This window comes from Acetobacter musti (assembly GCF_011516835.1).
GTDB lineage: Bacteria > Pseudomonadota > Alphaproteobacteria > Acetobacterales > Acetobacteraceae > Acetobacter > Acetobacter musti.
This window is the reverse complement of the sequence record NZ_WOTB01000002.1, coordinates 57,672-115,342: the sequence shown is the minus strand read 5'-3', so window position 1 is coordinate 115,342 and position 57,671 is coordinate 57,672. Positions and strand designations below refer to the sequence as shown.

47 protein-coding genes, 2 tRNA genes, 2 pseudogenes and 1 riboswitch (2 of these 52 cut by a window edge) are annotated in these 57,671 nt (G+C 59.4%); of the genes and pseudogenes, 14 read left to right on the top strand and 37 right to left on the bottom strand.

Annotation, left to right across the window (positions count from 1 at the left end; all coding sequences use genetic code 11):
• The 5 genes from GOB93_RS01875 to rfaD form a co-directional block, all read right to left on the bottom strand.
• On the bottom strand, nucleotides 1–432 hold the 5' end (the start) of the coding sequence (locus GOB93_RS01875; RefSeq protein ID WP_173581826.1) for a hypothetical protein. Its footprint begins 531 nt before the window's first position; 432 of the gene's 963 nt are visible here — the first part of the coding sequence; the start codon lies at nucleotides 430–432; its stop codon lies off the left edge, out of view.
• On the bottom strand, nucleotides 429–1,238 hold the full coding sequence (pgeF, locus tag GOB93_RS01870) for a peptidoglycan editing factor PgeF (protein ID WP_408742326.1): 810 nt from the start codon (nucleotides 1,236–1,238) through the stop codon (nucleotides 429–431). The genes GOB93_RS01875 and pgeF overlap by 4 nt, the downstream gene beginning before the upstream one ends.
• Nucleotides 1,235–2,263 (bottom strand): class I SAM-dependent methyltransferase, encoded by a 1,029-nt coding sequence (locus GOB93_RS01865; RefSeq protein WP_242010487.1) that lies wholly within the window; start codon nucleotides 2,261–2,263, stop codon nucleotides 1,235–1,237. Before GOB93_RS01865 ends, pgeF begins: the two co-directional genes overlap by 4 nt.
• Before the next feature lie 65 nt (nucleotides 2,264–2,328).
• A complete protein-coding gene (gene lgt, locus GOB93_RS01860) occupies nucleotides 2,329–3,180 on the bottom strand; it encodes a prolipoprotein diacylglyceryl transferase (protein ID WP_173581824.1) in 852 nt (283 codons plus the stop codon).
• A gap of 144 nt (nucleotides 3,181–3,324) precedes the next feature.
• Nucleotides 3,325–4,305, bottom strand: a complete 981-nt coding sequence (gene rfaD / locus GOB93_RS01855; RefSeq protein WP_173581823.1) for an ADP-glyceromanno-heptose 6-epimerase — start codon at nucleotides 4,303–4,305, stop codon at nucleotides 3,325–3,327.
• Between the two features lie 234 nt (nucleotides 4,306–4,539).
• Between rfaD and GOB93_RS01850 the strand changes: the two genes are divergently transcribed.
• The 5 genes from GOB93_RS01850 (at nucleotide 4,540) to GOB93_RS01830 (ending at nucleotide 7,240) form a co-directional block, all read left to right on the top strand.
• Nucleotides 4,540–4,893 (top strand): accessory factor UbiK family protein, encoded by a 354-nt coding sequence (locus GOB93_RS01850; RefSeq protein WP_173581822.1) that lies wholly within the window; start codon nucleotides 4,540–4,542, stop codon nucleotides 4,891–4,893.
• A gap of 184 nt (nucleotides 4,894–5,077) precedes the next feature.
• Nucleotides 5,078–5,581: a type III secretion system chaperone family protein gene (locus GOB93_RS01845; RefSeq protein ID WP_173581821.1), complete on the top strand. Its 504-nt coding sequence runs from the start codon at nucleotides 5,078–5,080 to the stop codon at nucleotides 5,579–5,581.
• Nucleotides 5,581–6,411 (top strand): pyrroline-5-carboxylate reductase, encoded by an 831-nt coding sequence (gene proC, locus GOB93_RS01840; protein ID WP_173581820.1) that lies wholly within the window; start codon nucleotides 5,581–5,583, stop codon nucleotides 6,409–6,411. Before GOB93_RS01845 ends, proC begins: the two co-directional genes overlap by 1 nt.
• Before the next feature lie 47 nt (nucleotides 6,412–6,458).
• Nucleotides 6,459–7,103 (top strand): TetR/AcrR family transcriptional regulator, encoded by a 645-nt coding sequence (locus tag GOB93_RS01835; protein ID WP_242010476.1) that lies wholly within the window; start codon nucleotides 6,459–6,461, stop codon nucleotides 7,101–7,103.
• A 62-nt stretch (nucleotides 7,104–7,165) separates the two neighbouring features.
• Nucleotides 7,166–7,240, top strand: a tRNA-Gln gene (locus GOB93_RS01830).
• Nucleotides 7,241–7,294: 54 nt separating this feature from the next.
• Here GOB93_RS01830 and GOB93_RS01825 read toward each other — a convergent pair.
• Nucleotides 7,295–7,564, bottom strand: coding sequence for an HU family DNA-binding protein (locus GOB93_RS01825; RefSeq protein ID WP_173581819.1), 270 nt, complete (start codon nucleotides 7,562–7,564; stop codon nucleotides 7,295–7,297).
• A gap of 244 nt (nucleotides 7,565–7,808) precedes the next feature.
• On the opposite strand from GOB93_RS01825, the gene GOB93_RS01820 reads away from it, so the two are divergent.
• Entirely contained in the window at nucleotides 7,809–8,678 is an 870-nt protein-coding gene (locus GOB93_RS01820; RefSeq protein ID WP_173581818.1) for a rhamnan synthesis F family protein, read from the top strand.
• Nucleotides 8,679–8,777: 99 nt separating this feature from the next.
• Here GOB93_RS01820 and GOB93_RS01815 read toward each other — a convergent pair whose 3' ends face one another.
• From GOB93_RS01815 to GOB93_RS01805, 3 genes are all read right to left on the bottom strand, one after another.
• Nucleotides 8,778–9,944: an ATP-grasp domain-containing protein gene (locus GOB93_RS01815; protein ID WP_173581817.1), complete on the bottom strand. Its 1,167-nt coding sequence runs from the start codon at nucleotides 9,942–9,944 to the stop codon at nucleotides 8,778–8,780.
• Between the two features lie 99 nt (nucleotides 9,945–10,043).
• Nucleotides 10,044–12,827 carry a glycosyltransferase gene (locus GOB93_RS01810; protein WP_408742336.1) on the bottom strand — a complete coding sequence of 928 codons (2,784 nt, stop codon included), beginning with the start codon at nucleotides 12,825–12,827 and terminating at the stop codon, nucleotides 10,044–10,046.
• A 192-nt stretch (nucleotides 12,828–13,019) separates the two neighbouring features.
• Entirely contained in the window at nucleotides 13,020–14,408 is a 1,389-nt protein-coding gene (locus tag GOB93_RS01805) for a beta strand repeat-containing protein (protein ID WP_173581816.1), read from the bottom strand.
• 289 nt (nucleotides 14,409–14,697) lie between these two features.
• Here GOB93_RS01805 and GOB93_RS01800 point away from each other — a divergent pair, with 289 nt between their 5' ends.
• On the top strand, nucleotides 14,698–17,844 hold the full coding sequence (locus GOB93_RS01800) for a glycosyltransferase (RefSeq protein ID WP_173581815.1): 3,147 nt from the start codon (nucleotides 14,698–14,700) through the stop codon (nucleotides 17,842–17,844).
• A 110-nt stretch (nucleotides 17,845–17,954) separates the two neighbouring features.
• Here the strand turns inward: GOB93_RS01800 and GOB93_RS01795 are convergent, their stop codons facing one another.
• The 11 genes from GOB93_RS01795 to GOB93_RS01745 all read right to left on the bottom strand — a co-directional run bounded on the left by GOB93_RS01795 (nucleotide 17,955) and on the right by GOB93_RS01745 (nucleotide 30,934).
• A complete protein-coding gene (locus tag GOB93_RS01795; protein WP_173581814.1) occupies nucleotides 17,955–18,332 on the bottom strand; it encodes a helix-turn-helix transcriptional regulator in 378 nt (125 codons plus the stop codon).
• A 78-nt stretch (nucleotides 18,333–18,410) separates the two neighbouring features.
• Entirely contained in the window at nucleotides 18,411–21,287 is a 2,877-nt protein-coding gene (gcvP, locus tag GOB93_RS01790; protein ID WP_338422269.1) for an aminomethyl-transferring glycine dehydrogenase, read from the bottom strand.
• Nucleotides 21,288–21,368: 81 nt separating this feature from the next.
• A complete protein-coding gene (gene gcvH / locus GOB93_RS01785) occupies nucleotides 21,369–21,734 on the bottom strand; it encodes a glycine cleavage system protein GcvH (RefSeq protein WP_173581812.1) in 366 nt (121 codons plus the stop codon).
• 95 nt (nucleotides 21,735–21,829) lie between these two features.
• On the bottom strand, nucleotides 21,830–22,963 hold the full coding sequence (gene gcvT, locus GOB93_RS01780; protein WP_173581811.1) for a glycine cleavage system aminomethyltransferase GcvT: 1,134 nt from the start codon (nucleotides 22,961–22,963) through the stop codon (nucleotides 21,830–21,832).
• Between the two features lie 153 nt (nucleotides 22,964–23,116).
• Nucleotides 23,117–23,208: riboswitch (glycine riboswitch) on the bottom strand.
• 170 nt (nucleotides 23,209–23,378) lie between these two features.
• The gene (gene speE / locus GOB93_RS01775; protein ID WP_173581810.1) at nucleotides 23,379–24,248 is read right to left on the bottom strand and encodes a polyamine aminopropyltransferase; all 870 of its coding nucleotides are present in this window, start codon (nucleotides 24,246–24,248) and stop codon (nucleotides 23,379–23,381) included.
• Nucleotides 24,249–24,418: 170 nt separating this feature from the next.
• Nucleotides 24,419–24,883 (bottom strand): adenosylmethionine decarboxylase, encoded by a 465-nt coding sequence (gene speD, locus GOB93_RS01770; RefSeq protein WP_173581809.1) that lies wholly within the window; start codon nucleotides 24,881–24,883, stop codon nucleotides 24,419–24,421.
• Nucleotides 24,884–25,189: 306 nt separating this feature from the next.
• Entirely contained in the window at nucleotides 25,190–27,742 is a 2,553-nt protein-coding gene (locus tag GOB93_RS01765; protein ID WP_338422268.1) for a tetratricopeptide repeat protein, read from the bottom strand.
• Nucleotides 27,743–27,947: 205 nt separating this feature from the next.
• On the bottom strand, nucleotides 27,948–28,484 hold the full coding sequence (locus GOB93_RS01760; protein WP_242010475.1) for a MotE family protein: 537 nt from the start codon (nucleotides 28,482–28,484) through the stop codon (nucleotides 27,948–27,950).
• Between the two features lie 229 nt (nucleotides 28,485–28,713).
• Nucleotides 28,714–29,319, bottom strand: a complete 606-nt coding sequence (locus GOB93_RS01755) for a DUF6468 domain-containing protein (protein WP_173581808.1) — start codon at nucleotides 29,317–29,319, stop codon at nucleotides 28,714–28,716.
• A 14-nt stretch (nucleotides 29,320–29,333) separates the two neighbouring features.
• The gene (gene fliM / locus GOB93_RS01750) at nucleotides 29,334–30,464 is read right to left on the bottom strand and encodes a flagellar motor switch protein FliM (protein WP_173581807.1); all 1,131 of its coding nucleotides are present in this window, start codon (nucleotides 30,462–30,464) and stop codon (nucleotides 29,334–29,336) included.
• Entirely contained in the window at nucleotides 30,461–30,934 is a 474-nt protein-coding gene (locus tag GOB93_RS01745; RefSeq protein WP_173581806.1) for a flagellar basal body-associated FliL family protein, read from the bottom strand. Before GOB93_RS01745 ends, fliM begins: the two co-directional genes overlap by 4 nt.
• A gap of 699 nt (nucleotides 30,935–31,633) precedes the next feature.
• On the opposite strand from GOB93_RS01745, the gene GOB93_RS01740 reads away from it, so the two are divergent.
• Nucleotides 31,634–31,804, top strand: coding sequence for a hypothetical protein (locus tag GOB93_RS01740; RefSeq protein WP_173581805.1), 171 nt, complete (start codon nucleotides 31,634–31,636; stop codon nucleotides 31,802–31,804).
• Nucleotides 31,805–33,181: 1,377 nt separating this feature from the next.
• Here GOB93_RS01740 and GOB93_RS01735 read toward each other — a convergent pair.
• The 7 genes from GOB93_RS01735 to GOB93_RS01705 all read right to left on the bottom strand — a co-directional run bounded on the left by GOB93_RS01735 (nucleotide 33,182) and on the right by GOB93_RS01705 (nucleotide 40,402).
• A tRNA-Lys gene (locus GOB93_RS01735) sits at nucleotides 33,182–33,257 on the bottom strand.
• Nucleotides 33,258–33,320: 63 nt separating this feature from the next.
• Nucleotides 33,321–33,809: a peptidylprolyl isomerase gene (locus GOB93_RS01730; RefSeq protein ID WP_173581804.1), complete on the bottom strand. Its 489-nt coding sequence runs from the start codon at nucleotides 33,807–33,809 to the stop codon at nucleotides 33,321–33,323.
• 163 nt (nucleotides 33,810–33,972) lie between these two features.
• Nucleotides 33,973–34,482: a pantetheine-phosphate adenylyltransferase gene (gene coaD / locus GOB93_RS01725; RefSeq protein WP_173581803.1), complete on the bottom strand. Its 510-nt coding sequence runs from the start codon at nucleotides 34,480–34,482 to the stop codon at nucleotides 33,973–33,975.
• Nucleotides 34,475–37,267 (bottom strand): DNA gyrase subunit A, encoded by a 2,793-nt coding sequence (gene gyrA / locus GOB93_RS01720; RefSeq protein ID WP_173581802.1) that lies wholly within the window; start codon nucleotides 37,265–37,267, stop codon nucleotides 34,475–34,477. Before gyrA ends, coaD begins: the two co-directional genes overlap by 8 nt.
• 640 nt (nucleotides 37,268–37,907) lie before the next feature.
• A complete protein-coding gene (locus tag GOB93_RS01715; RefSeq protein ID WP_173581801.1) occupies nucleotides 37,908–39,134 on the bottom strand; it encodes an MFS transporter in 1,227 nt (408 codons plus the stop codon).
• 26 nt (nucleotides 39,135–39,160) lie between these two features.
• A complete protein-coding gene (locus GOB93_RS01710; RefSeq protein WP_173581800.1) occupies nucleotides 39,161–39,559 on the bottom strand; it encodes a GlcG/HbpS family heme-binding protein in 399 nt (132 codons plus the stop codon).
• A gap of 111 nt (nucleotides 39,560–39,670) precedes the next feature.
• Nucleotides 39,671–40,402, bottom strand: coding sequence for an IclR family transcriptional regulator (locus GOB93_RS01705; protein ID WP_338422278.1), 732 nt, complete (start codon nucleotides 40,400–40,402; stop codon nucleotides 39,671–39,673).
• A gap of 240 nt (nucleotides 40,403–40,642) precedes the next feature.
• On the opposite strand from GOB93_RS01705, the pseudogene GOB93_RS01700 reads away from it, so the two are divergent.
• A pseudogene (locus GOB93_RS01700) lies at nucleotides 40,643–40,780 on the top strand (SDR family oxidoreductase); the annotation flags it as partial.
• 318 nt (nucleotides 40,781–41,098) lie between these two features.
• Here GOB93_RS01700 and GOB93_RS01695 read toward each other — a convergent pair.
• Both GOB93_RS01695 and GOB93_RS01690 read right to left on the bottom strand, forming a co-directional pair.
• Entirely contained in the window at nucleotides 41,099–43,135 is a 2,037-nt protein-coding gene (locus tag GOB93_RS01695) for a transglycosylase SLT domain-containing protein (RefSeq protein WP_173581798.1), read from the bottom strand.
• A gap of 172 nt (nucleotides 43,136–43,307) precedes the next feature.
• Nucleotides 43,308–44,282, bottom strand: coding sequence for a uracil-DNA glycosylase (locus GOB93_RS01690; protein WP_173581797.1), 975 nt, complete (start codon nucleotides 44,280–44,282; stop codon nucleotides 43,308–43,310).
• 298 nt (nucleotides 44,283–44,580) lie between these two features.
• Here GOB93_RS01690 and GOB93_RS01685 point away from each other — a divergent pair, with 298 nt between their 5' ends.
• From GOB93_RS01685 to GOB93_RS01675, 3 genes and pseudogenes are all read left to right on the top strand, one after another.
• On the top strand, nucleotides 44,581–46,437 hold the full coding sequence (locus GOB93_RS01685) for a tetratricopeptide repeat protein (protein ID WP_173581796.1): 1,857 nt from the start codon (nucleotides 44,581–44,583) through the stop codon (nucleotides 46,435–46,437).
• A pseudogene (ligD, locus tag GOB93_RS01680) lies at nucleotides 46,337–47,419 on the top strand (non-homologous end-joining DNA ligase). Before GOB93_RS01685 ends, ligD begins: the two are co-directional and overlap by 101 nt.
• A 47-nt stretch (nucleotides 47,420–47,466) precedes the next feature.
• Nucleotides 47,467–49,173, top strand: coding sequence for a DUF885 domain-containing protein (locus tag GOB93_RS01675; protein WP_173581794.1), 1,707 nt, complete (start codon nucleotides 47,467–47,469; stop codon nucleotides 49,171–49,173).
• Nucleotides 49,174–49,365: 192 nt separating this feature from the next.
• Here the strand turns inward: GOB93_RS01675 and GOB93_RS01670 are convergent, their stop codons facing one another.
• Nucleotides 49,366–50,001 carry a LysE family translocator gene (locus tag GOB93_RS01670; RefSeq protein WP_173581793.1) on the bottom strand — a complete coding sequence of 212 codons (636 nt, stop codon included), beginning with the start codon at nucleotides 49,999–50,001 and terminating at the stop codon, nucleotides 49,366–49,368.
• A gap of 139 nt (nucleotides 50,002–50,140) precedes the next feature.
• On the opposite strand from GOB93_RS01670, the gene GOB93_RS01665 reads away from it, so the two are divergent.
• The gene (locus GOB93_RS01665) at nucleotides 50,141–51,013 is read left to right on the top strand and encodes a 4-(cytidine 5'-diphospho)-2-C-methyl-D-erythritol kinase (protein WP_173581792.1); all 873 of its coding nucleotides are present in this window, start codon (nucleotides 50,141–50,143) and stop codon (nucleotides 51,011–51,013) included.
• Between the two features lie 157 nt (nucleotides 51,014–51,170).
• On the top strand, nucleotides 51,171–51,581 hold the full coding sequence (locus tag GOB93_RS01660) for a hypothetical protein (protein ID WP_173581791.1): 411 nt from the start codon (nucleotides 51,171–51,173) through the stop codon (nucleotides 51,579–51,581).
• Nucleotides 51,582–51,684: 103 nt separating this feature from the next.
• Here the strand turns inward: GOB93_RS01660 and GOB93_RS01655 are convergent, their stop codons facing one another.
• From GOB93_RS01655 to GOB93_RS01625, 7 genes are all read right to left on the bottom strand, one after another.
• Nucleotides 51,685–52,920, bottom strand: coding sequence for a cation:proton antiporter (locus GOB93_RS01655; RefSeq protein ID WP_173581790.1), 1,236 nt, complete (start codon nucleotides 52,918–52,920; stop codon nucleotides 51,685–51,687).
• 117 nt (nucleotides 52,921–53,037) lie between these two features.
• On the bottom strand, nucleotides 53,038–54,069 hold the full coding sequence (locus GOB93_RS01650) for an SDR family oxidoreductase (RefSeq protein WP_242010473.1): 1,032 nt from the start codon (nucleotides 54,067–54,069) through the stop codon (nucleotides 53,038–53,040).
• Nucleotides 54,070–54,161: 92 nt separating this feature from the next.
• Nucleotides 54,162–55,031, bottom strand: coding sequence for a phosphatase PAP2 family protein (locus tag GOB93_RS01645; RefSeq protein WP_173581789.1), 870 nt, complete (start codon nucleotides 55,029–55,031; stop codon nucleotides 54,162–54,164).
• A gap of 126 nt (nucleotides 55,032–55,157) precedes the next feature.
• On the bottom strand, nucleotides 55,158–55,763 hold the full coding sequence (locus GOB93_RS01640) for an IMPACT family protein (protein WP_173581788.1): 606 nt from the start codon (nucleotides 55,761–55,763) through the stop codon (nucleotides 55,158–55,160).
• A gap of 9 nt (nucleotides 55,764–55,772) precedes the next feature.
• Nucleotides 55,773–56,339, bottom strand: coding sequence for a 16S rRNA (guanine(966)-N(2))-methyltransferase RsmD (gene rsmD / locus GOB93_RS01635; protein ID WP_173581999.1), 567 nt, complete (start codon nucleotides 56,337–56,339; stop codon nucleotides 55,773–55,775).
• A gap of 118 nt (nucleotides 56,340–56,457) precedes the next feature.
• On the bottom strand, nucleotides 56,458–57,231 hold the full coding sequence (locus GOB93_RS01630; protein WP_173581787.1) for a pseudouridine synthase: 774 nt from the start codon (nucleotides 57,229–57,231) through the stop codon (nucleotides 56,458–56,460).
• A gap of 210 nt (nucleotides 57,232–57,441) precedes the next feature.
• On the bottom strand, nucleotides 57,442–57,671 hold the 3' end of the coding sequence (locus GOB93_RS01625; protein WP_173581786.1) for a gamma-glutamyl-gamma-aminobutyrate hydrolase family protein. Its footprint extends 493 nt past the window's final position; the window shows 230 of its 723 coding nt (coding positions 494–723); the start codon falls outside the window, past its right edge; its stop codon occupies nucleotides 57,442–57,444.

The following is a 57,671-nucleotide window of genomic DNA, read 5'->3' as shown; positions in this document are numbered from 1 at the left end:
ACCGTTGGCGGCAGCGTCACGAATCCCGTCTGAATTCAGTGCATTCCATGTGTCCGCCGGAATTCCCGGTCCTTCCTGGGTTGCCCGTACCGTTCCCTGCGGCGTCATCACTGTATAGAGCGGGACAATCACCTCTCCCCGGCGTTCCGTATGCAGCTTCAGCCACCAGTCGCCAGGACGCACCGGCTGTCTGATCGCCGGGACGGACTGCTGCAGCATCGCCTCGACAATATCGTTCGCCCACAGCACCGAACCGTCTGGCCCGAGAGGTTTTTCATCCGGAACCGGAACATCCAGACGTGAAGGCGGGGGATTGCCGGCCAGTGTCTTCGCGGCCCTGCCCGGATCACGAAAGGGGTGCGGCACATCCAGGCAACCGGACAGAAACAGGAGGGAAGAAACAGAGAGAACTGAAGAAAGTGACCGCCTCATAAATGAAGTTCCGCCCCGCATCCTGCTGCTATCACCGAGATCTGGTGGCCGATCGGGCCGCCTCCTGCGAGCGTCCGTCGCCGGTGACTGAAAAATCGCTTCTCATCCGTCAGGGTATCCAGACTGACGGATGTGACCTGACCGGCCCCGGCACGACGCAGCCGGAACATGCAGTATCCTGACAGATCGAACTGATAATGCCCTTCCCGCACGCCGGGAGAAAACCATGCGTCCGCTTCCGCATCGGCGCGCAATGCCGCATCCCGCATGTCGGTGCCGACTTCATAACCTGTCTGCGCGATACACGGACCGACGACGGCAACGACATCGCCCGGAGGCACCTCAAGCGCCTCCATCGCCTCCAGAGTCGCCTCCAGCACACCCCCGACGGCGCCGCGCCAGCCTGCATGCGCCGCTCCGACGATCCGCCCGTCCCGCGAGGCGAATAACACCGGGGCGCAATCGGCCGTGATCACGCCGAGCGCCACGTCGTCCCGCATCGTCACCATCGCGTCAGCAGAAGCTCCCCTGCCAGCCTGCCAGGGCGCTGTCACCGTTACGACATCGGCTCCATGGACCTGCGTGACGCCCAGCAACCGGCCGGCGTCCAGCCCGAACGTCGCGGCCACACGTCGCCGGTTCTCCGCCAGCGCCGCCGGATCATCACCCGACCGCATCGAGCAGTTCAGGCTGGCATAGGGTCCTTCCGAAACTCCGCCGAGCCGCGTGAAAAATCCGTGCCTGACAAAAGAAAGGTCCGGACTTTGCACGACCATGTCCCGGCCGGGTCCCTCAGTCGTCATCATGGCTTCTCTCCATACGGCGTCCCGTCCGGAAATCCAGGCGGCGCCACAAGATCCGGTGCGAGGCGGGCCGGCGACAGCAGCGCCAGCGCCCTGAACAGCCGCCCCATCCGCTCCGGCCCGATCAGCCGGTCCAGAGCCGTTCGTATCGTGTTAGCCTGATCCGGCGCCGCTGCACAAAGCGCCCGCGCCCGTTCCACCGCACCGAGTGCTATGAGCAGCGCTCCCTGCTCCACCGGTCCGAAGCACCTGACGCCGGTGGCCATCGCCGCCCCTGCCGCCGCTTCAAAATCCACATGGGCCGTCAGATCCGCGGTCCCCGGTTCCACCAGCGGGGAGACAGGCTGACCATCCCGCAATGCCTGCAGTGTGTCGCCGGAAGCTGTCGTCGCTGTCCCGTAATCCACGAACAGCGCCGCACCGGGCGCGTCACACAGACGTCTGGATACATCCTGCACAAATCCGCAGGCCGCGGGACAGATTTCCGCTATTTCGCCAGGTTCCGGCACGCGGCCAGCCAGTTCCGGCGGAGAGACGACGGCATCCGACAGAACAAATGCTCCGTCCCGAACGAAATGCTCCCGCCAGCCTGCACCTGTTTCTGCGCCGACAAACTGCCGGATCGGCAGGGCGTCAAGAAATTCATTCGCGACCAGCACCATCGGTCCGCGCGGTATGCTCGCAAGCGTCTCATGCCAGGTCACCGGCACACCGAAGCGCTTCAGCGAGGCTTTCTGGACTTCTCTCAGACGTGGCGAATTTTCAATGAGATGTACGGAAAGGCGAGCGAAGAGATCAGGCGCGACCCGCGAGAGTACCCGCAGCATATCGACCATCAGCGTCCCACGGCCAGGACCGGCCTCAGCCAGCAGCAGATCGCCACCGGCATTCCCCTTCAGGAGCCCCCGTCCGGTCACGGCACACCAGGCGCCCAGTAATTCTCCGAAAATCTGCGAGATTTCGGGGGCTGTTATGAAATCCGCGAACGGATCACGGCGGGCGTAATAAGCCGCATTGGCCCGTGCCATGAAGACGTCAAGCCGCTCGGCCCCGTCGCCACCGGATTGCGTTTCCGGCAAGGGCATCTCCCCGGTCAGGAAGCATCTCCTGCCGGCGCCACCTCGTCATCCGGAGCACCGGCATATTCCGGCGCCCGGAACGCATGCACCATCAGTCCGATCCCGGCGAGGATCATCGGTATGCTCAGCACCTGCCCCATTGTCACACCGAAAGAGAAATAACCAAGGAATGCGTCCGGTTCACGAAAACACTCACAGAAAATACGCGCACAACCATACCCGGCGAGGAACAGTCCGGCCAGAAAACCTGGTCGTGCCCGCAGATTTTCTTTTCGTGCCGCGAACAGCAGCACCAGAAACAGCAGCACGCCTTCTGTCAGGGCTTCATAGATTTCGGAGGGGTGACGCGGCACGCCGTCAGAGCCCGGGAAAATCATTGCCCAGGGCACATCCGGCCCGGCCGGCCGGCCCCAGAGCTCGCCATTGATGAAATTCGCAATCCGGCCAAAGCACAGCCCGATCGGCACACAGACGGTCACCCGGTCGGAAAATGCCAGAAAGCTGAGTCCATAACGGCGCGCAAACAGCAGCAGCGCGATGATCACCCCGGCCGCGCCGCCGTGGAACGACATTCCGCCTTTCCAGACCTCGGGAATCGCCAGCGGATGAGTCAGAAAGAATGAAGGCTGGTAAAACAGCACGTAACCGAGACGGCCACCGAGCACGACGCCCAGTGTCACCCATGTCAGAAAATCATCGGCCTGCCGCACTGTCGCGGCGCGGGGCGCCCATGTCACGATCCGCTTGAGCAGCTGCACGCCGAGAATGATCCCGGCGATATAGGCCAGTGCATACCAGCGGATCGCCAGCGGACCGAGATGAATCAGCACCGGGTCGAACTGCGGAAACATGAGAACAGGCAACATGAGGGTGTAATCCTGAGACAGGGCCGTAATTCGGGGAAAACGCCATCATGGGCGTTATGGAAACATGTGGAAATCAGGGAGCGTTAGCAGAAGGAAAACCGTGCTCACTCTGGTCAGCTTTCCGGCTGAAATCCGGGCGGCATATCAGAGATAAGGGTCGCTTTTACTGAGATACTCCCGGACATAAAGTCCGATCCCTTCCTCAAGGCTGACGAACGGCTCGGTATATCCTGCGGCCCGCAGACGCGACATGTCCGCCCGTGTAAAGGACTGATACTGCCCGCGTAGACTTTCCGGCATGTCAATGAACTCGATCCGTTCCGGTACTCCGGCCGCCAGGCAGACCGCCTGCGCCAGATGCCGGTAACTCCGGGCCGCTCCGGTGCCGCAGTTGAACAGGCCGTCCACACCGGGGTTATCGAGGAACCAGAGCAGGACTTTGACCACGTCTCCGACCCAGATGAAGTCGCGCACCTGTTCACCGTCGGCGATCTCCGCCTGGTCGGAGCGGAAAAGCCGCGCGGCGCCTCCGGCATGGACCTCGTCATATTTGACCTTCACGACGGAGACCATGCCTCCCTTGTGATACTCGTTCGGGCCATAGACGTTGAAAAATTTCAGCCCGGCCCATTGCGGTGGCCTCATACCGCCGCGATCCAGCCGTGCCTGTACGTGCAGATCGAATACATGCTTCGACCAGCCGTACAGATTCAGCGGCTTCAGCGTGCCGAGCCGTTTCGGATCGTCGGAAAACAGCTCCGGCCGATCAGCGGCGCCATATGTCGCGGCGGACGAGGCGTAAATGAACCGCACGCCCTGCCGGGCGCACCAGTCCCAGAGTGTCTCCGACAGCGCGACATTTGTCGCCCAGACCAGATCGCCGTCATGTGCCGTCGTCGAGCTGATCGCCCCCATATGGAACACAGCCTCGACGTCCGAAGCACTCCCGAGCAGGGATTCCAGATCGTCCGGCGGCACAATCCGGACCAGGGGGTGATTGCGGAGATTCCGCCATTTACCGGTGTCGCCCAGCCAGTCGACCACAACCACGTCCAGTCCGCGATCGCACAGCGCGGCCACGAGACACGATCCGATGAATCCGGCGCCGCCGGTGACAATAATCATGAGACGAGCCTTATAATCAGGTCGTCACAGCTTACCAGACCGGACGCGTGCCGGAAAACCACTGTCACGAACAGGACACAGAAACGGGCTGTCGTGCGCATTTCGCATGCATCCGGCGTCGGGACAGCCAAAGAGGACCGGAGCGGGTTGGATTAATCCGCCCTCAATGCTTATAAACCAGAATGACTGAGAAGAGCCGCCGTCTTAGCGGCTCATGAGACCCAGGAGGACCGGATGACAGACCGACCGCGTCTCTTTGACGATCTCGCCGGCGTTGCCGGCGGTGCCATTTCCGCTCTGACCGGGATGAAAGAAGAGATCAACGCCATTGTGCGTTCCCGTGTGGACGAGGCCCTGGGCCAGCTTCAGGTCGTTCGTCGGGAAGAATTCGAAGTCGTCCGGGAACTCGCCGCCAATGCCCGCATGGCGGGCGAAGACGCGGAGCAGCGTATTGCCGCGCTGGAAAAGCGCGTTGCTGATCTCGAAAGCCGTCCGCAGCACAATACGACCGGTTCCAGTCCCAGCGAACCGTCTTTCGGCGAGCAATCCTACGGCTGGAGCGGCGACAACAGCGCAAATCCGAACTGAATGAACTGGCGAAGCGACCTGACAGGAGCGTGTTTCAAAAAAGAGGGCACCCTTCTTGCCGGTCGCGGCGAGTGTTCATAGGCTCAACCATGTGACGAGTCGGACTTTCCGGCCCGTCATCTGATTCGCAGACAAAACCAGCCGCCTGCAGCAGCGGACCGGTTTTATGGCTTGGGAGGCCAGCATGCCTGCTCTGACGATGACCACCTCCGGTTCCCACTCCAACCCGCTCGATCTGATGGAACAGATCGTCTGCAGCTATGAATGGGCGTTCGAACGTCGCAATTCCGCAGAAATGGCCGCTGAGGCCCCAGGCAAATGGTGTGATTACGGCCTGTTCTTCTCGTGGTCGGCTGAACTCTCCGCCATGCATTTCACCTGCGCCTTCGATCTCAAAGTTCCCGAACAGCAGCGCAAAACCCTCTTCGAACTTATTGCTCTCGCTAACGAACGTCTCTGGATCGGCCATTTCTCGATCGATCTGGAGTGTGGCATGCCCATGTTCCGGCACGCCATCCTGCTGCGCGGCGCGCCAGGTGCCTCCATGGAGAGCCTCGAAGACATGGTCGATATCGCCATCAGCGAGTGTGAGCGCTTCTATCCGGCCTTCCAGTTTGTTCTGTGGGGCGGCAAAAATCCTCAGGAGGCAATCGACGCCGCCATGCTCGACTGTGTCGGCGAGGCCTGATGGCGCCTCATCTGCCCCCTCTCCTTCTGGTCGGCTGCGGCCAGATGGGTGGCGCTCTCTTCAGCGCCTGGGAACAGAATGGTCTTGCACCGTCTGTTGTGATCGACCGGCACAGGGAGGCCGTGCCCGGGGCACACTCTCTCGTCCGGTCGATTGATGACATTCCGAAAAGATTTTCACCCGATGTCGTTATTCTGGCTGTCAAGCCCCAGAACGCGGCTGCGACGATCACGGAGCTTGCGACAAAGCGACCGGATCTGCTCGCCAATGGTCCGGTCATCATATCTGTCATGGCCGGCTGCACCACGCGTTCTCTCGCCGGCGCTTTCGCGGATACACCCGCCGGCTCATCCCCTGCCATCGTTCGTGCAATGCCGAACACGCCATCCGCTGTAGGTCGCGGTATGACAGGCCTGTTCGCCGGAACGAATGTCAGCGCGGAGCAGAAGGCACTGTGCGACACTCTTCTGGGAGCTGTCGGCGCAACGGTGTGGATGGATGAGGAAGACCAGATCAACATCCTCACAGCCATTTCCGGCAGCGGACCGGCCTATGTCTTTCTGCTTGCCGAACTTCTGGAACAGGCGGCCGTCGGGCAGGGTCTTTCGCGTGATGTCGCCCGTCTTCTGGCACGGAAGACTATCACCGGCGCGGGTGAGCTTCTTGACCGGATGCCGGAAGACGCCGCACAGCTGCGCCGGAACGTAACCAGCCCCGGAGGCACGACAGCCGAAGCCATCAGCATCCTGAACGCCCCGGATAACTGGCCTGCTTCCGTTCCGGAAGCCGTTGCCGCAGCTATCCGCCGCGCCCGGGAACTTGCTGCCTGACCGGCATCCGGTTCCGGCCCCCTTTCTCCAGAACGAGCCCGCTGCACATGGAAGACGACGACCAGTTCGACACAGCCCTGCTGGCTTCAGCGATGTCGCTGGCCGCAACCAAAGGATGGAGACAGCTCTCCATGCCGGAGATTGCGCGTAACGCGGGCCTCGATATCGGCGAGGTGCGCACGCGCTATCCATTCAAGACGTCGGTCCTGCTGCTGCTCGGGCGTCTTGCCGACCGGGCGGCTCTGGTTGATGACGGCAGCCTCTCTACCCCGCGCGAAGCCCTGTTTGATCTGCTGATGCGGCGTTTCGACGTTTTTCAGCAATATCGCGACGGCGTTCTCGCCGTGCTGCGCGGTCTGCCCTTCGATCCTGTGCTGGCCGTCGTCCTGGGTGCCGCGACAATGGACAGCATGAGCTGGATTGCTGCAGCTGCTGGCATCGAGACAAGCGGCATCCAGGGGGCTCTTCGTATTCAGGGAGTTACTGCGCTCTGGACACATGCTTTGCGCGCCTGGGAGAAAGACAGCAGCGAAGATCTGGGCACCACGATGGCCGCCCTGGAGCACGGCCTTGATCGCGCCGAACGTATGGGACTGTTCCCTGTGGCAGGCCAGCCGGAGCTGTCTGCAGCAGACGCCATGGCAGACACTCAGCCAGAGAGCGACGGAGCCGACGCAAGTTTTACAGAGTAAGTAAACGACGCATCTTTACGGGCCGTTCGGGTCGCATTACAACGTCGCAGCTGAATGCGTTTTGGGGTGTAGCCAAGCGGTAAGGCAGCGGATTTTGATTCCGCCATGCGGAGGTTCGATCCCTCCCACCCCAGCCAGCGCAGCGGGAACTGATGTTCCCGCCCCGCCAGTTCCGGCAGAAATGAACTGTTTCAGACAGCTTTCTTCAGATTCGGACTCGCCTTGAATCGGACCGTCTTGCCTGCTTTTACCTTCACCGGCTCGCCCGTCCGGGGATTCAGAGCCTTACGGGCCTTCGTCTTCTTAACAGTAAAAGTACCGAAAGACGGCAGGGTGAAACCGCCTTCCTTCTTCATCTCCCTGACAATCGCGTCCATCAGGTCAGCCGCAGCCTTATTCGCAGCGACCCCCGTGCAATTGATCGAATCCTGGATTACTGCGGCAATAAAAGCTTTACTCATGAACCACCCACTCTGTCTGAATACACATACCGGCCAGCCTCTCCGAAACCTTCATTCTGTCAAAGCAACCTGGCCAATCGCGCGGCTTTTAACGTGACATACTAAATGAAACCAGAAAAAAGTTACGCAGGAAACTCGCTTCTGATGAATATCTGCGGAAAAGAGTCAAAATGAGGTAAAACAGACACGCTTCTGTCCCGCAACGTCCTCCGAAACCCACTTCAGCGAGCCCCGTGACACATTCATGCCTGAACAGGTCTGCCTCTTTGCCGCCCACACGCCCGACGGCCGCCTGCCGCCCTGGACCATTTATTATTTATCCGAACTGACCTCGTGCGGCTTCCTGGTGCATGTCGCCCTGTCCGGAGCGGAACAGATCAGCAACGAGACCGGACAAGTCTGTCGGGACAATGGTATTATTCCGTGGGAACGACCCAATATCGGGCATGATTTCGGTGCGTGGCAATACCTTCTCCACAACGGATGTGCGGACAATGCTTCCCGTATCCTCCTTGCCAATGACAGCGTTTTTGGTCCGCTGTCAGATCCTGGTCCTGTTTTCCGGAAGATGCAGTCCTCAGGCGTCGATGTCTGGGGCATGGTGGAGACCCGTGCGATCACACCGCATCTGCAATCCTGGTTCGTCTGCTTTGAGCACGGCAGCTTTCTCGCCCCGGCAGTACAGAGAACCTTTCGGCAAAACTTTGCTGATATGAGCCGTGAAGAACTCATCTGGCATGGAGAACTCGGTCTCAGCGTCGCGTGTCGTGCCGCAGAACTCACCATGGGGGCGTGCTGGAGTGACAGCCATGTCCGGACCGGCACATTTTTCGCGACCAATCCGATGCACTCGCACTGGCGTCAGTTCGCCACAAGCGGAACTGTTCCTTTTATTAAAACCGAACTTCTTCGCGACAACCCGTTCCGCCTGACCACAGCCGCCAGATGGAAGAAAATCATCTCTCCATCCAGTGCGTTCAGACCGGAATGGATCGAGGATTACCTCAGATCCACTCCGCCGAGAATGAGAATGACTCCATCCAGTATAAAAGGCCGTCTGCTCTATAATCTCGTCGACCGGTTTATGGGAATAAACGTCAGGACTTCGTCCTGACGCCGGACCGAGCTCATTACGTCGGACACACGACCATATTGCCGACAGACGGGACAGGAAAGATTCTGTTTCCGTAAGATAAAAAACAGAATCAGCGCTTCAGGCTCCGTGACAATTTCCTGCCGACGCACGCCGGTCAATCATTGCCTCAAAAGCCTTTCTGATCCTTGTGATACAGGCGGATTTGTAAGGATAAATATCAGCCGGATCCCGATCATGCACGATCATTCCGGTTTCTATCTCGAATACAACGAGGGTTCCGTCATTCAGAACGCCAAAGTCGAGTCCGAAATAATCGAGGCCGACAGCCTCCCCTATTCCGGATAGCGCCGCGCTTACGGACCTGGGAAAATACCCGGTCATATCCAGCATAAACCGTGCTTCCTCGGCACGCCGGTCGGGATGGTCTTCCATTTTCGCGTTGTAATACCAGACGGCCCAGTCGGTATGAATCGCCAGATGAACCGGATATGCAACACCGTCGACAAAAACAATTCTGTATTTTCTGTACAGCCCGTCGAGGCTGGCATAATCCACAAACCGGGTTACGTAATACGCTGTGTCCGCGCCTGCTATTCTTACATAGGCATCGAGTGCCGCACGATCTGCTACACACTTCAGCTGATTTCCGGCGTGGGACGAAACTGGCCGGATCAGTACAGGAAAAGGCGGAATTACTTCGAACGGCTTGCGTGCGACAATACACTCGGGCACCAGAACGTGCGGTATTCCGGACAGCAGCATCGGGACAAGTGAACGCGCGACGCGACCGATACGGCCGCCACCATTGAGCACAGGCGCACCGCTCGCTGCGGCGATCGTCTCCGCCTGCGCGATGACCTTTGCCTGGCGCTCATCTTCGGCGATCGCGATCAGCACTGCGTCAGGGCGCAGGTTCTTCACGATCCGGATCAGCATCTCCTGTTCCGCCGGGTCTCCGGATACCCAGACAGTGTCAATTTCCGTGGTATCATCAAGGAGAATCGCAACAGGCACATTTGCCTGAAACGATCCCGGTGCGTTCAGGACGACCAGCCGCCGCGCGCTGACCGGCGCTCTTTTCAGTGGACGCTGCACAGGGTCCAGTTTCATGGCCGCACCAAGATGCTGCAGCGCTGTAGCTTCGTCGCCGCAGACCTGGCATACTTCCCACAACTGATAGTGCTGCACGGCCTGGTCTGCCAGATCGGTTGTTTCCCGCAGACGACGCTCAAGGATCCGACGGGCAAGAAGCGGATTCTCGGAAATCTCAGTAAAATCGAGCATATCCGATTTTACCCGCTGAAGTTCTAATCGCGCGTAAACAGTAAATATCCGGCCAGACGATCAGAACCAATATACGCTATATCAACACGAAATCCGATGTCAGCTGTGAGATCCGGAATAACGGTCCGGGACGTCACGGGAAACCGACTTCAGGAACTGCAGCAGTTCCTCCGACTGCCGTTCAAAGGTCGGCAGACCGGCTTTCAGCGGATTGCTGTAGTCATCGAACCGCTCTTTCTGCGTCAGCACGCCCTCGACTGCCGATCTCAATGTTTCCGCTTTCCCGTCCAGAGGAATCAGCGTTCCGTTGATTCCGTCGACAATATCTTCAGCCTGTCCTCCTGGCGATGTCGCGATCACCCAGATATCCCGCGCCAGCGCCTCCCGCACAGTCAGCCCGTAACTCTCCATCCATTGTGATGGGAACAGGAGCACATCGATCTGTGCATAAAACCTGTCCATGCTCTCCTGATTATACGCGGGAAGAACCCTGATCTTTCCTTTTACCTTCCAGTCATCGGCATGGATCGACGCGAAACCGAGATTTAGCTTGTTGTCGATCAGCACAAGCTCCCAGTCCTCCATACGGATCGCCTCGAATGCCTTGCGAACCAGCGGATAGCCTTTGACCGCTTCCGCACCACCGACATATCCAAAACGCAGCGGCGCTCCGGACTGGCGATGTGGTCGTGCCGTCTGCGGCCAGGTAAATCCGTTACGGTTGACTCTGATCCTGTCGGCTTCCACACCATTTTCCATGTACAGCGCCCGATGCGACTGACTCGGGGCCAGCATCAGTGCAGACGATTTCAGTGCGGCGGCCATCATCTCAGCCCTCAGAGCGAGATGACGTGCTCCGTCCACACATCGTGCGCACACTCTGAGATCAATGTGACGCTGGAAACAGTAGCGGCCATCTTCCCGCACCATGAACTGCCGCTCACAGAGCCACCACGCATCATGAAGCGTGATCACATAAGGGATACCACGCTCCAGACAGGCCTGAGTCATCCCAAGTCCCAGACCCTGCACCGAATGGAGGTGAACCACATCCGGGCGAAACGCATCGAGCCAGGCCGCAAACTGCGCGGTGCATCGTGGGTTATCGAGACCTGCGACCCGGTCAATATCGATCGGCAGCGGCGTCGCGACCACCGGTACTCCATCGACTTCATATCGCAGGGAGGCGGCATATCGCCCGTCCAGATACGGGCCTGATGTGAAGACCGCCACATCCACGCCCTGGCCGGAAAGCCGGCGCACCATTTCTTCGGCGACGAGCGTCGCTCCGCCGAAAGATCGTGGCGCGAAATAAATATTCGCGCTCATCACCCGCAGCGGCCGCCCCTTCGGAAACGTCGTCACCGGCTCCGGAAAGCAGACTGCCACCTGATCCCGCGCCACCGCTTCCGGACGATAGCGCCGCAGCACATCCTCGCGGGCCTGCTGTCCGAGACGTATCCGCAGAGTTGCGTCGCGACACAGGATAAGCACGGCATCCCGCCATGCGTCAGCGCCCTCCGCCAGCAATCCGTTATGTCCATCTTTCAGGATCTGCGTGAACGCATCGCGTGGCGAACATACCGCCGGCACGTCAAGGATCGCTGCCTCAAGAAATTTGATATTACTTTTGGCATCGTTGAACAGCGTGGCCTCAAGTGGCGCAATCGTCAGGTCGGCCTGAGCGAGAAGCGCCATATAGGCCGGATAGTCGCGCCCCGGCAATTGCTGCACACGGCCCCCGAAACGCCTGAACGTTTCCGGCAGAGTCAGTTCACCGATAATCTGCAGACGCAGCCTGGGTTCGGCGTCCATTGCCGCAGCCACACCGTCCGCGCAGCAACGGAAGTCCGCGTCATGCGTGCGAGTCCCCGATCCGTAGACAAGAAGAAATGATTCCGGATTATCGTCGGCGGACCGCCTGACGCGCAACGTATCGGCCAGCGCGATGGTCTGGCCGTCGAGGGCATTCTCAATAACATACACATCTCCGACGCCGGCACGCCTCATTGCGTCGCCCAGCGCCCGGGTCGACGCAATGCCGCGACCACAGCTTTTCAGGGCGTCGAGAAAGAGGCCGACACCGAACAGAAGCTCACGCTGCTCCTCACCGGAAAGACTGGCGAGATTTCCATTCTGCCGATACTCGGCGGCGTCGAAGATAAGGTCATCGACCTCCCAGAACGGAGAAAGTCCCAGACGTCGGGCTTCGCGAAAAAGACCTTTAACAGATGGAAAAGCAGGCACTCTGTAGAAAATTACTTCAGTACAGGTCTGTAATGCTGTCAGAGACGCTTCAACGTCCCGCCAGTCCGTTACCTCGACCTGCCAGTTCAGCAGTTCGAGTTCTTCTTTCCGTTGCCAGACCCGATATTTCGCACACTGGGGTAATGTCAGTTCGGCAATAATCAGCACACGCGGCGCAAGATCCCGCAGCCGTTCTGTCGGCACCTGTGCAGTATAAGGCTGGCCCGAATTTTCTGAGGCCGTGTGATTCGTCGAAACAGCGGCAACCGTCGCTTTTCGTATTATGCGCCGTCTTTTGTAACGCGCCCGGAGTCGGGACGCCGTACGTCGATATAAGGATCCGACTCCGTCTGTCTCCGCGATCTGGACTGCACGCCGACAGAGACTCTTCACCGACAGGCCAGACGGCGTCATGCCACGACACAGGAGCCATCCGATTCTGAGAATACGCCCCAGACGTCCTGTCCGGGAACCGTTCCAGGCAGTCAGAAGATTGCGATTATGCGCCGCCTCTCCGGCATAGGCATCAGCACGCATGCTGTGGATGACCGCACTGGAGCGATAAACTGCCAGCAGAGCTTCCGCATCCTGAAGACGAGTCTCCAGTTCATCACGTGAAATCTTGTCGGTCACAATCCGGCCTCTGGTCCCCTGTTATGTGCGAGAGCAGCACATAGCACCGTGTTCCCATCGTCTGCTGATGGGCACACAATGTCACCGACAGTATTCTTAATGCACACACCACGTCATACAGATCGCATTTCGGCGGAAGGCAAAAAAAAAACCGGGCGATATCGCCCGGTTTTCTTTCTCAGAAAAGTTCCGATCTTACCAGAGGTGGAAGTCGGAAGAATTCAGGCTGCTGACATTATCGAAGGTAATTGTGCTGTTATCAGCCAGCTTGACCGTCGTATTGCCATCAGTTGTCGTCTGGGTGGACAGCGCATTCGTCAGATCGGACTGAGAGTAACCCAGCAGAGCAACGAAGTTACCGGCAGCAGAACTGAAGTCGGTGATGGTGTAGTTCGCACCGGCAATTCCGTCACGCAGAGCGAAGACGTTCGCTGCGCCCGAACCACCCGTCATGGTCGCATCGCCCACACCGGCAACCAGCGTATCAGCAGCTGTGCCACCGATGAACACCTGCGAACCGGTCGTGCCAGCATTGTTGCCGAATGCATGCAGCGGGCTGCCGGAGCTTGCGCCGTTTAGCGTTTCGCTGCCCGATCCGGCAACAAACAGGGTGTCACCGCTCCCGGCGATCACGGCGTTCAGACCACCGGCACCGAAGATCGTGCTCTGAGCCGCTGTAATGGTCGAGTTGCCTGTGCCGCCAATGAAGGTCAGCGATCCGTCAACACTGACAGTTGCATTGTCAGAGCTGGAAACGACTGCGTCACCACTGGCCGAGATGGTATCCGACGTTCCGCCGATCACCGACGAGACACCACCGTTAAGCGAGATGCTGTCGCTGTCACCACCGATAACCGTCGAGCTGCCGCCAACGGTGATCTGGTCGTTACCAGCCACGTCATTGACATAGGACTGCTCACCCAGCGTCACGAACGAGCTGCCGCCATACAGGGTCACATGCTGACCGAAGCTGCAGTCACCGCCGAAGATCGTATCGTTGCCGTACGACTTCACATAGTTGGTGCCGTTGGAGATCTCGATCAGGTTGTCACCGGTTCCGGCGTTGATCGTGTTCTGCCCGGTTCCCGCAACGATCGTATCGTCACCATCACCGGTCGTGACCGTCCAGTTGCCTGCGCCAGAAAGCTGATCACCTGTATAGGCATTGTCGCCTGTGGCCGCGACGAACGCGCCCGCGCCCACGCCTGCCTGGAACTGAACGCCGCCGGTCGTGCCGCCTTCAACACTCACGAAGGACGAGGTCACGCCGCTCGCATTGATAATCACATGAGAACTCGGCACGACACCTGCGGTAGCAGGACCGCCAAAGACGATCGCACCGACATTCCCCGACACGCTGTATGAGCCGCCGGCGGTGATCACACCATAGCCCGATGTATTGGAACCAAAGCTTGTTTTGCCGGTGGAGAGATCTTCCCCATCGATCGTGCCCGCTGCGATTCCTGATGTAAGACTAGTACTGAACTGCTGCAGCAGCGACCCCAGATTGCCGGTCGCTGCACCGTCGACTGTTACATTAACAGTCGCTCCTGCAGACGCTCCCTGAACGGTAATTAATGCCATTCCTCAGTTCCTTCTTTGCGCCCACATGCAAATAAGACGAAACAATCCACGCAGGCAGCACTCAGTTCATGATCGTTGTAGATAAAGGAAAGCAGTCAGGCAACCAAAAACCGGTGTCGTGAAACAAAAAAAAAACGTTACAGCCTCATGACTTTGGGGCCGCGTTCTTAATTCATATCCGCATCCCGCGCTTTCGCTCCGCCCTTTCCAACCATACCTCCATCTGGGCATAAAGATTCATCTCATCACGTTAAAATCGATTTAACGAACAAGCGGTCCGGATGCCCTGATGCCTGCAGAAAGTGCTGAAAATTGCGTCTTTTCTCTTCTGGCCGACGCCAGACTCACCGTGCCGTTCAGTCCGCCTCCAGGTATTGATACCGATCTGTGTCAGTATAACCATCTGCCACTACTCGGCATACTTCTCACGGCACTCCGGCCGGGAGACGCGGTATTCATCGACTCTTCTCCTTCCGTTATTACCTATGCTGAACAGATTATTGCTTCATCCGATCTCGGCACCCGAATCCAGAAAATCAGACCGGGTGAGCAACTCCGGCTATCTCCGAGCAGTGGTGCCATTGGATTCATTCACTGCGATCTCGCCAGTGCCGGTCCGGAGGCCAGAACCGAAATTCTGAATAACCATGGACTGCAGCTGACGTCTGACGCCGTGCTCGTCATTCACGGAACGGAAACGGAGATGGGAGGCGCCCTGTGGCAAACTCTCAGCGCCGGAACTCCGCACTGTCTGTTTCCTCAGGGTGCGGGCCTTGGTCTGATCATCCCCGGCAAAATCCCACTTTCCCTGACGCCTCTTCTGGGAGCGGACGGACAGAAGCTCTGCCCTGAAGCGCAGGCCCGGCTGCGCTCCCGGCTTGCTCTTCTCGGCAGTCACTGGAGCAATCTCGCCCGTCTCCTCAGCGATGACATCCGTCATGAAGAACAGAAGGCCGCGGATCGGGAGACCCGGCTCACTCTCTCTGAAACAAGATTCGCTCTTGCCGCACAGCAGGAACGCGCCACTGCCTGCCTCTCCCAACAAAAACAGGATGCTGAACAGCTGCAACAGGAAATTTCAGACGAACTCGATACGGCACGACAACGACTCGCTGACGCCCAGAGCTGTCTCCTGGACATGAGGAGCTATATTGCGGCTACGCAGACCTATATTGCCGATATGACAGACTGGGCGGATCGGCTGACAGAGCAGGTCAGCCATAAAAATGCTGAAACTTCTCAGCTCCGGGATCATCTCGCCAGCCAGGCAGAAGCTCTTGATGCTCTCCGCACTCTGCCTGAAGACAGGAAAGGTCTTTTCAAACGCCTGTCCAGCGCTCTGCGGCATCCGCATTTTGTGCCGTCTGTCCCGCCAACACCCGATGTTCCCTCTCTGCTGGCAATCATGCCACGTCCCCTTCCCCCTCAGCTTCCGCCGGCCGGCCCGGATACGATCCCGGAACAGCCTCTTCTGCCCGTTCCCCTTCCATGGAGCCCGCTCCGCAGAAACGTACTGTTCATCAGCGGGGAACCCGGAACTCCGGGCGCGATTTACCGGTGCGTTCGCAATGCCGCCGCCTGTTCCGCCGCCGGTCATCACACCCGCATCGTCGAATGTGCCCACGTCACACCGGATGACCTGACATGGGCCGACATTGTCATTCTCTGGCGCGTTGCTTTTAGCGGTCACGTCTCCATTCTGATACGCCTCGCGAAGGAAGGCGGAGCCGTCCTTCTGTTCGACCTGGACGATCTGATGTTCATTCCGTCCCTCGCGGTAACCCGGATCATTGACGGCATCCGGACAACCGGGACGACAGAGGAAAGCGTCGCCACCCTTTACGCCGCTATGCGCGAAACGATGGATCGTTGCGATGGCTGCATCGCGACGACGGAGTTTCTCGCGAGGCAGATGCGCCGGTTCCGCTCGCTGACCTTTACTCTTCCGAACATCTTTGATGCCACGACGCTTCGCCGCAGTCGTCTCGCAGTCCGTATCAGACATGCCGAAGAGCCTGACCGTCTCATCAGGATCGGCTATGCCGCCGGCACCCGGACCCATCAGCAGGATTTCGCGGTTGTGGCGGATGTTCTCGCAAAACTGCTTGCCGCACGACCGGAACTGCGTCTGTGCCTGTTCCGGACGGCAGACAGCCAGCACCCGCTCCTTCTTACTGATGAATTCCCATGCCTCGTTCCTGTCATGACGCAGATCGAATGGATAGACACAGTTCCGCCTGAGGATCTGTACGAGGCACTGGTCCGGTTCGATATCTCCATCGCCCCATTGCAGCCGGACAACGCTTATTGCGAAGCCAAAAGCGAGATAAAATTTCTCGAGGCTGCCCTCGTCGGCGTTCCGTCGGTAGTTTCCCCTACGGAGCCCTATCGCAATTGTATTGTCGATGGTGTTACCGGCTTTCTCGCCGCCACGCAGGAAGACTGGGAGCGTCATCTCACGGCACTGATCGACAGCCCGCCCCTGCGCGCCCGCATGGCTCGCGATGCTCTCAATACCGTTCTCTGGAATTTCAGCCCTGAACGCCAGGCGATGATGATGGAGACCACCCTTGCCTCGCTCGGCAGCGAGAGCGCCACGGCGCGGGCAACGGAAACATGGCTGGGACGCGGGACTTACCAGAGCCGGGGCCTGCCTGAAATTCCTGACAACAAAGTTCTGTTCGAACACGATACCTGCAGACAGTCGGAGGTGACGGTCATCATCACCTCCCATAATTACGAAACCCTCATCGTCGAGGCGCTTGAATCCGTCCGGAGCCAGACTATTGCGAATCTCGACCTGATCGTCGTGGACGATGCGTCAACAGATCAGTCCGTGACCACTATCCTTGACTGGGCCAGCCGGCACGCCGGACGGTTCAACCGGCTTCTCGTCCTTGCTTCCTGCGAGAATGCCGGTCTTGGGGGCGCCCGTAATATTGCCATCTCAGCGAGTGAAACCCCATGGTTCCTTTCTCTCGATGCGGATAACCGCCTGCTTCCCGACGCCTGCGAGGCTCTCTTTAGTACAGCGGACCCTCTGACCGCCTATGTTTACCCCTGTCTGCGTGAGTTTGGCGGAAGCAGCGCGCGCGATATCGTCGGCACCCTGCCGGCCCGGCCGCTGCAGCTCGTCAGCGGCAATTATATTGACGCCATGGCTCTGGTCGCCAGATGGGCATGGTCAGCCGCGGGCGGTTATTATGTCGGCCGCGACATCATGGGCTGGGAAGATTACGACCTGTGGTGCACCCTTGCCGAAATGGGCCTGCGATCCGCGCATCTGCCGGAAATCGTCGCGGAATACAGAGTGCATGAGCAGTCCATGACCAACAGCGTCACCGAACGCAGTGAACACAGAGCCCGCGTGGTCGCCTTCGTTACAGAAAGGCATCCATGGCTTGATCTGCACGGGGAGGCTCAGCAGCGCTTGTGATTCCTTCCCCGGCTGAGGTATCTGCAGCGTGCTGCGAGAAAACAGCAGGGGTCATTTTCCGGGAAAATATCGGTTTCTGATCGGCACGGATGACGCCTCTGCCGCCTGCCCTATGCCTTCTTGCGCCGTCCCAGAAGCCGAACGACTGACCGCTGCACCGCAAGCCGCTCACCCACATCCAGGCTACGATACAGTTTCAGAAGATCGACCTCGTCGATCGTCAGTTCCACTGTCGCGTCCTGAGACGCCATTCCGTTGAGAAACACCTCGACGGGAACACCGAACAGTTCCGAGAGCCGGGGCAGATATTCCCGCACCCGCCCGTCCCGGTCCGTTTCCCAGTGCGCGATCGCGCTGCGCGAGAGACCTACCGCCTGCGCCAGTTCCGCCTGCGTCATCCCGGAATACTGGCGCAGCGCCCGGATACGCTGCCCCAGTGTTTCATGACTTCCGAGCCGGCTTTCGAGCGCTGATGGCGCTTTCGTCATGGTTTACATATCCTGCAAAATCCGTCAGCGACAGACACGGGAGTGCCAAAACGCTGTTCGTCCCGCAAGCCTGTAACGCTATTCGTAAGATGTCGTTTCCGGACAGGAGCAAACAAGATTCCGGTCCCCGTATGCGTTATCGATACGCCCGACCGGCGGCCAGTATTTCACATCAGGCGCGACACCCGGCGGGAAGCAGCCTTCAGCGCGTGAGTAGGTCCGTTCCCATACCGCTGCCGCCAGATCCCGCGCGGTATGCGGCGCATGCCGCAGCGCGGAGGCTTCCGCTGTTACCTTTCCATCCTCGATCTGCTGAATTTCTGTCCGGATCGCCAGCATCGCATCGCAGAACCGGTCCAGTTCCCGCTTTCCTTCGGATTCGGTCGGCTCGATCATGAACGTCCCCGCGACCGGGAAGCTGACTGTTGGTGCATGGAAGCCGAAATCCACCAGACGTTTGGCGATATCATCCACCGTCACGCCGGTCGCATCCTTTATCGGTCGCAGATCGACGATGCACTCATGCGCCACCCGTCCTTTTCCGCCGCGATAGAGGATCGGATAGGCTCCCTCCAGACGGGATACAATGTAATTGGAGTTGAGGATCGCCATGGTGGTCGCCCGCACCAGGCCCTCATCCCCCATCAGACGGATATAGGCCCAGGAAATCGGCAGAATTGATGCCGAACCGAAGGCGGCGGCAGATACGGCGGCCACGCCGCCCTGTTCAGGACGACCGGGCAGGAACGGCGCCAGATGCGACCGGACCCCGATCGGTCCCATGCCAGGTCCGCCGCCGCCATGCGGAATGCAGAAGGTTTTATGCAGATTGAAATGGCTGACATCGGCGCCATATTTGCCGGGCCGCGCAATGCCTACCTGCGCGTTCATATTCGCGCCGTCCAGATAGACCTGGCCGCCCGCTTCATGAACCAGCGCGCAGATCTCGCGCACCGACTCCTCAAACACGCCATGTGTTGAGGGATAGGTGATCATGATCGCCGCCAGCGTGTTCGCATGCGCTGCGATCTTCACTTTCAGATCGTCCATGTCCACGTTGCCGCTCGCGTCACAGCGCACGACGACGACTTTCATTCCTGCCATCTGCGCCGAGGCCGGATTGGTTCCGTGTGCCGAAGCGGGGATCAGGCAGACATCCCGCTGTTCCTGTCCGTGCGCCCGATGATAGCCGCGAATGGCCAGGAGCCCGGCATATTCGCCCTGCGCTCCCGAATTCGGCTGCAGCGACACGGCGTCATAGCCGCTGATCGCGCACAGCCAGGATTCCAGATCCCGGAACAGTTCGGCATAGCCTTCCGTCTGATCCGCCGGAGCAAACGGATGCAGATCACAGAATCCCGGCCAGGTGATCGGCACCATCTCGACCGTCGCGTTCAGTTTCATCGTGCAGGAGCCGAGCGGGATCATCGAGCGGTCCAGCGCCAGATCCTTATCCGCCAGTCGCCGCAGGTAGCGCAGCATGTCCGTCTCCGAACGGTGCGTGCTGAACACGTCCTGTTTCAGGAACGCACCCTCACGGCGCAGCCCGGCCGGCACGGCATCCGCCAGACCGGCACGGCCCTTCACCAGCGCCGCCAGCTCTTCGGATGAACAGGCCGGATCGAAACACCGCCACACAGCTTCGACCACGGCCGGCGTGGTTGTCTCATCGAGGCTGATCCCGATCAGCCCGTCGCCGGCATGACGGAAATTCATTCCCGCCGCGATAGCCCGCGCATGAACATGCGCGGCTACGTCAGCGGAAACTTTTACTGTCACCGTATCGAACACGCAGTCCGAGGCCACCGTCACACCCAGTTTCCGCAGTCCGGCCGCCAGTGCCGCTGTCAGCCCGGCCACGCGTGCGGCAATCGCCGTCAGCCCTTCCGGACCGTGATACACGGCATACATGCTGGCGATCACAGCCAGCAGAACCTGCGCCGTGCAGATATTCGATGTCGCTTTCTCGCGCCGGATATGCTGTTCGCGTGTCTGCAGCGCCAGCCGGTACGCCAGCTGGCCATCGCTGTCGACGGACACACCAACCAGACGCCCCGGCATGCTGCGCTTCCAGGCATCCCGGACGGCCATATAAGCGGCGTGCGGGCCGCCAAAACCCATCGGCACGCCGAAACGCTGCATGGAACCGATGGCGATATCCGCACCCAGCGCTCCCGGTGATGTCAGCACCACCAGCGCCAGCGGATCGGCTGCCATGACCGCGATGGCGCCGGCCGCATGCAGGGCTTCAATCGTGGATCGCGGATCGCGGATTTCTCCGGAACTGCCCGGATAAGAGAACAGTGCGCCGAACACGGACGCGGCATCGAGATCCTTCGACGGATCACCGGTGACAATCTCAATTCCGACCGGCTCGGCCCGTGTCCGCAGGACCGCGAGTGTCTGAGGATGTGTGTCCGCATCGACAAAAAACACGTCCGACCGGCTCTTCGATACCCGCTTCGCCAGCGCCATCGCCTCAGCCGCCGCGGTCGCTTCATCCAGCAGGGATGCGTTGGCGATATCCAGCCCGGTCAGTTCCGTCACCAGAGTCTGAAAATTCAGCAGCGCTTCGAGGCGTCCCTGGCTGATCTCCGGCTGGTAGGGCGTATAGGCGGTGTACCACGCGGGGTTTTCCAGAATGTTCCGCTGGATCACGCCCGGCAGAATCGTGCCGTAATATCCCTGCCCGATCAGCGACGTCATGACGCGGTTCCGGTCCGCCATGGCCTTCAGCCGGTTCAGCACCTCAACTTCGGACCAGCCCGGACCGATCCCGACGGGCGTTTTCGAACGGATCGAAGGCGGCACCGTCTGATCCAGCAGTTCCGCCTCGCTCTCCAGGCCAAGGGCGTCCAGCATCGCCACGATTTCCGCCTCACGCGGGCCGATATGGCGGGAAGCAAAAGCCTGGGCAGGAGTCTGCAGGCCGGACCAGTGTGTCTGCGCAGTCACGATCTTTCCCCGTAGAGACAAAGAAGTTTCAGAGCCGAAGAGGCGGGCATTACCAGGCGGGTATGCGGAGATGCCTGCGGATCAGGAGATCAGCGCGTGATACGCCGCGTCATCCATCAGATCGGAAAGCTGTGCCGTATTCGTCAGCTTCAGCTTCAGCATCCAGCCTTCGCCTTCCGGATCGTTGCTGATCAGTTCAGGATTACCTGCGAGATTCGGGTTGCCTTCCGTCACCACGCCATCCACCGGGGCGTAAACATCGGAGGCGGCTTTTACTGACTCAACAACAGCGATCGAGTCTCCTGCCTTCACTTCTGAAGCCGATGTGTTCAGTTCGAAGAACACGATCTCACCCAGCTCTTCCGCTGCATGCTTCGTGATCCCGACGACCGCCACATCGCCGTCGACGCGCAGCCACTCATGCTCTTTTGTGAAATAAAGCGTCATCGTTTTCTTCCCGTTCCGGACCTGCCCGGCAGGTCATTCACCCTGAAAAACAGTACAGCCCTGCATCGTGACCGGATGAGGTCCGTTTCCTTCGCTCAGCGTTTAAAACGCGCCGGCACAAACGGCATCGCCGCCACTGTCACCGGCACACGCTTTCCGCGCAGTTCTGCAAAAATCTTCGTGCCTTCCGGCGCATACGCCGTTTCGACATAGCCCATCGCTACCGGTGCTTTCGCCTGCGGACCAAACGCGCCTGACGTGACAACCCCGATCTGCGCCCCGCCTTCCGCCTGCGCGAAGAGTGGCGCTCCGTGGCGAACGGGTGCCCGGCCTTCCGGGAGAAGACCGACACGGCGACGGGAAGCCCCGTTCTCAAACTGCGCCAGCACAACGGCACTTCCGGGGAATCCGCCTTCCCGTGCACCGCCTTTGCGCCGCGCTTTCTGCACGGCCCATTCCAGCGCGCCCTCAACCGGCGTGGTCGTATCGTCAAGGTCTGAGCCATACAGGCACATTCCGCCCTCAAGACGCAGGCTGTCCCGCGCTCCGAGGCCGACCGGCATCACTTCCGGCTGGTCCACAAGCGCCCGTGCCACGCGCTCTGCCTCCGCCGACGGGATGCTGATTTCAAATCCGTCCTCACCGGTATAGCCGGAGCGGGATACAAAGACCGGCACACCATCGAACGTGCCCTGCCGTGCATCCATGAATTTCATAGAGGCCACATCCGGCATGAACCGCGCGAGGACCGTCTCTGCTTCTGGTCCCTGCAACGCCAGCAACGCCCGGTTCGTCAGCGGTTCCACGATACAGTCCGGCTGCAGCCCGGCTTCCATCAGCGCAATATCCTGCGCTTTGCAGGCTGCATTCACGACGACCAGAAACCAGTCCCCCATATTGGCGATCATCAGATCGTCCAGAATACCGCCCCGGTCGTTCGTAAAGAACGCGTAGCGCTGCCGGCCCGGTTTCAGACCGGCCACGTCCACGGGCACCAGCCGCTCCAGCGCCAGAGCCGCCCGGTGCATATCTCCGTCCACTGACCGCACCCGGACCTGTCCCATATGCGACACATCGAACAGACCAGCGTGCTCGCGGGTGTGCAGATGCTCGGCCATGATGCCGGCGGGATACTGCAACGGCATCGCGTAGCCCGCGAACGGCACTATCCGGGCACCGAGTTCTTCATGGAGAGAAAAAAGTGGGGTATGGAGAAGATCGTCGCTCATGACAGCGCTCCGGCAGGAAAAATCAGCGAACAGACAGACATCGGCACACTCCCCGACCTGGCCGTCGCCAGAATCAGTTTCGTGCCCCTTCTGTCCGTTTGCCTGAGATCGCTATCCCGTCGGCGGACGCCTGATGCGCCACTCTCCAGAAACCAGTGTCACAGGGTCCGTTAGCCTGAGAGATTCCGGGGCGGTTGCTCCTTCGGCGCCGGCTTTCTCAGCCGGACTCTCCCTCTGCGACGCTCTGATCTTGCATTCCGTCATTCCGCTGTCAAACGAATCTTTCGCGGATTCCGGCTCTGTCCCGGCGGGAGCGACAGGCTCAGGGACCCTGTGTTCCGCCTGGCAGACAGGGACCGAGAGGGACGTCTGTTTGCCCAGGGTCAGAACCGGAGGCTGATGACGGACAGTTCCGTCACTTTTTCGTCGGAAGATGCTTCGCGATATAGGGCGGCAGGCAGAACGACCCGACATGGATCTCCGGCGTCCAGTATTGCGTCGCCCCGAGGATACCCGTCTGCTCTGCCCGCGCGCGAACCGCTGCGACAACCTGCACCGTCGGATCGCCGCCTTTGCAGGCAATGCCGAGTGTCATGAAGCCGCCGACATAAGTCGGCACCGCCGCGACATAGGCGGACACATGCGGGAAGAATTTCGCCCGCCGCAGACTCGTCTCGCGCAGCTCATCGGCCTGCATGAACGGCACGCCGCACTGATTCACAATCAGGCCATCCGGTCCGAGGATGCGCGCGCAATGCTGATAGAAGGAGTCCGTGAACAGCACCTCACCAACACCGATCGGGTCCGTGCTGTCGACAATGATCACATCGAACGAACCGTCAGGCGCGTTTGCAACATATTCGATTCCGTCACCAACAATGACATCAGCCCGCGGATCGTTCCAGGCGTCGCCGGCAATACCGGGGAGATGCTTTTTTGACAGTTCGATGACGTCGCCATCGATTTCCACCATCACGGCGCGCTCAACGCTCTTATGTTCCAGCACACGGCGCAGGACGCCGCCGTCACCTGCGCCGATGATAAGAACGTTTTTCGGCGCGGCATGCGTAAACAGCGGAACGTGCGTCAGCATCTCCTGATAGACGAACTCATCCGCTTCCGTGATCTGTACCACGCCATCCAGCATAAGCACGCGGCCATGTGAATCGCTTTCAAAAACAATGATGTCCTGAAAGGGGCTTTTTACATGCGCAAGCTCTTTGCGAACGCGGAACCGCTGTCCCCAGCTGTCATACAGCCCTTCGTTCAGCCAGGTATCAGACATGATGTATCTCTCCGGAAAACAATGACGCAGCATCATCCCGACAGGAAGTGACAGAGCGCATCATGACGGGAAGTGCTTTTCCGGTCATGTGAAGATATCAGGAAAACAGTACGGCCGGGTGAAGTAATCACCCGGCCGGATACAGTTCGCGCGCTTTCAGAATATTCTGCTCAGAGCGACACTTTTCCGCGACGCTGCTCATCGACCAGGATACGTCCAGCCTGGAACAGGCGCTGCATCACCGGAATCGACAGATTCGGGTCGCAGGCACCGCACATAAAGATGTCCACAGCTGCGAAGGACCGCTCTGGCCATGTGTGAATCGAGATATGGCTCTCAGCGAGAACCACAACGCCCGACACACCACCATTCGGGGTAAAATGATGGAAATGGCTGTGAAGAATCGTAGCGCCGGCAGCAATTGCCGCTTCGCAGAGCGTCGCATCGATTTTCTCAGGATCATCCAGATTGGATGCCTCCCACAGATCGATGAGCAGATGCGTGCCAGCGAATTTTTCGCCGTCCCGTTCGACAAAGTAATCTTTCCGTTCGTCCTCACAGTAAGACGCAACGGGAGAAATCTGGTTATTGCTCGGGAGTTCCGAGACCATCCCCAGTTGAGCAAGTGCGTTCATGACGTACCCCCAAACCAGCAGACGGCCTGTTGGGCGAAAACGCCCCCTTGGGCCAGGAGAGCGCTTGATAGGGCCTCATACCCGGCTGTGCAAGAGTTTTCTTACCCCGGTCGCGTACTGCGCCCGATTTCATCTGCTCTGCCTCAATATCTTCATAAAATCCGGCTCTTTTCATGCCTTTCTGACTTCTGGCAGATGAGCGGATTATCGGATCGGGGCCATAATGCAGCTCTGAAAACGGTAATTTACACTCTGGTTACTGCATCCGGCGACACAAGGATGGCTGCCATCCGGAGTACTGCACACTCACCCTCCGTTGAGACGTTTCCTGATGTCCTCCTCAGGAGACGTGACGAGAAGCTCAAAAATTCTCTGCCGTTCCGGCGACAGATGACGTCGCCCGATCCAGTCACGCAGCCGGTCCAGCGTTTCCCAGTCACTGGCCCGCGCCGCGTCGGTGGCCAGACGGACCGTCAGATCCTGCTGCGTGTCGTTCAGACTGCCTTGCTCAGGAATATCCTTTGTCGCCATCCGCCCGACCACGAGCACTGCATCGGGCCATTTTTTCTGCTCTTCAAGAATACGACCACGCAGATCGAGCGACGGATCCGTTTCATCCTGCGCAAGCATCTGCAACGCCTGATCTCTGTTTCCCTCCCGGACCATCAGGCTCGCAGCGATTACCCGGCGACGTGACGCCACATCTCCTCCAACCCCGGTATCCGCCGTTTCGTCGAGCGCTCTGCGTGCCTGACCCAGCCGCTGCGCCTCTATATCGACCTGAGCAAGTTCACCACCCCAAGTCGCTCTGCGGGCATTATCGTCCGCCAGCGGCAGGGCACGCTCGAATGCCAGAGCGGCGCGACCAGGCAGTCCGAGTCCCCGCAGTTTCTCACCAAGGCCGCCAAGAATGCGTCCCTTTACAGGGCTGTCCGGAATCTGATCGATATGGCTCTCGATCAGCGCGACCGCGTCGATAACATCCGCCGGATGAGAGCCTGAGCTATCCGGCGTCTCCGCCAGATGCAGAAGAATATCCTGGACCTGTGGCATCATTGCCTCACGCCCTTCCGGGAAGACCCGCATTTCCTCATCCGCCGCCGAAAGTGCCTTTTCCCATTCTCCCGCCTTCATCCAGGAAGAGACGAGCGCACGCCGGACATTCTCTTCTCTTCCGGCCAGACGGGAGGCAGGAAGCAGACGTTCGTACGCCTGCGCCGCTTCGACCGGAGAAATCTGCCCGGCCGCCTGTCGCAATACAACCGACTGCTCGCCGCCAGCTTCGGCTATGACCGGATCTTTCTGTTTCGCCATCGCCTGAAAGGCTGTAAGAGCCTTCGCCTGATCACCGGCCCTGAGTTGCATGAATGCCCGCACTGCCGCAAAAGCCGGCGCATCCGGCACAGGCGACAGGACAGACAGATCCTGATCTGACCCGTATTGCGCAATGAAAGTAGCCGCTTCCGGTTGCAGCCTGTTCCGCAGTGTTGCGGGATAATCTGTCAGCCGGGAGTAACCCTGCGCCAGAAGAGCCGCTGCGCCTGCGGGGTCCTTGCCGGCCCGCTCCATATAAAGGCCGCGCCAGAGCGCCCCGTCCGCTCCGGTATCGGCGCTTTCAAGCGCTGACGCCCCCGCTGTGTTGCCTGCAAGAAGTTCAGATGCAGCTTGCAGAAATGCGACATTCGGAAGCATTGCGAGTTCGGGATTATCCTGAATCGCCGTTGCAAGAATGGCCCTCGCATTATGCGCGTCACCCAGCGCAAAGGCGGATCGTGCCGCGGCGAGACGTGCATCTGTCCGGCTGTCAGGCGGCAACATGGCAGCCTGCGTCCAGTGCCGGCGATAATCCTCGCGCAGGGTTTCCGGAGGAAGTGATCTCAGGCCCAGCCAGGACCAGTCAACTCTGTCATCCGTGGCCTGCCCGGAGGCGGCGCTGGCAAGCGGAACTGCTCCTTCGCCGACTACGTCGAGAAATGGTCCGCCATCCCCGTCGCGGAGTTCGATCTGATCGGATTCCACCGCGAAAACCAGTCCCTGCACAGACGGCCAGAGTTCATAGCCTACATGCCGTCGCGGCAGGCGCGGACCTGGAAATCCAACTGACGACGTTGCAACGAGGAGGCGCGCGCCCGAGGACGGATCCGTAAACGGCACAATCCGACCCGGCCGGGACATCGGATAAAGAATGCCGCCATCTTTCTCCTGCGATGTGATGCGGGCCCGGACTTTCCCGACATCGTCCGGCGACAATGCCAGTATCCACCCTCCAGGCTGCTTGCTGAGCGTCAGTTCATGCCGGTTTTCGAAATGAAAGGTAACGGCAGTCATGTCGCCCATGGTCCGCACCGCTACAGACGCAAATGGTCCCGTATCCCGAAGCGCACTCGCATCCATGTGCGTTACATGATCGGATAAAATGATCATGTCATTTCGTGACCAGAACGCAGCAATTCCGGCATCGTCACCTGTTGGAAGAAAGATTTTGCTGACCTGAGCCGTCACCGGCGTACTGACATGCCCTTCATTCGCGGTCGCCTGCGTTGCGGAAGGAGGTGGCGTCTCTGTATTTCCACCGGACGACGCTCCTTTCGACTGAGGCGTGGAAGAAGACGCATTCCGTAATGGCGGTTTGCCCGGCTGCCCTTCCGCGTCGCCGTCAGCCTGCACGCCGATGCGCTCCTGCTGCCAGCCGGATGGCAGCGCGCCAGAGCCCTGCGTGACATTCTGTTCATCTGCCGTAATGCCAGAGTCCGTCGCAGATCCGGGGTGAACTTTCGCCGCTGCTGTTTTCCTTTTCGCAGTCCGGAAATGCTGACGGGAATGGTGCGGAGTGGCGGGAGCGGAAACGACTGCAGGCACATTTTCAGCTGCAGGCGGAATACCAGTACCGACATCAGTAACCTGACCAAAAGCACTGGCGAAAAAAAAGGGTAAACCGCCAAGACCTGTCGCGACACACACTGTCAAAGGAAGTCTCGTCCGCACACCCAGTCCTTAATTCTGCCTCCCGCACAGATGCAGTGCGGCGGTTCTGAAAATAATATCTTACGAAAAGTGAATAAATTTAACCGTTTGTGCCTGCCCGCACCACCCCTCCTTTCCGGGGAACTCCAGCCAGAAGCTGCGTCGCCATCATTGCACGCTCAGGCGTCATGCCCGCCAGAATCGCTGATGCCTTGCGCGGATTCATTTTCGTCATGACCGGCACCACAACCTGGAAATCCAGTACATTGAAAATAGAAGCTGCATCCCGGGGCGCCATGGACTCGTATATTTTTACCAGACGATCGATATCCGCGTCGCTGAGCTGCTTCTGCTGCCTTGAGGCCGCCATGATATTCGACTGTTCCTGCGAATATTTCTGCAACCGTCCATCCAGAACGGCTTGTGATGCCTCAATCGTCCGCTTCATGTCTTCCAGTCTGCGGGACTCCTGATCGAGTTCATGCGTCCGTCCTGCCAGATCCGCCAGAATCGCCTGTCGTGCCGCGTCGGCCCTGTGATCGACATCCAGTTCAGGTTTACTGACCTGCCCCACACATGTCGTCCCGTCAGCACATGGATTCGCCCCCTTATCTGCAGTCGCCTTCTTGTCAGGCATTTTAGCATTACTCTGACCAGACTGAGCAGGCTGTGAAGTGCTATCGTGTCCGGCACTTCCGCCCTTACCGGTCGCGGGGCCTGTTTCTGGTGCCTGCACTGCAGCCCCTTCCGGCGTATTCGCAAGCAGGAGAGAACTCGTCAGCAGATACGCCTTAAGACAGAACACACCGCCCATTAGACATGCGGACAGCTGAAAAATGCGTGGAAACGAAATTTTCCGCATCATATCATCCCATCCGTAATGCCCGGATCAGGTCCTGTTCCGCCGCCGTGCGTTGCCGGGAGCGCTGTTCATAAGGCCGAAGAGAAGGAATGGATTCCTGCGTACCGGGCGACTGGACGCCGGTGAACTTTGGGCTGGCCGGTTTTTCTGAACTGACTGGCAGCATCGCAGCATCTGCGTTACCGCTCCAGGAAGGAGTTATGCCCTCGAATGGCGGCACGGTCTCGTGATCAGCCGGCATCTGAACACTCTCTGCAGACCCCGTTCTTGCTTTCGGCATCTGCCGGTTGCTCTGACGAACCAGCCCATCCAGCCGTCCTGCAATCGAATCCGCCCGTTCGGACAGCGCCTCAAGTTCGCTGTGCAGCATGCGGGACTGATCGATCATCCGTCCGAGCGCGCGACCGCTGACATCTCCCGCCGTCTGCAGTTTCTCCACTCCGTCTTCAGCCCGGCGCCCGCTCTCATCCAGTTTCGCCACCAGATCAGCCAGTTCGCGTCGGTCACGACGCAGGACAGCCAGCGCACGACCAAGATAAATACTATAAAAAATTCCTGCGATAAGGAGAATACAGAGAATAAATTCCATACAATATTCAAACGTCGTCATGAAATATCTCCACCCTACGAGTACAATCCCTCAGGCGTCCCAATAAGCTGACGCACAGCCATCAGGTCTTCCTCGATCCGGATGGCCATATTTTCTTTCTTTCGCCCGACCTTGCCGGTAAACATTTCAATCTGTCCGCAGCGCAGGCTGACAGGCTGCTCAAGCTGGTGTTCGAGAACGATGACCGAGCCTGGCTTCAGATCCACAATCTCGGAAAGCTTCATTGTCTGTTCTCCGAGAACAGCTTCCAGCTGCACGTCGGTGTCGCGCAGCTTCTCAGCAAGATGCGTCTCCCAGATCGAATCCCTGCCAAATTTCTCGCCCATGAACTGCTGCAGGAGCAGATCCCTCACGGGTTCAAGCGTCGCGTACGGGAGCAGAACATCAATGTTGCCGCCCCGATCATCCATTTCGACACGCATCCGGGCCAGAAATACCGCATTCGAGGCGCGGCAGATCGCAGCAAACCGGGAGCTGATCTCCAGGCGCTCAAATCTGAAATTCACTGCGCAGATGGGATCAAAACCGATACTCAGATCGGCCAGAACCAGACGCACCATCTTTTCAATCAGGGACCGTTCAATTGTGGTGTGCAGCCGGCCTTCGACATTCAGAGGGCGCGGATTACGCGCGCCACCGAGAAGGACATCGACCATTGAGTAGGTCAGAGCCGAGTCAACGACCATCAGCCCGTAATTTTCCCATTCTTCGGCTTTAAAGACCGCAAAAATACAGGACGCCGGTGCTGAATTGAGATAATCACCAAACCGCATCGAACTGATGCCGTCTATCGACACGTCAACATTATCGTTCGTAAAATTACGAAGAGTTGTCGAGACAATTCGCATCAGGCGGTCAAACACCACCTCCAGCATGGGCAGGCGCTCATACGTTACCAGCCCCGAGCCGATAATCCTTTCAAGCCCGCTCGTACTCTCCTCAAGATCGCCGGACATAAACGCGTTGCCGAGAATACTGTCGATCTCAGCCTGATCGAGGACATGCTCGTCCTCTGTCGTATCCATATCGCCCGCAACTGGGCCTGGACTGCGCCCGTCAAAATCCGCATTCTCCAGATCACGAAGGGACGCCGTTGGTCCTGGCCGCGGAATAGCGCCATTCAGACTGCCCTGAGCCTCACTCATTGGATCAGGAACTCCGTGAACAGGAGATCCCTCACCTCAATCGGGGCGAGCTGAACTGCAATCCGGTCCAGCATTGCCTCCCGCAACCTGTAAATACCGTTACCACTCAGATCGGTCTGCGTACTTTCATGAAGATAGGTCTGAAAAATATTCTGGATTTCAGGAATCTGTGCCTGAACCTGAGACGGCTGGGCACCGGCGACCTGAAGCCTGGCGGTAATTTTTACAAACACGGGGCGACCGGAAGAGCTGTCAAGATTTGAAATAACAGTCGGGATGTCAACGAGGAACGGCTCCTGCTGCACCTGTTCCGTCTTCGGCTTCACAACCTTTGGTTTATGCTGCTTATAGAACCAGCCGCCGCCGCCAAGCGCCAGCACGCCAATGACAGCGCCCACGAGAGGCACGAGCTTTTTTTTCTTCCCGGCAGACGGCGCAGGCGCGCCGTCCGATTCAGCTTCTTCCGCCATCCACACTCCGAACTGCGCAGCATCATTCACCGGACCACAAACCGGGAATCGGTATTCAGGCTCCAGAACCGGCACGTTTCCGCGTAAATTTGCGGAAAAATCACCTCTGCAGCATCTTCAGGATGTTAAAATAGGCAGGTTAATAATCAGATAAATCGGAGAGCAAAATCCTGACAGGAAACGGTTGTGTCAGGATACGCCCGGTATCATCGGAAGAAATGCAGACGTTGTGGCTTACGACGAAAAAGCAGGAAGGCTGGAGAGTAACGACTGTGTGTGAGTGCCTGCCATAGCCAGACCGGCTCGTCACTCAGCCCCATTCCACGTAGTGGAACATCAGCAAACAGAGGAACAGCAGGTATTGCAGGTAAGTGGCAATGTGACTGATACGATTGCCATTCCCATCCGGACATCTGTTTCTGCAAAGACAGATGAAGATAACGTCGCGGATAACTCATTATATAATAATTAAGATTCTGACTTTTCAAAGAAGATCGTCGGGGGAATATACGTTAAAATAAGATGCATTACTGGTTAAATCTGAACTGAAGATCACGGCTCTATATGGGCTGCACAGAAACAATGGCCTTCGACAAAATAATCACCCCGGAGACCGCAACGGAAGTGACGATTCCATCGAATTATCTGAAGTAACATTTGCGCAACCTGTTCAGGTATGTTCCGGAGCATCAATGTGCCATGCCATCAGCATCTTATCTGGCAACATCACCACCAGCTTCGATGTTCCGGCCATTGATCGCGTTCAGTACGCCGGATGGCGAAAACAAAAACTATTCGACGCGACAACTCCGATCTGAACGTCGCCTGGATAGCAAGCCGCGTGGCTACACGACTGATATTCGTTCCTGATTAATAACCACCGCAGTAATCTCGCCTGATCTGTCTGTAGAAAACCATAGAAACGGCAGTCATGCAATTTATCAGACAGAACCGCACAACCATTATTCGTGCGGATTTCCTGATTAACTTTAACTTATGATAAGAATATCGATGAAATCAGCTCGTTACACTGAAACATCAGGATGCACAGGGTAAGTTTACATCATTCAGAATCCGGACAAATCAATTATCATTTCGCCGGTAGCCGGCTTCCGGGACTGATATCTATATTCTCCGGATTTCTACAAAAAAGAATGACTCATCGTTTGAACAGGGCGGATCAGCCGGAGCAGATGCCTGCCGTCTGGCAGAGATTGCATATGACTGCTGCCCGTTCCGCTTTCCCTGGCGGGCAAAGTCGCCAGGAAGCTTATACGCGTGAACCCTACCAGCAGATCATGAACATGTTTTCGGATGCTCGCCAGCCTGCGAGCCAGGCGCTTTTTTCATCTCCAATGAGAAACGAAGCAGAGGATTGTTTATGTCCCTCGTTACATGCGGTCCACCCCGCGTCCCACAGGCGACCAAGCCTGTAATCTTCCGGCCTGTCCATGCTTCCGGATGTTCTGAATATTTTCTGAAGCAGAATAATGATTTTATTCATGTGCATTTACTCTGAAACCGAAATACAGAGAAGATAATTTTCTTTCTGTAATGGTGAAGTGTCTTCCGTAAAAACTATAACTTCTTATTTATTGATAATAAGTTAACATTGCCGATCTAATTCATGAAAATTAATCCGTTAATACTCACGGCCACTGTCTGATAAGCGGATGTTCCATGGACAGCATCGTCACATGTCTGTCGTCGGCCATCCGGCGCTATATTCCGCCACGTTCACGGCCCCTTCCGTTCGTGATGACAGGCTGCGCGCAGATGATGCGCTCTTGCCTGGCGACGGGATAAAATAACCGGGGAGGGATGTGCCTGCGTATTACGATCCAGGCTACGGCTTCTGCGAGGTGTCAGGAGAGAAAGCGCCGAAGAACGTCGTATAAGACGTCCATTGAAGCTTATGAGCCTTACGGAAACCCTTAAGTCAGACATAAGCAGCCAGAAACACATGCTGGACATCTGCGGCATGTGAGTCAGACCCTGCGATTGTTACAGCGGAGACCGAAGAAACAGTCGCCCAACGTCCCGTCCTGGGTCAGCTACGCAATACATCAGATTGCAGCCTTCATCGGATATGAGACACCAAAGGAAACTGACGATTCCATTCGGTCACAAACCACTCATATTTTCACGATAACAGAACGACCACAGTGATCGGAAGAAAATGAAATTCCAGTCTGGCTTTAATAAGCTCACCGTAACGGTGAGTATCTGCCGTATCATGGATTTTTTTGGTGAGCCGGGAGGGACTCGAACCCTCGACCATTCGATTAAAAGTCGAATGCTCTACCAGCTGAGCTACCGGCTCACTGCGAGCCATCGGGTAAAGGTGACGGCCGATCCTGTCAACCGTCACCATTGCAAAAATTAATCAGGCTTCAGCGGAAGCCGGGCGCATTTTCACGATCCGGTCCGGGTCCTGCACCATTCCGCCGCTGCCGGAGCCGCGCTTGATTTTGTCAACGAGATCCATGCCTTCGATGACTTCACCGGCAATGGTGTACTGACCATCAAGGTGTGGCGACGGTTCGAACATGATGAAGAACTGGCTGTTCGCGCTGTCCGGATTCATCGTCCGCGCCATGCCAATTGTGCCACGCTCGAACTTCGCAGCACGCGTGAATTCCGCCTTCAGATCCGGAAGCTTGCTGCCGCCCGTGCCTGTTCCCGTAGGATCGCCGCCCTGCGCCATGAAGCCGGAGATCACCCGGTGGAACGGCGTATTGTCGTAGAACCCTTCTGCAGCCAGCGTCCGCAGACGCTCAGCCGCCAGAGGCGCCAGGTCCGGACGCAGGCGAATCACCACGCGTCCCGACGCCAGATCCATATTCAGCAGATCGTTTTTGTCAGTATCAGCCATGTCGTTATCCAATCACTTCATGCAATCCGGTACCCGGACTCGCATCAGGAGAACGGCACCGGCCATTCCACCCGTCACCGGCGCGGAGACCGCGCAGGACAGAACGGGCAGGCCCGGAAAGGAGGCTTACGTCACCACAGACCGAATTACAAAGTCAGAAAGATCAGCGGGCAAACCGCGCCACGACGCGCCGGCATGCTCCGTCCGGTGCGAACTCACTGATATTCCCGCCATAGGCCGCAATCTCACGCACCATATGCGAGGAGATAAACTGCGTCCGTTCGGTCGCCATCAGAAAGACGGTCTCAATCTCAGGGGCGAGCTTGCGGTTCGCACCCTGCATCTGCGCTTCATAGTCGAAATCCACCAGAAGCCGCAGTCCGCGGAAAATCAGGGTCGCTTTCTGCCGGCGCACCGCTTCCACCAGCAGTTCATCAAATGCGACCACCTCGATCTCGGCGCCCGTACGGGCGACAAGGCCCGGAACTTCATCCCGAAGCGCCGCCACCCGTTCATCGACGGAAAGAAGCGGGTTTTTCCCCGCATTCTTCGCCACCCCGATCACCAGCCGGTCCACCAGCCGCGCCGCCCGTTCGATAATGTCCATATGACCAAAGGTCACCGGATCGAACGTCCCCGGGTAAAACCCGACACGGCGTGCTGCTTCAGGCATCGTCACTCCCACCGTCTTCTCCGGTATTCTCCGCCGGGGCAGAATCGTCCTCATCGGCCGAATCATCCTCCAGCACCGGGAAGACACTGGTCACCGACTCTTTCCCGTCCAGACGCAGCAGCGTCACGCCGCTCGCCTGGCGGGACATGACTCGCACCTGATCGACAGGAACGCGAATCAAACGTCCGGCATCCGTCACCAGCATCACATCCGTTCCCGCCAGCACAGGCAGCGTCGCCACGACCGCCGAACCCTTTTTGCTGGCCGAGAAATTCATGTTCGTAATACCCTGACCGCCACGGCCCGACACACGGTAATCATAGGCGGAAGACCGGCGTCCGTAGCCTGCATCACTTACCGTCAGCAGAATCTCTTCTGCCGCTTCGAGTTCCTCAAACCGCTCCTGAGTCAGATCCGAGCCTTCCGGCAGAACGATCTCTTCCGCTTCGGAGCTTTCTTCCGTGCCTTCCTCAGCCGCGTTCCCGGCCCGGCGTTTCGCGTTTGCCGCGCGGAGATACAGCGCCCGTTCCTCAACTGTCGCATCGACGTGATTCAGGACGCACAGGCTGATGACCTCATCGCCCTCCGCAAGGCGAATACCGCGCACGCCGGACGAATCACGGCCGGCAAACACACGCAGAATTTCGTCCGTAATCTGGAAGCGGATGCAGCGCGCACCCCGCGTCGCGAGGAATACGTCCTGCCCCTCGCGGCAGGTCGCCACGCCGATCAGACTGTCCTTTTCGTCCAGCTTCATCGCGATCAGGCCGGACGACCGGATATTGCGGAAGTCGCTCAGACGATTCCGGCGGACGCCGCCGCTGGCCGTCGCAAAGACGAGGTGCAGTGCTTCCCATAGATCCTCATCCTGCGGCAGCGGCAGAACCGCCGTGATCGAATCACTGCCCAGATCCGGCAGCAGATTGACCAGAGCGCGCCCCTTCGCCGTCGGACTTGCCTCCGGCAGACGCCAGACCTTCTCGCGGTAAGCCTTGCCGCCGGACGAGAAGAACAGCACCCACTGATGCGTATGCGCGTTGAACGACCGGACGACGATATCGTCTCCGCGCCGTCCTGCCGCCGTACGTCCGCGGCCGCCGCGATTCTGCGCCCGGAAGACCTCCAGCGGGGTCCGCTTGATGAAGCCGTCACGTGTGATGGTCACCACCATCAGCCCCGGTTCGATCAGGCTCTCATCGTCCTGATCCCCGGCGTAATCGGCGATTTCCGTCATGCGCGGCGTCGCGATCTCGGCCCGCGCCGCCAGCAGTTCCTCGCACATCACTTCCAGACGTCTCGGGCGACTGCGGATGATTTCCAGCAGTTCATTGATCTTCGCCGCGACCTCGGACAACTCGCTCTGGATCTTCTCCCGCTCCAGACCGGTCAGACGCTGCAGACGCAGCTCCAGAATGCCACGCGCCTGCGCTTCTGTCAGACGCACCTTGCCATCCACGACGACATTGCCCTCGTCATGGATCAGCGCCAGCAGCGGTTCGACCTCAGCGGCATCCCACTGCGCCGCCATCAGCGATTCACGCGCCGTCGCCGCATCCGGCGCGGCACGGATCAGTGCGATCACCGCGTCGATATTGGCGACCGCGATCACCAGACCGACCAGGATGTGTCCGCGATCCCGCGCCTTCGACAGATCGAAGCGCGCCCGCCGCATGATCACTTCCTCGCGGAAAGCGACAAACGCCGAGAGAACCTCCATCAGGCCCATCAGCTTCGGCTGGCCGCCATTCAGCGCCAGCATGTTCACGCCGAAGGAGGTCTGAAGCTGCGTGAAGCGGTAGAGCTGGTTCAGCACCACCTCCGGAGTCGCCTCACGTTTCAGCTCGATCACGACCCGCATACCGGAACGATCGGACTCGTCGCGGATGTCCGAGATGCCCTCGATATGCCGGTCGCTGTTCTTGTCCCGAACCAGTTCGGCGATCTTCTCCTGAAGCGTCGCCTTGTTTACCTGATACGGAATTTCGGTGATGATGATCGCCTTGCGATCCTTGCGGATCTCCTCGATCTCGGCCCGCGCCCGGATGATCACCGAACCGCGTCCGGTGGCGAACGCGTTGCGTATCCCTGTCCGGCCCAGAATGATGCCGCCTGTCGGGAAATCCGGTCCCGGCATGATCGTCATCAGCTCTTCAAGGGTGATGTCCGGGTTGCGGATCATCGCCAGCGCGGCGTCGATCACCTCACCCGGATTGTGCGTCGGGATATTGGTCGCCATGCCGACGGCGATGCCTGTCGCGCCATTGACCAGCAGGTTCGGGAATGCCGCCGGGAGAACCTGCGGCTCTTCCTCGCTCTCGTCGTAGTTTGGCTGAAAATCGACCGTATCGCGATCAATGTCATCCAGCAGAAAAGAGGATGCCTTCGCCAGACGGGCCTCGGTGTAACGCATCGCCGCCGGGCTGTCCCCGTCGACCGATCCGAAGTTTCCCTGTCCGTCGATTAGCTTAACCCGCATCGACCAGCTCTGGGCCATGCGGACCATGGCGTCATAAATCGAGGAATCACCGTGCGGGTGATATTTACCCATCACATCACCGACCGCGCGGGCCGATTTGCGATAGGGTTTGTCCGACGTAAACCCGCTCTCACGCATTGCATACAGAATACGGCGATGCACCGGTTTCAGCCCGTCGCGCACATCCGGCAGCGCGCGGGCGACGATGACGGACATCGCATAGGCAAGGTAGGAGGACCGCATTTCCTCCTCGATCGCTACCGGAACGAGGTCAGAAGGCGGGGCGGGCAGATCGGGATTCTCGGTCAAGGCTTTTCCGTCATGTCATGGCCGCGCAGCCCGGAGCGGGACCGCGGGGCACAGCCAGTGCTAAGGCCTGAACTTCTAGCACACGCGCCGCCCTCCGGTAAGCCGGGAGGCCGGAAAGGCCGCCCCTGCCCTCTGAGCAGCATCATTCTGACCATAAACCTCGTCGTAAATTTTCGACGACCGGTCGGCTCAGGATCGGAGAGCCGCTGAAACGAAGCGAGGGCGAGGGTGCGCCAGACTCATGCCGACCGACTTACCAACGCTTGCTACGATGCTGAATCGCAAGCCGGACTGAAACTCGTTGTCGTTGAAATCAAAGGTCTCGCCTTCGATTCCTCACTCGCATGCGAATAGCGTGTGATTGCCCTTATGAGACGTCAACTGAGAGCGACAGATCGGTCGTCAGCGCCGCTCCGCTATCGGGAATCCTCCGGTCTGAAGCGGTCTTCCTGAGCAACGGGTGTTCGCTGAAACATATTTTGCAAGAAAACCGGTCGGCGTGCCGCTCTTCATCCCCATTTCGTTTAAGCGAGTCGGGATCAGCAGGGCTCCCTGCCCTTATCTGGTTCGGAACAAACCCTGACAGGTCACGAGTGGCCTGTCAGGGTTTGTGAAGCAGGCAGACACTGTTGCTTACCGGTCAGACAATCGGCTCCCGGACTTCCGTGAATCCGCTTCTCTTCAGGAGCACCAGGGCCACAAGATAGACCACAAGCCCCGCGCCGGAGAGAAGTGCGCCACCCATTCCCAGCGATCCATATCCGTACTGGTGTGCCAGCAGAACGCTTCCCAATGAAGCCCCAAGAGCATTGGCGATATTGAATGCCGAATGATTGAGTGATGCTGCCAGTGTCTGCGCATCGCCCGCGAAATCCATCAGCCGTGTCTGCAGCGCAGGTCCAAGTCCGTTCACAAAGGCCGGAATCAGGAAAACATCCAGTGTCAGACCGGCATAACTGTGCATAACCATCGGAAAAGCCACCATCGCCACAGCGCTTCCGGCGAGAGCAAGGATTGCCGCAACATCGAGATTGCGGTCCACCAGCCATGCGCCCCCATTCGCACCGGCAAGCATACCCAGCCCCCAGATCATCATGCATATCATGACCTGCCACTCTGAAACCTGCGTCACGTTCACAAGGACGCTGGTGAGATAAGTATAAATCGCGAACATACCACCAAAGCCGATTGCCGCGGTCAGCAGCGTCAGCAGAATCTGCGCGTTCCCGAGCGCCGTCACCTCCCTGAGCGGCGAGATGGAGCGATTTGGCTGATCAGCCGGTATATAGCGCCATACCCCAAGAAAGGTCACGAAACCGAAGACGGCAATAATCAGGTAAGCAATACGCCAGCCGAAATGATCAGCGGCAAATGTTGAAAAGGGCGCGCCGATCAGAGTGGAAATTGCAATTCCGGAAAGGACTCGTCCCACAGCCCAGCCACGCCGGGACCGTTCCACCATCGACGCAGCGACAAGGGCCGAAATTCCGAAAAGCGCCCCGTGCGGCAGCCCGGTAATGAAACGCGCCACCTCAACCAGTCCCGGCGTCGGCATGACAATGCTCAGGATATTTCCAAAGCAAAACAGCAACAGAAGAGTCAGCAGAAGCTCGCGGCGCGACAGTCGTGCCCCCAGAATGGTAATGAGCGGGGCTCCGATCACGACCCCGAGCGCATAGGCCGTAATGGCATAGCCCGCATCCGCCGCTGAAAGCCCGAGCGAAGAAGCAAATTCAGGCAGCATTCCCATAATGGCAAATTCGCCTGTTCCGACAACGAATGTACCGAATGTCAGGACCAGAAGAGCGGCCGTTCTTCCCTGATGGAGGGGAACGCCGCCCTCAGGCAGCACAGTTTCTGTCGTCATAAAGAAAACATCCGCAAAAGATGAAGTCAGACCGCAAGAGCGCGCGCGGCGGCCCGGCCAATGGCAATGTCACCGTCCACACTGGCGCCGGAGACTCCGACGGCGCCAAGGACCGTTCCGTCATCCGATTTCAGAACAATGCCGCCACCAAAACTCGTCAGGCCGCCATTGGTGTTCTCAAGCGTGTAAGCCTCGCCTCCGGGGCACCCCACCGCTCCGAAATCAGCACTATCCATCTGGAAGAGTACCGACGTCCTCGCTTTCCGCGCACTGACGTCGATCGCGCCGAGCAGGGCGCCATCCATCCGGATTGAGGCCACAGGCCAGGCGGCGGCATCCACAATAGATATGCATACATTCACGCCCAGCCTCTCCGCTTCAGCCCGGGCGGCTACCAGCATGGAAGTGGCAGTCGATAACTTCATGATACCTGCGTCCATTCGAGGAAAAGTGGCAAATTAATCATCCGACCGGATCAGGGAATAAGCCGCTGACCAGAATCTCCATTTGTTCAGCATTGCTGAACCGCCATTCACTCACATTAACGGAACTGTCACACGCTCCACATGACGCATCATCATCCAGCTCAGGCGGATAAGCCGGTGCTGCGGCAAATCCGCAGCCGGACCGCCCACGCAGACACTCGCACGTACCTCTCCGTTTTCCCGCCACGGAACCGCCACGGCACTGAACCCCGGGCGATACGCTTCAATATCCAGCGCATAGCCCCGCAGACGTACTGCCTCGATACGCGCCAGAATACCGGTATCCAGCGCATTGGCCCGTGTACTCAGCACGCGCTTACCCAGCCCTGGCACGAAAGCCAGAAACACCAGCCCCACGGCTGAGCCTTCCAGTTTTTCACGGGGATGGACCCGCGGCATCTGACCATCCGGAGCAGCGGGGTCAAGAATATCGAGATATGTCGCCTCATCACCGCCGGGAACCGCCAGCCAGACTATGCAGCCACTGTCACGGGCAATCGCCTCCAGCGCGGGGCGCATCCGTTCCCGCAGTGCATTATCGTCTCCTGCAATGCGCGCGAGATTGAGAATGCGGCCGCCAAGATAATACCGCACATCTCCCGGACGACGCTGCACATAGCCAAGCTGATCCAGTGTCTGCAGAATATTATGAACCGTCGTTTTTCCGAGCCCGGAAATGCCTGCAATCTGCTGCAGCCGTGCCCGTCCGCCTTCCTGCGCGATGATCTCCAGAATGGCGGCCGATCGCTCAATCGACTGAATCAGTCTTGGCGGTTTCCCCACGCGGTTCCCCTTCTCTTCATCGGGCTGGCTTTCCGGACAGACACTATCCGGAAATTCAGCATTGCTGAACATATGGTCATAACCGTCGTGGCGGCGCACTTCGCTAAAAACCCTGTACGGCTAAGGCTTTTATCACTTGCCGCACCAGGGACAGATCATTCCGGGCATTTAGTCATGATGATCGCCCGTCTGTTCTGAAGCCAGACAACCGATGACGGAAAAGGCCGCCGTTTTACGGACCGCACCGCATTTCGCCGTCAGGGCGAACCTGATGAGGTCGCTTACGTCATCGTCTTTCTCGCCAGCAGCGCCGCAAGTTACGTGACGGGGGCCACCACCATTACCGTTGACGGCGGAACAGACACCTCAAGCGGATAACCACCGATGTCATAAATATCCGAAGAGAAGGTCTCGCTCAGCAAGAGCTCCCTCGTGCTCTGAAATGAGACAGGGTTCCGGACGCCGTCTGAGACTGGCTTCAGGTTTATGCCGCTGACCTCAGCCGTCCGGACAGGAGTGAACGCGATCCCTGTGGGAAACGTGCGGAAGGCGAACTGCCCCCTGACCGCGCGGGTACATCAGGAGGCGTCAAATCCATGGTTATGGACAAAGCTTCAGAAGACGCAGCCCAAGAGACATTCAGTATTACGCTAGGGCGAACATCCTCTGTCGGTCGCAAACCGATTCTGATCCTGGTCAGTGAATCGCCTGCGAAGGCCATCGCGCGGCTGCCAGCTGCAGTTCCGCCCGGAAGCCTGGCCAGCGCCCCTGAGTCAGCGCCTCCAGAGACGGCGTCGGCAGGTTCAGCCGGTCCGCATATGTCCACAGATAGGAAAAGGCCTGAGCCACATATGCCCGGGTCTGCGGATTAGGCAGCCGCTCCATATAAAGCAGCGGATCGGAGGACGCGCCGCTGCCCGCCTCCCAGCGTGAAATCGCTCCTGGTCCGGCATTATAGCTCGCCAGCAGACGGATCAGATCACCACCCTCAGGCGTCGTCCGGACAGGATCATCCTGTGCTGTCGAACCGGAGGTCAGATGGGCCAGATACCGGACATAACGCTGCCCGATTTCAAGGTTCAGTCCCGGATCATGCAGGACCTGAGGGGACCCTGTGAAGCGATCTGCCTGCCCTGTCACAAACCCGGCGGTCACCGGCTGAATCTGCATCAGTCCGTGGGCTCCCGCGCCCGAAACCGCCTGCGGATCGAAATTCGATTCCAGCCGTGTCAGCGCGTAAACCAGCGCCGGGTCGACCGTGAAACCATGACGCGGATGCAGCGCCGGCAATGGAAGCTGCTCGCCATGTCGCCCCGATGCCTGATCCATCGTCTGGATCGAATCCGCCATCTCAAGCGCCAGATCATTCAGACCTGCGGCTGCGGCAACAAGCTGCATCGAGCGGGCAAGAGGCGCGTCATGCATGACTCTGGGCCAGTACCGGCGCAACGCCATCTCTGCCCGCCCCTGCTCACCCACCTGCAGCAGGGCAAACACCCGGTTGCCGACAGGCGTCGCGGCGACCGCCTCAATGTCGATCTCCGTCAGAACCGGCATCGAAGGCGCCGTGTCCGCCACCATCTCAAGATCAGCATTCTGAACGCCACTGTCCTGTGCTGCGTGACGCGGCACCCGGTCCAGCATCCGCTGCGCCAAGAGACCGTAAAAACTCGCCCGGGACACCAGAGCCCGCTGCAGCCAGGGCCGGAACGCACTCAGCTCGCCCAGCTCCTGATGACCGCGTGCTGCCCAGAAGGCTGCTGCTGAAATCAGTTCAGGTGTTACAACAGGCGCGCGTGACGCCGTCTCAAACAGTTCGACCGCTTCGGTCCGCCGGGCCAGATCCCAGGCCGCCAGGCCACCGATATAAGCCGGAAAGCCGACACGGCGCTCACCGCGAGCAAAGGCGTCCCGGGCGATATTCAGTGCGTCTTCCGCGTTTCCGAGGCTCAGCAGCGTCTGCGCCACCTCGCCGCCGAGCTGCGCTGCATAAGGCGCTGTCATCCCCGGCGTGATGGCGATCAGATGCATGGCGCTCTGCGCGCCGCGCACACCTGTCGCAGCCCGCTCCTGAACCGTTCGGTCCAGAAGCGCATTACGGGTGAACGGATGCCCGGTCAGCTCATTGACAGCAGCTACGGCTCCGGTTCCGCCCAGCATCGCCGTGGAGGGCGCCGCCGGCAGGGTGCCCCGGTCAGACATGGCGGACAGCCTAGAGAAAATCGCCGGAGCATCCGCCATATCCGAACAAGTATTAAGCCAGCGCCGCAGTTCGCCTGCCGTCGGGCGATAAGCGGGGCTGATAAACCGTTCAGCCATGATATCAGCCAGCAGGGTCGTGTCAGTCAGCCGTGTCGTGCTGCTCAGCGCTTCGCCGAACGCTCCCTGCCGCTGAAGACGAAAAATCGACCGGACCAGAGTCGCCATTTCCGGCGACAGCGGCCGCGGGAGGGCTACAACGCCATCATCGCCCGGCATCCCGCCAGGAGCCTGCATTGGCAGCCGCGGTATGGCCATGGCAAATTCCTCGCCTGGCCGCCCATGACCGGCAGACGCGCCATTCAGTGACCGCTCACTCGAACCACTCCCGGTCCGCTGATTACCGTCATCCGACGGACTGAAGCCCTGAGCAGCAGGTCGCGCGCTCGCGACGGAAGCACCCGTCAGAAGCGCCGCCCCGGCAAGCAAAACTCTGGTGGCTATGGAATGGGATATTTGTCCAATGGCTCGCATGGTGGCGGGGGTCTAGGAGTTCCCGCGTGAAAAAGCAAGCGTTCTTAAAATTACCGCAATTCAGTCCGCAGGAAAGATCAGTGCCGGCTCCGGTCAAAGCATTGAAATTCCGCAATTACCACACATCAATAGAAAATGATGTCAAAGCATTCCGGTAACTTAACTTGCAGTATTATTCCATGATTACGTTACCGGCACTCCTCGTCCCATCCAGTGTTACTGCCAGCAACAAAAGATCACCCCATATCTCCCGGCGTGCCGCGGCACTCGCCCGCAACTGGAGCGGGTGTCTGATCGCCAGTGCGGCACGCTGTGGACCCCATTCCGGGTCCCATGTGGTTGTCCGCCATGCGCCGCGCAGACGTGCCGGATTCATCGACATTCCGGCCGTTGCATCCGATGACGCAGCTCCGAGAACCATCCGCGTCGCCAGACCGCCGCACAGCAGCAGACGTTCCGGCCGGTACACTGCGATACTCCTGAGAAGCAGGGGCAGACAGGCCGCAACCTCTGCGGGTGACGGTGCACGCCCACCCGGGGGACGCCACGGAACAGCCGATGCAAGCACCAGTTGCTCCCGTTTCAGTCCGATACTCGCCAGCATTCTGTCCAGCAGCGATCCTGCAAGCCCGGAGAACGGCAGGCCGCTCCGGTCCTCGTCCTCATCCGGCGCATCACCGATCACCATGAGCCGTGCTCCGACCGGACCACAGGGCAGCACGGAATGGGTCGCCGTGCCGCGCAGCACGCATCCGTCAAAACCGTCAATGACCCGTGCGAGTGCTTCAGTGGAGTCCACGCCGGCAAGATCAGCCGCAGCCAGCGGACCGGACGGAACCGGAGACGGACGCTGAGAGGTCGGACGTGACGAACCCGGATAACCAGTAGCGGAAGGGAGCTTCGGATCCGCCATCCGGACATCGTCCGTCGTGGCCTGCCACACACCCCGCATCGCGGCCTCTTCCGCGTCGTGGCCCTGTATGACCGGCTGGCCCGTCTCCTGACGAGCTGACATCCGATGCGCAAGCTCCGCCGCCGATTCCGCGAACCGGTCATGCGGCACGTCGTCAAGATCGACGTCGATTCCCCATTCAAGCTGGAGTCGCAGAATCTCCCGTCCTGTTCCGATATCCATTACGTCATCCATCACATCTGCGGACCAGAACCGGCTTCAGACCGGGTTCACCATCACCCCCGGGCACCAGCATCAGCCGGTCACCGGCGCGAACCGATCCGCCTGCCGTCTCCCATACACCATATCGTCATCACCCGCTGATACGGTGCCCGTGTGTCCGATACGTGGCGACCGCGATCGTTTGGCTCATCACGCCGCGCGGGTTACACGTTCACACATTGTTGGATTCACGGCAGCATCCCGCCGACCACAGCGGGGAGTCGCCATCCGTCACCCGGCTCAAGCACTTTCTCAGGGGTAATCAGGATATATGTCATCCCGTCCGGTCCTGCCCGTCCTGCTGCTGACCTCTCTTTTGTGCGGCCCCCTTATCCCTTCCGGACAGGCCTCAGCCGGTGCCGTTTTCCGTCTTGCAGCAGTCACTGGCAAAACGACGGCGGGCGGCGGTACCTCCGTCACGCCGGCAAGCGCCGCTACGACCGCACCAAAGCTTCCGGTAAGCCCGGACCCGGTCGACGCTCCGGATTTTCTCGTCGGTCTTATTGCCGCCCGCTCGGACGATTACGCCACTGCCGCACGGGCCTTCAGTTCCGCCCTGACCAGAAACCCGCATGATCCGGAAATCGCCCGCCAGGCATTTACCCAGAGTGCTCTGGCCGGTGATCCGAATGCCGTCGCCCTCGCACATGAAAGTGTGAAGCATCCTGGCGGACGCACGGTTCTCACCGCTTTCGTCATTGGCAATGATGCCGCCCTGCATGGACGCTGGGAAGAAGCCGCCAGCGCTTACAGGGTGATGCCGAATGACGCCCTTACACGCATCCTGGCGCCACTGCTCCAGGCATGGTGCCTTGCCGGAGAGCATAAAGGCACGGATGCCGTCCGGCTGCTTACGGAGCCTGCGGTCAGTGCCTCACCCGCCATGCCGTTTTATCTCGTCCATGCCGGGCTTATCGCCTCGCTGAGTGGTGATACCGTGCTTGCCGGACGCCTTTATGACGATGCCTGGCATCAGATGCCGGGCCGCGATCTGCTTCTCACCCGCGCGCGAGGAAACTGGCTGTGGCAGTCTGGTCGTCAGACCGAAGCCCGCGATCTGATGCGGCAGATGACCAGTTCCGACACTGCCCTCTCCATCGCTGCTCCGGAACTGCAGGCTGCTCTTACAACGCCGCCGGTCACGAGCGCTGTCCAGGGCCTGGCGCATGCCTATCTGCTTGTCGCTTTTCTCATGCATCAGCAGGCCCAGCACGCTCCGGAAGGTGAAGGCGCACAGCAGATCAATGTCGCTTCGGCCATGATGCTCCGTATGGCCCTTACCCTTGATCCGCAGATGGCCATCAGTCGCCTGATGCTGGCTGAAATCGAACAGGATCTGGGGCATAAGGACGTCGCGGCGACGGTTCTCAGCGGTATCTCTCCCGCCGACCCGCTGATCCGCGTCGCCCGGTACCGGCGGGCTCTGCTCGACGATGCGCTCGGCAATACCGCCGCAGCCCGGAAAACTCTCGAAGCTCTCGCGCATGATGAGCCCGGACAGGTTCTGCCGTCCCGCGCCCTCGGCACCCTGCTCTTCGAACAGAAAGACTGGCCCGGTGCGATCACGGCATTCAGTCATGCTATTGAGGCAGCCCGCGCCGCCCATACTCTGGAATGGACGCTTCTCTTCGAACGCGCGGCGGCCTGGGAACGGACGGGTGACTGGGCAAAAGCCGAAGCCGATCTTCAGGAGGCCCGGAAAATGGTTCCGGACGAACCTCTGCTTCTGAATTTCCTTGGTTATGGCTGGATTCAGCGTGGCATGCATGAAAAGGACGCCATCACACTTCTCGAACGCGCCCTCTCTCTGGACCCGGATGACGGCGCCATCCGGGACAGTCTCGGCTGGGCCCTCATCCGCACCGGCAATCTGAAAAAGGGTTCCGAACTCCTCGAACAGGCTGCCGAGCAGACCCCGCTCGATCCTGAAGTCAATTACCATCTCGGTGTCGCTTACTGGGATCTCGGCCGTAAATCCGAAGCCATCGACCAGTGGAACGTCGCACTCGGCCTCAAACCCGAACCCGATGATCTCATCCGTCTCCGGAAAGCTCTCGCCTTCGCGGAAGCCTCTCCGAAAGCCGGCACGATACCGCTGGACGATACGCCCGCCACGCCTGGGAAATAATAACGCCGGAAAAGGACGGTTTCAGGCAGGTGTCGCGGAGAACCACAGATTTTCACCGGTGCCGGATTATCCGTTCCCCTTTGTCCTGTTCCCTGTCTCTGACGTTATACTGCCTGCACAGCACAGGAGAACTCCCGTGAGCGCAGCCGATCCGGAACCCGTCCTGACACATCCGGACAAACGCCTCTGGCCTGGCATCACGAAAGCCGATCTTGCCGCTTACTGGCAGACGATGGCGCCGGTCGCCCTGCCCGGCATCGTCGCGCATCCGCTGGCGGTTCTGCGCTGTCCCAACGGAATCAATGGACCACGATTCTTTCAGAAACATGCTCACGCTGCGCTGCCGGCGGCAGTCCGCTCAGGCACTCTGCTCGGTCAGCCCTATCTCGCCATTGATGACGCCCGGGGTCTGCGGGCCATGGCCCAGATCGCGGCGATCGAACTTCATGCGTGGCAGGCCACGGAACACGATCCCGAGCATCCCGATCGTCTGGTGCTCGACCTCGATCCCGGCGATGGGCTGCCTTTTTTCAAAGTCACCGAAGCGGCGCATCTCGTGCGCGATCATCTGACCCGTTATGGTCTCACCTCCTTCTGCCGGACAACAGGGGGAGACGGACTGCATGTCGTGGCTCCGCTTTCCGGCGGTGCCGGCTGGGACAGCGTGCGGGAGTTCGCACATGAAACGGCCACCACACTGACACAATCTTATCCGGCACTTTTCGTCGCCACACCACGCAGGGAAGCCCGGCGCGACCATATCTTTCTCGACTAGCTGCGCAACGGTCCCGGCGCAACGGCGATCGCCACCTGGTCGCCCCGCGCCCGCCCCGGTGCCACGGTCGCAACACCGCTGACATGGGAGGAAGTAAACCCCGGTCTCGATCCACAGATGTGGACGCTGCGCAGCGTGCCGGCACGGGTGAAAGCACAACCTGCTCCCTGGGCCGGTTACAACGATATCACGCAGAACATCTCCTGACAGAAGCCCTCTTTTCACCCCTCCATGTCCATCATATCGTCGGCGACATGAAATATCGCAGTCCCCGACATCTCCTCCTCGTTTTCGCCACAGCCCTTGCGACGACGGCCGCTCACGCAGCTCCTTCACTGGACTCGCTTGAAAAATCCCATTTCGATGCTGAGTGGGCCGCCAGCCCCGTCAGCGCCACAATGCTCGGCCTCCATATGGCCGACGACCGGCTTGACGACCTGTCAGCCAGGACCGTCAGCGCACAGACTTCCCGGCTGCACCGTGAACGCGATGCCCTGACAGCACTGAACGTCTCGTCTCTCCCGCCACGCAGGCAGAACGACCGCGATATCCTCATCGCGGACATTGACAGGGAGCTCATCGAAAACGAGCGTGTCCAGTCTTTCCGGCACAATCCGGACACCTATATCAGCCTCGCCACCAATGCCCTCTACAGCCTTATCGACCGGGATTTTGCTCCGCTTCCGGTCCGCATGAAAAACGTTATCGCCCGCGAGAAGCAGATTCCCGCCATGCTGGCGACAGGCGAAAAACAGCTGCAGCAGGTTCCATCCATCTTCATTGAAATCTCGAAGGAAGATCTCGACGGCGCCATCAGTTTCGTCCGTGACAATGTCCCGGCGGCCTTTGCGGAGGTGAAGGACAGCCGGCTTCAGAACCAGCTTAAAGCCACCACGCAAACCACATTGCGGGCGCTGGAAACGTTCCGGACCGCTCTCGGCGCCATCAGACCCTCCGGCACGTTCGTTCTCGGTCCGGATACCATCCGCGCCATGCTCGCCGCCGACCTTGTCGATGAGCCTCTGGAGACAATCATTGAAGCCGGAAGAAAACAGCTCAGGCAGGACCAGGCCGCCTTCAGCGAAACCGCCCGCGTCGTCGATCCCACCCATCCCGATCAGGCACTTGAAACGGTCCGTAAGGACCATGTCGCCGCCGATGCCCTGAATCAGCTCGTCCGCAACCAGCTCACTGACGCGCAGACATTCGTTCAGTCTCACGCCATCGTCACGCTGCCCGACACAAGCCTGCCGGACGTCACTGACACACCCGGCTTCGAACGCTCCCTGATCACAGCGGCGACCGACTGGCCCGGGCCGTTTGAGACAAAGGCCACAACCTCATTCTATTACGTCACTCCGATCGACCCGAAACTCAGTCCGGCAAAGGCTGAGGAATCGCTTGAAGACGACAATACGGCTTCCATGCTCAACATCACCGTGCATGAAGCCATGCCGGGCCACTTCGTCCAGGGTCTTTATCTCCGCGCGAACCCGGAATGGTCCCTCACCCGTAAAGCCGGCGCATCCTACGCCACCACCGAAGGCTGGGCGCATTACACTGAACAGATGATGATCGAGCAGGGTTTTCATGCCGGAGATGCCCGTCTGCATCTCGCCCAGTTGCAGGATGCGCTGCTGCGCGACTGCCGCTTCCTCGCTTCCTTCGGCATGCACACCCAGGGAATGACTCTCGATGACGCCACAAAGATGATGCAGCATGAGTGCTTCCAGTCTTCCGTTATGGCCTACAAGGAAGCCCGGCGCGGCACAGCCGATCCCGGTTACTATTCCTATCTGCTCGGCAAACTCATGATCCTGCATCTGCGTGGAGACATGCAGAAAACACAGGGAAAAGACTTCTCACTTGAGAAATTCCATGATGCCCTGCTCGAAGCGGGCCTTGTCCCCATGAAAATCATCCGTCGTGAGCTGACCGGAAAAGACGCGCCTATGCTCTGAATATCAGACCGGAATGAAGCGGCGCTGGCAGTGCCGCGCTGCTTCATTTTTATTGTCTGTCTGCCTGCGCCGGAAGAGCCCCAATGAGCTCTTCATCCTTATGCGCGGCAACAATATTGCTACCCATTAGCAATAGTTTTCCGATGTCTTCGTGCAAAGCGGCCGGTCACAGGCACCGCTCTGATTTCAGTTTTACTCGCCCGCTACCCGGACCCTCAGCAAAAGTATGCCGAACCCGACGAAAATTCCGCCTGTCACCCGGTTGAACAGCCGTTTCATCTTTGGCCGCACCAGAAACCGTGACAGCGACCGTCCTCCGAACGCGTACACGCCATACCAGAACATCTCTGCCAGCATGAACGTCACAATCAGTATGGCAAACTGCGGGCCATGTGGTCGGGCCGGATTCACGAACTGAGGCAGAAAGGCAGCCGCGAACAGAAGCAGTTTCGGATTACTGATCCCCACAGCGAAGCCGCCCCGATACAGCGTGGCAACGGAGAAAGATGGCGCCAGCGTATCCGTCCCGACATCCACCGGTGCGACTTCTGCCCGCCATGCCTTTACGCCAAGATAAATCAGATACGCCGCGCCGCCATAAGGCAGGATCTCAAACGCCGCAGGAACTGCCAGCAAAAACGCGGTGAGCCCGATCGCCGACGCCAGCAGGACGACCCCCATTGCCGACAGACAGCCCAGCATTGCGATCACCGACCGCTTTACCCCGAGTTCCACACTTCGGGCCATGATGTGCAGCATGTTCGGTCCGGGAACCGCACACAGCACAAATACGGTCGAAAGGAACAGCCACCACGTCGTCAGACTCATCACACGCTCCATGCAGTCCGGCAGGGACCCTGTCTTGCCCCGGCTGGCACAGCTCCGTTTCTTGGTCCCGGCACCTGTTCTGCGCTAAGACCCCGCTGCCCCAGACCGGGCCGGGCAGAACAGCAGATCGGAACGCATCGTGAGCCTCAGCGAAACCGCACACGCCAAGATCAATCTCACCCTGCATGTAACAGGCAGGCGCGCCGACGGATACCACATCCTCGACAGCCTCGTTGTATTTCCGGATGCCGCCGATACGCTGAGCTACGTCCCCTCCGGCTCTCCTCTTTCACTTGAACTCACCGGTCGCTTCGGTCAGACACTCGCCGGCGAGGCCAGTGATGACAACCTCGTCATGCGTGCCGCCCGTCTCCTTGCCGACGGACGCGACGTCGAACAGACCGGGCGCCTCATTCTGGAGAAAAACCTGCCTGTCGCATCCGGCATTGGCGGTGGGTCAGCGGACGCTGCGGCGACGCTTCGTCTGCTTGATCGCGCCTGGGAACTTAATACACCAACGGAACGCCTCCACAGCATCGCCACCCGTCTCGGAGCGGATGTTCCCGTCTGCCTGGCACAGAAACCTGCTCTTATGGGTGGGATCGGCGAACAGCTCGCCCCGGCCCCGATCCTGCCGCAGTGCGGAATGATCCTTATCAACTGCGGAGAACCCGTTTCTACTCCGGCAGTTTTCAGAGCCCGCACCAGCACATTTTCGTCCGCCGCCACCTTTCCTGCTGCCTGGCCGGACGCGCGGGCCATGGCCACTGACCTCAGTCACCTGACGAATGATCTCGAAGCTCCGGCCTGCGAAATCTGCCCCGCCATCAGAACGGTTCTCACAACCATCGCAGCTCTGCCCGGATGTCTGCTCTCCCGCATGAGCGGCTCCGGCGCGACCTGCTTCGGTCTGTTCGTCTCTGCTGAAGCCGCACGTGCTGCAAAGGACAGGCTCGGCAGCAATCCCGCAGCCGAAAGCTGGTGGATCCATGCCGGCTCTCTCTCCTTCTGACTGCGATCCTTTTGTAACAAAAATCCCGGCGCACATCCGGCAAACTGGCACATTTCGCTAATTTCCTGCATGCTGAGGCATACGCCATGAGAATGGCGTCCCCTGATGCGTGAGATGCCGTGTTATAAACGGTGCCTCAAATGAGAATGGTAATTTCATGGCCAAAAGCCAGAAAACGACAGAGCCTCACGTTCACATTGAGCCCTCCGAAGACAGAAGCCATGCGACGCTCACACTGACATCGGGGCGGAAAAACATCTCGCTGGAGATGTCTCTCTCCGATATCACAAGCCTCATCAGCGCTCTGGGCGCCGTCCGGGCCGGTATGGTCGCATCCGCTCCTCCACCGCCCATCGAAGGCGTCAATGTCTCGCCGGTCCGCCGTACCAACTGGGCTCTCCAGCTCGACCGGGACGCCCAGGGCTCCGTTCTCGCTTTCCAGCATCCGGCCTGGGGACCGGTCGGTCTCATGCTGACTCCGGCCGATTCAACCCGGCTGATTCAGGGCCTCGAACTGCACCGCAAACTCAACGAACACACCCGGAACACATCTGGCCCGGCGAACTGACAGCACGCCAGGACGCTTTGCCGGAAGAGCACCACACCAGGACAGGTGAACGGACAGACATAATGCCGTGTGTCTCTGGCGGAAGCGTTCAGTTCCGGATGGTTTATGAATAAAGTCGTTTTGCCACCCGTTCCATCGTCAGTCCCTGCACCACGATGGTGAACACGACCACGCCGTAGCAGAGCGGCAGCAGCGTATCCCGCAACGCTCCGGCAGGCAGTCCGAGGGCCAGTGCCACCGAAATACCGCCGCGCAGTCCGCCCCAGATCAATACAGCCACGGCCCGCCGGTCCCGCCGCAGGTCCAGCGGCAATACCGCCAGCATTACACTCAGCCCCCGCGCCACCAGCGACAGCACAATCACGGTCAGCATTCCGGCAACGACTCCCAGCCCGGGCGACACTTCCACGATTTCCAGCCCGATCAGCAGAAACAGCAGAACGTTCAGTGCCTCGTCCGTCATGGACCAGAACCCGCGCAGCGCTGCCCGCGATGCATCACGTATCGACCGCTGTCCCAGTTCCGTGGCCATACTCATCCCGGCCACAACGACAGCGATCGGTCCTGACATGTGCAGTGCATGCGCCAGACTGTATGTTCCGGTCGCCAGCGCCAGCGATGCCAGCAGATCAATGTCGTGGTCATGTACCCTGCGCACGAGAGAGAGTGTCACCACCCCGGTCAGCGCGCCCAGGGCCGCACCGCCGCATGCCTCAAGCAGAAACCGCTCGATCACCTCCTGGGTCGTCACATGAGAGGCATCACCGGTCGCCAGTCCGATCGTCGCACCGAACACGACAATCCCGATTCCGTCATTGAACAGGCTTTCTCCAGCGAATACTGCCTGCAACGGGGCAGGCAGTCCCGCCCGTCTCAGCATTCCCACCACGGAAACCGGATCAGTCGGCGCGAGAATGGCCCCGAGAATGACACACCAGGAAAACGGCACCGGAACACCGACGAAGGGCAGCGCTACCCAGGCCGTCACCGCAAGAATCAGTACCGCGAGGATCGTTCCCGCCAGAGCCAGGACCACGACCGGCACCCCGCGTGCCAGCATCATTTTCAGATCAACCTGCATCGCTCCGGCAAAGAGGAGCATTGAAAGCGCGCCATCAAGCAGACTTTTTGGCAGATCGACTGTCCCGAGCACCGAGCGCATGATCGCATGCACGTCATAAACGGGAATGAAAGGCCCGGCCACCAGGAGAACAAGCGAGAACAGCAACGCCATGACCATCACGCCGATGGTAATCGGCAGTCGCAATGTCCAGTAATTCAAAAGGGCGAACAATGTCGATAATGTGAAAAGAAAGCCTAGAATACCAAGATTCGTCATGGTTTCCGGGCCCTTTCACATCAGCCGCGCACTGCTGTTCAGTCCGCCGAAACGCCAGGCGGTCCGGAGCAGCACCGGAGCCGGCGCTGCTTCCGGATTCCGCCTTCAGTCAACGCTTCAGGAGTCCTGACGTTCCCGCTTTCCCACGCCTTTGCGTAACATAAACCCGGCCAGCCCCAGCCCGGCAACACCACCGGCAATCCATTTCACAAATCCCGGAAGCGGCGCACAGAGAAACACTGGCGTCAGAGACGTTGCCTTCCGCGTTTCCTGATCAAAATGTCCATGCACGGAAAATGAGCCGGCAACGCTGGCCTCCAGATCGGATGGTGCGTCCGCCGCAGCCCGAAGGTTCTCCATCTGGGCATAATATCCGAGACGCGCCCGCCTCCGACGCATCATCCGCGGCAGAAACGCGTTCAGAGCCCGCGTCACCTGCCCGCCGAGACCGATCCAGACTTGGTCACAGTCATAAAACGCCGCCCGGCAGATGGCCTCACCGGCGACTTCGGGCTCATAAACCGGCGCCACCGGCCGCAACAGGCGTCCCGTCAGATTCCGTGTCCATCCATAACGCGGCGTGTTGAGCCCGGGCAGATGCACCAGTGCTACCCGGATACGGTCACCGTCATGCAGGAGTTCGGCCCGCAGACTCTCGCAGAATCCCCGGACAGCCGCCCGTGCCCCGCCTTCGGCCGCCTGCATCGGGAGGCCCTGCAGGCGCGGCGCCAGATCCAGATTGACGATCACGCCTTTTCCACGCCGGCGCATCCGCCGCAGCGCCGCCATTGTTCCGTGAACAGTGCCCAGATATGTCACCTCCGTCGCCCGACGCAGTTCAGCCGCGTCCAGTTCGGCTACCGGTCCGATCACTGTTGCGCCCGCGCAGTTCACCCAGAGTGCTATCGGTCCCAGTTCCGCTTCAACATGATCCGCGGCAGCCTCCACAGCAGACGCGTCGCTCACATCGACCGGCACGCACAGAGCTCTTGCGGCCGCCTGCTCAAGCGCTTTCGCCGCTGCCTGCAGACGCACCTCGCTGCGCCCGAGCAAAGCCACGTCAAATCCCGCACGTCCCAGCGCCCGCGCCGTCGCACGCCCCACACCCGCGCCAGCCCCGGTCACGACAGCAATGCTATGCGACATCATCCATCCTCAACTGTCTTAGATCCCACAGGATGTGGCCTTAATCCTGCCCTACAGGCAAGGCCGGCCGGCGCAGACCAGACCGTATCCCGGCGTTACCGCACGATCCGCTCAGAAAGCAGCGAAACACCGTAAAACAGGAAAGCACCGCCGATAATATCAGACACGTAATGTCCGCCAATCAGAATTGTGGAAAGAAGAACGAGTAAAACACAGATAAAAACGACACTGTTAAAAACGGCATTTATTTTCAGAAAGGCCAGTTCCGTCAGCGCCATCACCACATGGAGAGACGGGAAAGCGACCACGCCGCTCAGAGCCGATGGCGAAGCCGCTGAAAGCCGGCGCGAATGCCAGGCCTCGAATGGCGGTCCGTAATCCACTCCGGCTCCGGCGGGAAAATGCTTCATGAGATCGGAAGACAGGTGGTGATACAGAACCGTATCAAGCGCTGGAAAGAACAGGTTGAACAGAGCACAGGTGAATGCCGAGACGGAAAAAATAAAACACATCCTGTAGAGGCCGATCGCATCCTGCCTTAACGCCAGAACAATAATCGTCACCATCATACAGGGGACCGTCAGCCGGTACGCCTCTCCCAGCACGCTGTTAAACGCGTCAAATGGCGCAAAAAAAGTAAAAATATGTTCGGTATGAATCCCCAGATGATGATCCCATCCGTCAAGCCGCGTATCTGCCAGAGGCGCCTCTGTCCGCAATGCCGCCAGTGCTGCAAACCCCGCGCAAAAGCCAGCTGAGATATAGAAAATCAACCCCTGACATGCCAGCGTCAGCACGCGACTGCGCACGATATACGCTGCTATGAAGAGCAGGCCGTATAAAAGAAGAAAGAACTCGGGAAAACCGCGATCAGCGGTCAGTGTCGTCCCGGTCGCAAGGAATACCAGCGCTGTGGCGATGACCAGCGCGCACTGAACAATAATATTGAGTTTCAGCCCATCCACAAACCCGGCCTGTCGGCAGCTTTCCAGTCCGCTTTCTCTACAGAATTCAGGTTTCATACATATTAAAATATACTCGTGCATTCCGGCCCTGACAGTTCCGGAACCCGATCTTTATTTACCGGCAGGTCACGAATTGCCGTTAATTTCATCCATTATCCGCGCAACAATGCGCCCGCTCGTCAGATCCGCCAAGCGCGTCATGACCTCCGCCACATCGTCACAGGGCACCGCCACGACATAGGCAGCCCCCTCCGCATCGAAGGTCTCGGACGCGATCAGCGCCCCGAGACCGGGCAGCCGCGCCCCGACCAGGGCCAGATCCGAAAACGGACAATGAAAGGACAGCCTTGTCCGCTCAACGATTTCCTCCCGCTCCGCCAGCCGCAGACATTCAGCCGCCGTGCCGCCATACGCCCGGACCAGGCCGCCCGCGCCCAGCTTGATCCCGCCGAACCAGCGCGTCACCACCACCGCGACCCGGTCCAGGCCCTGCGCCTCGATCACCTGCAGGATCGGCCGGCCGGCCGTGCCGGAAGGTTCGTCCGCGTCATGAAAGCGGTACTGTGCGCCGGCCTTCCACGCCCAGCAATTATGCCGCGCATCCGGATCGGAGACCTCCTGAATAAAGGCTGTCGCCTCGTCTTCGGAGCCCACGGGAGCCGCCTGCGCGATAAACCGGCTCTTCTTAATCTCTTTTTCGAAAAATGCCCGTCCGGTCAGCGTTTCTGCCATCGCTCCGGATTACTCCGTCCCGCCGCCGGCGCGCCAGATCGAAAGCCGCGCCGCGCCATGCGCGCGTTCGGCCAGAAATTCAGCATTCTCCACCGTCGTATCTTCATCGCGTCCGGTCTCGATGACGATCAGCGCGCCTGGTGCGATCCATCCGGCGCGGGAGAGCGCCGCCAGCGCCTGAGCCGGCAGACCCTGGCCGTAAGGCGGATCGAGAAACACCAGCCCGCAGGGATGCGCGGCCGGTTTCGGCCTCAGCACGCTTCCGGCGAACACCTGCGCTATGTCGCGCATCCGGCATCCGGCGAGATTGGCCCGCAATGCGCCGAGAGCCGGTCGGTCGGTCTCGAAGAACGTGCAGAAGGCCGCCCCGCGAGAGAGCGCCTCCAGGCCCAGTGCACCGGTTCCGGCGAAGCCGTCCAGGACGCGGACGCCTTCGATACAGTCGCGCCCGCCCCAGGGTGCGTGCAGCAGCATGTCGAACAGCGCCTGACGCACGCGGTCCGCCGTCGGGCGCGTTGCGCTTCCGGCAGGCGCTTCCAGCGTCCGTCCTTTTCTGCTGCCTGCAATAATCCGCATCAGAACCAGAACCTTCGTTTCAGTCACAGTCATCCGGGCTCTGCCCGGACCCGGCAGGGACCGCAGGCCCCCTGCCCCCCGTATTATTTAAGCAAGACAGTCTGGCGACCGGCGCAGCTTATCGGCGCTTCGCACCAGCCCCCGCTTCCGCACCCTGCGGAATCTGCGCCTTAATCACCCGCGACTGAACCTCTTCCAGTTCCCCTGGCTGCAGTTCGCCGAGCTGAAAAGGACCATAGGACGTGCGGATCAGACGGCTGACGTGGAGGTTCATGCCCATCATCACCTTTCTGACCTCCCGGTTCTTGCCTTCGCGCAGCGAGACCGTCAGCCAGGCGTTATCGCCCTTGCGGGAGTCCAGCGCCGCCTCGATCGGACCGTATTTCACGCCCTCAAAGACAGAGCCTTTCGCCAGTTCCTCCAGCCGCTTTTCATCGACCACGCCGAACACGCGCACCCGGTAGCGCCGCAGCCAGCCATTGGACGGCAGTTCCAGCCTCCGCGCCAGTGCGCCGTCATTGGTCAGCAGCAGCAGGCCCTCGCTGTTGAGATCCAGCCGTCCGACGCTCACCACGCGCGGCATGCCCTCCGGAAGCGACTCAAACACCGTTTTCCGTCCTTCCGGATCGCGGTGCGTCGTCACCAGACCGTCCGGCTTGTGATACCGCCACAGACGCGTCCGGTCCGGACCGTTCACCAGCTTTCCGTCCACGGCCACGGCATCGACGGGTGTCACGAATGTCGCCGGATGCTCCACGACCTGTCCGTTGAGCGAAACCCGTCGCTCCTCAATCATCCGCTCGACATCACGACGGCTTGCCACACCGCTCCGCGCCAGCCACTTCGCAATCCGCTCGCCCCGCGCGCTGTCCTGCTGCGTTTCTTCACTCATCACCGTTCTCTCCCGGACAAAACTCCGCGTCAGGGCTCTGGACCGTACAACGCTGATGTCGTTCCCATAGAACAAACGCCGTCAACGGTATATGGCGGGCCGGACAGGCAGTTCTCCGAAACTTTGCCTTGAAACCGACAAAGAGACGCGGTCTCTCTGACCCTGGTTTGTTCCGCAAAATGAGGTGCGGAAGGAGCAGAGCCCGTGAGATTATTTCCGGGCTGCGACGACAAACGCCGCAAACAGCGCACGATCCCCGGGATCAATTGAAAACTCGGGATGCCACTGCACTCCCAAGCAGAACGCCGCATGTGGATCCTCGATCGCCTCGATCACTCCGTCTTCCGCCCGTGCCGAAACCACCGCTCGCCCGGGATCACGCACCGCCTGGTGATGCGAGGAATTCACCGCCATTGACGGTCGCCCGACAATCTCTGCCA

Excerpts from the sequence above, each read along its gene's own strand:
- pgeF (WP_408742326.1), bottom strand. The coding sequence starts at position 1,238 with ATGATGACGACTGAGGGACCCGGCCGGGACATGGTCGTGCAAAGTCCG.
- GOB93_RS01865 (WP_242010487.1), bottom strand. The coding sequence starts at position 2,263 with ATGGCACGGGCCAATGCGGCTTATTACGCCCGCCGTGATCCGTTCGCG.
- lgt (WP_173581824.1), bottom strand. The coding sequence starts at position 3,180 with ATGTTGCCTGTTCTCATGTTTCCGCAGTTCGACCCGGTGCTGATTCAT.
- rfaD (WP_173581823.1), bottom strand. The coding sequence starts at position 4,305 with ATGATTATTGTCACCGGCGGCGCCGGATTCATCGGATCGTGTCTCGTG.
- GOB93_RS01850 (WP_173581822.1), top strand. The coding sequence starts at position 4,540 with ATGACAGACCGACCGCGTCTCTTTGACGATCTCGCCGGCGTTGCCGGC.
- GOB93_RS01845 (WP_173581821.1), top strand. The coding sequence starts at position 5,078 with ATGCCTGCTCTGACGATGACCACCTCCGGTTCCCACTCCAACCCGCTC.
- proC (WP_173581820.1), top strand. The coding sequence starts at position 5,581 with ATGGCGCCTCATCTGCCCCCTCTCCTTCTGGTCGGCTGCGGCCAGATG.
- GOB93_RS01835 (WP_242010476.1), top strand. The coding sequence starts at position 6,459 with ATGGAAGACGACGACCAGTTCGACACAGCCCTGCTGGCTTCAGCGATG.
- GOB93_RS01825 (WP_173581819.1), bottom strand. The coding sequence starts at position 7,564 with ATGAGTAAAGCTTTTATTGCCGCAGTAATCCAGGATTCGATCAATTGC.
- GOB93_RS01820 (WP_173581818.1), top strand. The coding sequence starts at position 7,809 with ATGCCTGAACAGGTCTGCCTCTTTGCCGCCCACACGCCCGACGGCCGC.
- GOB93_RS01815 (WP_173581817.1), bottom strand. The coding sequence starts at position 9,944 with ATGCTCGATTTTACTGAGATTTCCGAGAATCCGCTTCTTGCCCGTCGG.
- GOB93_RS01805 (WP_173581816.1), bottom strand. The coding sequence starts at position 14,408 with ATGGCATTAATTACCGTTCAGGGAGCGTCTGCAGGAGCGACTGTTAAT.
- GOB93_RS01800 (WP_173581815.1), top strand. The coding sequence starts at position 14,698 with ATGCCTGCAGAAAGTGCTGAAAATTGCGTCTTTTCTCTTCTGGCCGAC.
- GOB93_RS01795 (WP_173581814.1), bottom strand. The coding sequence starts at position 18,332 with ATGACGAAAGCGCCATCAGCGCTCGAAAGCCGGCTCGGAAGTCATGAA.
- gcvH (WP_173581812.1), bottom strand. The coding sequence starts at position 21,734 with ATGACGCTTTATTTCACAAAAGAGCATGAGTGGCTGCGCGTCGACGGC.
- gcvT (WP_173581811.1), bottom strand. The coding sequence starts at position 22,963 with ATGAGCGACGATCTTCTCCATACCCCACTTTTTTCTCTCCATGAAGAA.
- speE (WP_173581810.1), bottom strand. The coding sequence starts at position 24,248 with ATGTCTGATACCTGGCTGAACGAAGGGCTGTATGACAGCTGGGGACAG.
- speD (WP_173581809.1), bottom strand. The coding sequence starts at position 24,883 with ATGAACGCACTTGCTCAACTGGGGATGGTCTCGGAACTCCCGAGCAAT.
- GOB93_RS01760 (WP_242010475.1), bottom strand. The coding sequence starts at position 28,484 with ATGCCTGACAAGAAGGCGACTGCAGATAAGGGGGCGAATCCATGTGCT.
- GOB93_RS01755 (WP_173581808.1), bottom strand. The coding sequence starts at position 29,319 with ATGACGACGTTTGAATATTGTATGGAATTTATTCTCTGTATTCTCCTT.
- fliM (WP_173581807.1), bottom strand. The coding sequence starts at position 30,464 with ATGAGTGAGGCTCAGGGCAGTCTGAATGGCGCTATTCCGCGGCCAGGA.
- GOB93_RS01745 (WP_173581806.1), bottom strand. The coding sequence starts at position 30,934 with ATGGCGGAAGAAGCTGAATCGGACGGCGCGCCTGCGCCGTCTGCCGGG.
- GOB93_RS01740 (WP_173581805.1), top strand. The coding sequence starts at position 31,634 with ATGCCATCAGCATCTTATCTGGCAACATCACCACCAGCTTCGATGTTC.
- GOB93_RS01730 (WP_173581804.1), bottom strand. The coding sequence starts at position 33,809 with ATGGCTGATACTGACAAAAACGATCTGCTGAATATGGATCTGGCGTCG.
- coaD (WP_173581803.1), bottom strand. The coding sequence starts at position 34,482 with ATGCCTGAAGCAGCACGCCGTGTCGGGTTTTACCCGGGGACGTTCGAT.
- GOB93_RS01715 (WP_173581801.1), bottom strand. The coding sequence starts at position 39,134 with ATGACGACAGAAACTGTGCTGCCTGAGGGCGGCGTTCCCCTCCATCAG.
- GOB93_RS01710 (WP_173581800.1), bottom strand. The coding sequence starts at position 39,559 with ATGAAGTTATCGACTGCCACTTCCATGCTGGTAGCCGCCCGGGCTGAA.
- GOB93_RS01695 (WP_173581798.1), bottom strand. The coding sequence starts at position 43,135 with ATGCGAGCCATTGGACAAATATCCCATTCCATAGCCACCAGAGTTTTG.
- GOB93_RS01690 (WP_173581797.1), bottom strand. The coding sequence starts at position 44,282 with ATGGATGACGTAATGGATATCGGAACAGGACGGGAGATTCTGCGACTC.
- GOB93_RS01685 (WP_173581796.1), top strand. The coding sequence starts at position 44,581 with ATGTCATCCCGTCCGGTCCTGCCCGTCCTGCTGCTGACCTCTCTTTTG.
- GOB93_RS01675 (WP_173581794.1), top strand. The coding sequence starts at position 47,467 with ATGAAATATCGCAGTCCCCGACATCTCCTCCTCGTTTTCGCCACAGCC.
- GOB93_RS01670 (WP_173581793.1), bottom strand. The coding sequence starts at position 50,001 with ATGAGTCTGACGACGTGGTGGCTGTTCCTTTCGACCGTATTTGTGCTG.
- GOB93_RS01660 (WP_173581791.1), top strand. The coding sequence starts at position 51,171 with ATGGCCAAAAGCCAGAAAACGACAGAGCCTCACGTTCACATTGAGCCC.
- GOB93_RS01655 (WP_173581790.1), bottom strand. The coding sequence starts at position 52,920 with ATGACGAATCTTGGTATTCTAGGCTTTCTTTTCACATTATCGACATTG.
- GOB93_RS01650 (WP_242010473.1), bottom strand. The coding sequence starts at position 54,069 with ATGATGTCGCATAGCATTGCTGTCGTGACCGGGGCTGGCGCGGGTGTG.
- GOB93_RS01640 (WP_173581788.1), bottom strand. The coding sequence starts at position 55,763 with ATGGCAGAAACGCTGACCGGACGGGCATTTTTCGAAAAAGAGATTAAG.
- rsmD (WP_173581999.1), bottom strand. The coding sequence starts at position 56,339 with ATGCGGATTATTGCAGGCAGCAGAAAAGGACGGACGCTGGAAGCGCCT.
- GOB93_RS01630 (WP_173581787.1), bottom strand. The coding sequence starts at position 57,231 with ATGAGTGAAGAAACGCAGCAGGACAGCGCGCGGGGCGAGCGGATTGCG.